Genomic DNA, 55,267 nt, shown 5'->3' on the forward strand with positions numbered 1-55,267 from the left:
CGTGCTGAAGCTGGAGGACCTGGACCGCCCACTCCACGTCGCTCAGCCCGCCGGGGCCGAGCTTGAGGTGGCGTCCGGGATCGGTGCCACGCGGCAGGCGCTCGGACTCCATGCGTGCCTTGAGCCGCCGGATCTCGCGGACGTCACCGCTGCTGAGTCCCTGCTCGGACCAGCGCAACGGGGCGATCAGGTCCTCGAAGGCCCGCCCTGTCTCCAGGTCCCCGGCGCAGGCCCGGGCGCGCAGCAGCGCCTGGCGCTCCCAGGCGCTGGCCCAGCGCTCGTAGTAGTCCCGGTAGGACTCCAGAGACCGGCTCATCGGTCCCTGCCGTCCCTCCGGCCGCAGGTCCGCGTCCACCACGAGCGGATGAGGAGCGGTCTGCGTGAGCAGGCGCAGGGTCTGTCGTGCCACCGCCTCAGCCTCGCGAGCAGCCTCCCGCTCCTCAACCCCCGGCCTGGGACGGTGGACGAACAGCACGTCCGCGTCAGAGGCGTAGGTCGTCTCGCAGCCACCCAGCCGCCCCATGGCGATGACGGCGCAGTCTGCCAGGGCACCGGGCCACCGCCCGTCCTCCCCCGGCAGCTCGACCTCCGCGCCCGGTTCACCGGCACCGGTGTCCTGGCGCTCGGCCAGCGTCAGCGCCGTCGCCACCACCAGCGCCCCCGAGAGCACCGCGTCGGTGGCGTCGGTGAGGATCCGGGCGCCGCGCTCGGGGTCCAGGCCGTCCAGGGAGTCAGCCAGCGCCGCCCGCAGCAGCTCACGTGAGCGCAGGGACAGCAGCGACCGGACCGCCTCCTCAGCCTGGAGCGTGCGGTGGGGTCCCACCAGACCTGGCAGACGTCGTCGTAGGAGGTGGGTGACCTCCTCAGCGAGCACGCCACCGGCACGTGGACGCAGCTCGGCGTCGTCGTCGAGCCAGGCGATGGCCTCCGGACGCTCCGCCAGCCGGTCCGTGGTCCAGCGGGCCCCGGACAGCACGTGGCACAGGCGACGCGCCGCCACCGGGGAGTCACGCAGCATCGCCAGGTACCAGTGGGAGCCACCGACGGCCTCGGACAGACGCCGGAAGGACAGCAGACCCGAGTCAGGGTCAGGACCGTCCCCCAGCCAGCCGATGATGACCGGCAGCAGCTGGCGCTGGATGGCCGCGCGCCGGCTGACTCCCTCAGTCAGTGCCTGGATGTGGTACAGGGCGCCGTCAGGGTCGAGGTAGCCTCCCGCTGCCAGCCGCTCGTGGGCGGCACGCGGAGACATCACCATCTCCTCACGGCTCAACGACGCCGCCGCCCCCAGCAGCGGACGGTAGTAGACCGACTCGTGGACCCGACGCACCCGACGGCGCACGGCGTGAAAGAGGTCGCGCAGCGCCTGAGGAGCGGCGAGGTGATCACGGTCGATGCCCCGGCCCACGCACCGCAGGTTCTCCTCCCGGCCAGGCAGCTCGTGGGTACGTCGCAGCCGTAGGAGCTGGCTGCGGTGCTCCAGCAGACGCAGGGTCCGGTACCCCTCGTCCAGCAGCGCGGCGTCCTCGCGAGAGACGTAGCCGCCGGCGCGCAGGGCCGCCAGGGCGCTCAGGGTCGGGCGCACACGCAGCGACTCGTCCGCGCGACCGTGCACGAGCTGAAGGAGCTGGACGGTGAACTCCACGTCACGCAGCCCCCCTGGGCCCAGCTTGATCCGGAGGTCCTCGTGCCCAGGACGCTCAGAGTCGTGCTCCACCCGCTGCCTCATGGCGCGGGCGTCATCGACGAAGTTCTCCCGTCGGCTCGCGTTCCACACGAACGGAGCCATCGCCTCCTCGTAGGCCTGTCCCAGGGCTGCGTCCCCCGCACAGGCTCGTGCCTTGAGCAGGGCCTGAAACTCCCAGGAGGAGGCCCAGCGCTCGTAGTAGGCCAGGTAGGAGGCCAGGGTCCGGACCAGGGCGCCGTCCTTGCCCTCGGGCCGCAGCCCCGTGTCCAGCGGCCACAACGGGGGCTCGGTCCCCGAGGCGGACACCGCGCGCGCCAGCTCGGTGGCCAGGGCCGTACCCGTGGCCAGGAGCCGTTCCTCCTCGCTGTCGTCGAGGGCGAGCGGAGAGCCAGAACGAGCCGGCGCGACGACGTAGACGACGTCGACGTCGGAGACGTAGTTGAGCTCGCAGGCCCCGGTCTTGCCCATCGCGATCACCGCGAGAGCCACCTCGTCACCAGCGGGGCCGACGGCGTGGCGCGCGATCAGCAACCCGGTCTCCAGGGCCGCGTCCGCCAGGTGCGCCATACGCCGACCCACGACCTCGCTGTACGCCACCGGGTCGTCAGCGCACAGGTCGTCAGCCACCACGGTCAGGAGCCGGTCCCGGTACGCCACCCGCAGGGCGGCGCTGGCACGGGTCGCAGCCTCACGCCGGTCCGCGCAGGAGGCCAGGGCGGCACGAGCCGCCCGCCCCATCAGCTCCACCGCCTCCCGCTCGCCAGCGGCCTGCCAGGCACGACCCGGGTGAAGCGCCTCCAACCGCTCAGGATGAGAGACCAGGAAGTCGCTCAGCGCGCTGGAGGCCCCCAGGACGGCCAGCAGCCGCTCCAGGTGACGTCGGTCGGGGTCGTCGAGCGTGTCGGCGTGCGGCTGCGTGGCCGGGTCGGCGACGTCGTCGGCGTGCGCCGCCAGGCAGGCCAGCATCCTCCGCAGCGCCCGGGCACCTGCCTGCTGCTGCGCTCCCGGACGACGCACCTCCTGAGCCAGACGCACCAGGCTCAGCAGCGCCAGGTCCGGGTCAGCCACCTCCGCCAGCATCGACACCAGACCTGCGGCCGACGGCGTCAGGCTGTCCCCCGCCGCTGGCGCCGGGGCCGGGTCCCCCGACGGCAGCAGGGCGGCGAGCGCCTCGTCGGCCAGGCAGGAGCGGGCCCGGTCGGAGTCGAGGAACCCGGCGGCCAGCAGCTGGGAGCGCACCGAGCGCTGGCGAGTGCCCCGGGCCACGGGGTCAGGCCTTGGGGAAGAACTGGGAGATCTCGAAGTCGGTGACCTGGGCGTCATAGGCCCGGTACTCATGACGCTTGTTGCGCATGAAGAACTCAAAGGCGTCCTCGCCCAGGGTGTCAGCCACGAGGTCGGACTCAGCCATGGCCCCGACGGCGCGCTTGAGCGAGGTGGGCAGGGCGGCGATGCCCAGGGCCTCGCGCTCGCGGTCGGACAGTGCCCACACGTCGTCCTCGGCCTCGGGGGGCAGCTCGTAGCCCTCCTCGATGCCTTTCAGCCCAGCGGCCAGGATGACCGCGAAGGCCAGGTACGGGTTGGCCGAGGAGTCGATCCCGCGGAACTCGATGCGGGTGGACTGGGCCTTACCCGGCTTGTGCATGGGCACACGCACCAGGGCCGAGCGGTTGGACCGTCCCCAGCAGATGTAGCTGGGGGCCTCGTCCCCGCCCCACAGGCGCTTGTAGGAGTTGACGTGCTGGTTGGTCACGGCCGAGATCTCGCTGGCGTGGTGCAGCAGGCCTGCCACGAAGGCCCGCCCGGTCGCGGAGAGCTGGTACTGGCCGGTCGGGTCGTAGAAGGCGTTGCGGTCCCCCTCGAACAGGGAGAAGTGGGTGTGCATGCCTGAGCCGGGCTGCCCGACGAAGGGCTTGGGCATGAAGGTCGCGATGCACCCCTCCTGGAGCGCGACCTCCTCGACCACGGCGCGGAAGGTCATGATGTTGTCCGCCATGGACAGGGCGTCGGAGAAGCGCAGGTCGATCTCGTTCTGTCCCGGTCCGCCCTCGTGGTGGGAGAACTCCACCGAGATCCCCATCTGCTCCAGCATGAGGATGGCTCGGCGCCGGAACTCGTGGGCCGTGCCACCGGCGACGTGGTCGAAGTAGCCGGCGTGGTCGGTGGGGCTGATCGTGCCGTCCTCGTGGCGGTTGACGAGGTAGAACTCGATCTCGGGGTGGATGTAGCAGGTGAACCCCGCCTCAGCCACCCGCGCGATCTGGCGCTCCAGCACGGCGCGCGGGTCGGTGCGCACAGCCTCGCCGTCAGGGGTCAGCACGTCGCAGAACATACGGGCCACTGAGCTCGCGCCCGTGCGCCACGGCAGCATCTGGAAGGTCGAGGGGTCGGGAGCCAGGAGCATGTCTGACTCGAAGACACGCGTGAGGCCCTCGATGGCCGAGCCGTCGAAGCCGATCCCCTCCTCGAAGGCGCTCTCGACCTCGGCCGGAGCGATGGCGACGGACTTGAGCTGGCCCAGGACGTCGGTGAACCACAGGCGGATGAAGCGGATGTCACGCTCCTCGATCGCGCGGAGGACGTACTCCTGCTGCTTGTCCATGCTCGGAACCTCTCTGTGGCAAGGGCCGCTGGCGGTCAGCCCTGGGGTGGTCGTTGGGGACCATCATGCCGTGCGCGCGTGTCGGGCGCGTTGCGCGGGATCGGGTGTCTGCGTGCGGGCCTAGGCTGTTGCGCATGACTGAGACACCTTCGTCCTCGCGGTCCCACAGCCCTCAGACCTCCCAGGGTGGGCAGACCTCCTCGCCCTACGGCTCCGTCGTCGCCGGCGCCCCTGGCTCGGGCTCCCCCAGCCCCCGGAAGGTGCGCGTCCACCACCTGGCGCAGATGCGCGAGCGCGGGGACAAGATCGTCATGCTCACGGCCTATGACGCCGTCACGGCGCGCCTCCTGGACGCGGCGGGAACTGACATGCTGCTCGTCGGCGACTCCATCGGCAACGTCAGCCTCGGCTACGACTCCACGCTGCCGGTGACGCTGGAGGAGATGGTGGTGGCCACGCGCTCGGTGGCGCGCGCCACCAGTCGCGCGCTCGTCGTCACCGACCTGCCCTTCGGGACCTATGAGGCCGGGCCGGCCCAGGCGCTGGACAGCGCGGTGCGGCTGGTCAAGGTCGGGGCCAACGCCGTCAAGCTTGAGGGCGGCCGTGCCCGCGCCCAGACCGTCCGGACCCTGACCGACGCCGGTATCCCGGTCGTGGCCCACGTGGGATTCACCCCCCAGTCGGTCAACGCCCTGGGCGGCTTCCGTGTCCAGGGACGTGGCGAGGAGGCTGCCGACCGCATGGTGGGTGACGTCCAGGCGCTGGCCGAGGCCGGCGCCGTCGCCGTCGTCCTGGAGATGGTGCCGGATCCGGTGGCTGCCCGCGTCACTGAGCTCTCACCGGTGCCGACCATCGGAATCGGCGCCGGAGGGCGCTGTGACGGACAGGTGCTGGTGTGGTCGGACATGGCGGGGATGACGGAGTGGACCCCGCGCTTCGCCGCCCAGTTCGGGCAGGTCGGTGCGGCGCTTCGCCAGGCTGCCGAGGACTTCGGGCAGGCCGTGCGCTCCGGGTCCTTCCCGGCCCCTGAGCACTGGTTCGACTCCTGAGCCAGCCGGTCCGCGCACCCCGGTCACCATCGGCACGCGCGGACCGTGCTCCTATGCTTGGCTCCATGACTGAGCACGACGCTGCCTCCTCCACCACCTCACTGGCCGACCGGGCTCCCCGCGGCACCCTGACCAAGGGCGTCGTCAGTCCTGAGCGCCACGTGCCGGGCTCGATCCCGCGCCCGGAGTACATGTTCCACGACGGCCCTGAACGGGTGACGGCCTCCGACGTCAAGGACGCCGAGACCGTGGAGCGTATCCGGCAGGCCGGCCGCCTGGCCGCCCGCGCCATGGCCGAGGCTGCCAAGGCCATCGCCCCGGGCGTGACCACCGACGAGCTGGACCGCATCGCCCACGAGTACCTGTGCGACCACGGCGCCTACCCCTCGTGCCTGGGCTACATGGGCTTCCCCAAGTCGATCTGCACCTCGGTCAACGAGGTCATCTGCCACGGGATCCCGGACTCCACCGTCCTGAAGGACGGTGACCTCATCAACCTCGACGTCACTGCCTACCTTGACGGGGTGCACGGGGACACCAACGCTACCTTCCCCGTTGGCGAGGTCGATGGTGAGACCGCCCTGCTCATTGAGCGCACCCGTACCGCGATGGAGCGCGGCATCAAGGCCGTGCGCCCGGGGCGCGAGGTCAACGTCATCGGCCGCGTCATCGAGAAGTACGCCAAGCGCTTTGACTACGGGGTCGTGCGAGACTACACCGGGCACGGCGTCGGCGAGGCCTTCCACTCCGGGCTCATCATCCCCCACTACGACGCGGCCCCTGCCCACGACGACGTCATGGAGGTGGGCATGGTCTTCACCATCGAGCCGATGCTCACGCTGGGGACCGAGGACTGGGAGCAGTGGGAGGACGGCTGGACGGTGCTGACCAGGGACCGCTCGCGCACGGCACAGTTCGAGCACACCCTGGTGGTCACCGAGGACGGGGCGGACATCCTCACCCTGCCGTGATCCTGTCCCAGCAGCGGGGTGCCTGTAGCATCCTGTGCTGTGCCAGGTGTATAACGCCATGCACGTTCCCGTGAACCCCTCCCAGGAGATACCGCCCATGTCGCCACGCTTCAACCCGCCACCGAACTGGCCTGCTCCCCCGGAGGGCTTTGTCCCACCGCCCGGGTGGCAGCCGGACCCCTCCTGGGGCCCGGTCCCGGAGGGTTGGCAGCTGTGGGTCGATGAGGAGGAGGGCCAGGCCTCCCTGGCCAGCCCGAGTGGCTCAGCCCCCTCAGCTCCCTCGGCCTCCTCCTACCCTGGTCAGACCGCGGTCCTCCCCATGGCCGGACCCGCTCCGGTCGGGCCCGCAGGCCCGACGGCGGGTGGCTGGCAGCCTGTTGACGTAGGCACCCCGGGCAGCGGCAAGACACCAGTGACACGCAGGTGGTGGTTCTGGCTCCTCATCGTCGTCATCATCGTGGTCATGGTGGGGACAGCCGCAGGAGCGCTCCTGGCCCTGACCAGGGGATCGCAGGCCAGCGGGAAGGACTCCTCCTCGCAGGTAGAGGTCTCCGGCCAGGACACCGAGGCCGGTTCTGCGCAGGACTCGGACCCGGGAGCTGAGGAAGAGGAGGCAACGGCCCCCACGGCTGCGAAGGGGCCGGGCTCGTCGATGAAGGACGCCCTTGACCCCGCCCAGCCGGTGACCTTCAAGGCCGGTATGTACGACGATGACCCACAGGCCTCGATCGACGTCGCATTCGGTGCGGTGGAGTGGGACGCCAATGACGCCATCAAGGCCGCCTTCGCGGACCGAGGTTTCGCCGACGGATACCAGGACCCTGGCGAGGGGAAGGTCTACATGCGTGTGCCGGTGACGGTGACCTACCACGGTGCTGGTCAGCTCAACCCCTTCGAGCTGGACATGGACTACGTCAAGGACGGTAACACCCACACCCCGCAGAGCATGTTCCTGGACGATGATTACTATCTCCGGGACATGCCGCGTGACGGCGGCTCAGTGACCGGGTACTTCACCTACGTCATCAACGCCTCGGACGCAGGAAGCGGTGTCTTTGCCGCCTCAGCCTTCTCTGCGATGTACGACGGCACCGGCGAGACCTACATCCAGGCCAAGTAGCTGCGCAGCCGGCGCGTGTCAGGGGCTGCCGCCTGGGGATGTCCAGGCGGCAGCCCCTGACACGCGTGCCCGCATGAGGCCGGTGTCGGCGTGCCGCCGTCGGCCCGTAGGTCTGGGGGGCGGACGAGCCGACCTGTACGCCGGGTTCTGTTGCCGCCTGCCGTTACCGGCGATGGCGGTGGCGACCATCCATCTTGGCCTGCTGTTGCCAGCAGGCTCACGCGACCTACCCGCAGGCTCGGGCGAGCAGCCCTCGTGCGCCTGCTGTGCGGTCTTGCTCCGGGCGGGGTTTACCAAGCCGCTGCAGTCACCTGCAGCGCTGGTGGGCTCTTACCCCACCGTTTCACCCTCACCGGCCGGTAGTCGCCTACCGGCCGGCAGTCTGTTCTCTGTGGCACTGTCCCGCGAGTCACCCCGGGTGGCCGTTAGCCACCGCCCTGCTCTGTGGAGCCCGGACGTTCCTCGATCCGAAGGTTGCCCCGCGGTACCGCGGCCGCCCGGTCGGCTCGTCCGCGCCGGACAGCCTACCCCTAAGATCGGTGCGTGCTCATCCTCCTACCTCCCTCTGAGGGCAAGACCGCACCCGACGCCGGCCCGGTCCTGGACCTGGGCAGCCTGTGGGAGCCTTCACGGCTGGAGGGGGCCCGCCGTACGGTCATGGCCGAGCTGGCCGCAGTCAGTGCCGGTCCCAAGGCCCCCAGCGTGCTCGGGCTCGGGCCACGCTCAGCAGATGACGTCATGCTCAACCTCGTCCTGGAGCAGGCCCCCTGCGCCCCTGCGTACGCGCTGTACACCGGTGTGCTCTTTGACGCCGCCCAGATGCCCCTGCTCGGGAGCACCCCTGCTGCACGTGAGGTCCTCAGCCGAGAGGTCATCGTCTTCTCCGGGTTGTGGGGCGCTGTGCGGGCCACGGACCGGCTGCCGGACCACCGGCTGTCGATGAGCGTGAGTCTGCCCGCCACAGGGCGCCTGGCCTCCTTCTGGAGGCCTCGGCTCGCCCAAGCGGTGAGTGAGGTGGCCGACGGCGTCGTCGTCGACTGCCGCTCAGGGGCCTACTCTCCCGCCTGGCAGCCGGAGAGGGGGACCGAGAGCCAGCTGCTGGGCGTACGGGTGGTCAGCCGCAGGCCGGACGGCGGCTACGCCGTCGTCTCCCACCGTGCCAAGCACGCACGCGGGCTGCTGGCCGGAGCGCTGGTTCGTGCCCGCGCACAGGGGCTGCTGCCCCAGGACGCCGGTGTCGACGACGTCGTCGCCCTGGCCGCCGAGATCCAGGGCGTACGCGGGACGAGGCTCAGCGAGGCGGACTCACGCGGACGCAGGGAGCTCACGCTCGTGACGTGAGAAGGACTGTGGCACGTACGCAGGCGGGGCCGCAGGAGCTCAGCGCTCCATACGCACGACGATGACGTCGCCGTCCTCGGCGTGGATGACCTCGTCCTCGTCGGCAGCGGCGATGCGTGCGTGCTCCTGCGGGCTGATCTCTACTGCCGCCCCCTCGACGCGCCGGCCGTACAGCGCCACGGCGCCCACCCCGCCGGTGGCGGCGCGCACGGCGTCATAGTCAGCCAGGAGGTCAGGGGCGATGGAGCCTGCGAGGAAGTCGCGCTTGCCCTGCTCCTCGGTGATGGCAGCGTCCAGCCGTGCGAACTCGGAGTCACGCTCAGCGGTCAGCTCACGCCCGGCCGCCCGGATCGTGCCCTCCTCCTCCGCCAGACGGTCCGCCTCACCCTGAGCCGCCTCCAGGGACTCCAGGGCGGCGAGCTGCGCCTCCTCCAGGACCGCCTGACGCCGGCCGAGCTGGTCGATCTCACCCTGGATCGCGGCCAGGTCCCGCGCCCCTGCGCCACCGGACGACAGACGCTCGCGCAGCACCTCGGCACGGCGCACCACCTGGCCGACCTCGTCCTCGCGGCGCGTGACCTCCTTCCTGGCGTCGGCCAGCGCAGCGTCAGCAATGACCGCTTCACGCTTGTTGGTCCTCAGGCGCTCCACCGTCGCCTCGATCCGTGCGAGCACGGGCAGGTACCGGCGCTCGTGCCTGAGCCGCGCCAGGGTGGAGTCCAGTGCCTGGAGCTCGATGAGCAGCCGCTGCTGGGCGAGTGGTGCGCGCGTCACGTCGGTGGTCCTTCCGCTGGTGGCGCCCTCAGGCGCCCGTGCTCAGTCTCAGGGTCCAGGCGTCGGTGACGACGCGCGAGACCTGTGCGGTGAGTCTACGTCCCTGCGCGGCGGCGTCCGTCTCCAGACGCTGGGCCAGCGGCGGCAGCCCCACCCACTCGGTCGCCCAGTGGGTTCCGCACAGCAGGTAGGGGCGCCCCTCGGCCAGGTGGTCGGTCGCCGGGTGGTGGCGCAGGTCCGCGGTCAGGAAGACGTCTGCGCCCGCTGCCCGGGCAGCGCCGAGCAAGGAGTCTCCAGAGCCACCAGACACGGCGATCCGGCTCACCTGGGCGTCCAGGTCCCCACCGACGAGCAGGCCGGGGACGGACTCGGGCAGGGCCTCGGCCACGGTCTGGGCGAAGGCGCGCAACGTCGTCGGTTCCTCCAGGTCCCCCACGCGTCCGATACCAAGCTCAGGGTCAGCCTCGCTCGGGCTGAGCACCACGGTCTGGGTCAGGCCCACGGCGGCAGCCAACGCGTCAGCCACGCCGCCGGCAGCCGAGTCCCACGAGGTGTGGGCGTTGGCCAGGGCGATGCCGGCGCGGATGAGGCGGTGGACGCTGCGGCCCTTGGAGGACGTGGCCGAGACGTGGTCGGTACCGCGCAGGAAGAGGGGGTGGTGGGTGATCACCATGTCAACGCCGGTCTCGATCGCCTCGTCGACGACGGCAGGCAGCGGGTCGACGGCGAGCAGCACGGTGCGCACGGGGTCCGCAGGGTCGCCGCAGATGAGCCGGTTGGAGTCCCAGGACTCAGCAAGCTCGTTCGGGGCGATGCGGCGCAGGAGGCTGACGACCTCGCCGACAGTCAGTGGGGTGGGATCACTCATGCGCCTAAGCCTACGGCTGCCGGTGCCGCGACCAGCCACGAGAACCTCGGCCGACCGTCTCATCCCAGACCGACCACGGAAGGAACGCGAATACGGTGGTCGGGAGCGGGTCTAGTGGTCGGTCAAGGAGGACGCGGGTAGGAGACGCATCGGCACAAGACAGCGCCGTGTGATTCCGACGAAAAGTCCAGTGCCCCCAACGGGACTCGAACCCGTACGCCCGAAGGCATCGGCTTTTAAGGCCGCTGTGTCTACCGATTCCACCATAGGAGCGTGGCTCACCGAGCCGGTACCCCCACTGGGACTCGAACCCAGGACCATGTGCTTATCAGGCACGGACGAGGTATAAGCTCGCTGCTCTAACCACTGAGCTATGGGGGCGTGTCCTCACGCCCTGAGGCGTTCCGACCAGGCGAGACTACCCCACCGTCGTCCGACAGACGGCAGGAGCCAGGTCCATGTCTCAGCAGACCACGAGCTCGATCTCAAGACCCTCGTTGTTCTCAATGAACAGCGCCGTGTGATCGGGTCCGCCAGCATGCGGGTAGTGCTCGCTGAACATCTCCCGCCAACCGTGCTGGTCAGCCTGCCCACGCAGGTCGTCGAGCCGTCCTCGATCGCTGACGAGCAGGGCGAGGTGGTTGAGACCGGCACGGGTCCGCTCATGGGCTCCGGACACGTCGGGTGACTGCTCCAGCACCAGGTAGACACCGCTCGGGTGACGCCAGATACGGCCGACCGCCCAGGCCGGGTCGCGCTCCGGGACCCAGCCGAGCTCAGTCAGGAGCCAGTCAAAGGACGGCGCCGTCTCCTCGAGACTCATTGTCCACAGCTCAATGTGGTGCACGACGCTGCTCATGCCGTCATCGTATGTCGAGATATCCCCGGACCTGTGTGGCTCAGCAATGACGAACGGCCCTGGTCGCAACCAGACGTCTGTGGTGGACCCGGCCGGACTCGAACCGACGACCGACGCGGTGTAAACGCGTTGCTCTACCAGCTGAGCTACAGGTCCTACGCGCCCGCGAGCGGGCACCCGCCGAAGCATACGGCACCTCTCGCCCAGGGGTGTCATCCCGCAGGCGAGCCGGCGTGGCGAGCGCCGGCGACAGGTACCGGGAGGTCAGTGCCTCCGGCTGGAGATACGGATACCGCTCCAGCGCGCGCCCATGGCGGCCACGGAGGTGGCGTGCATGCCGGCGGTGCGGGCCGCCTCCTCCACGTCCGAGGCCGGCACCGCGCCGGCGGTACGAGCCTTCGGGGTCAGGACCCAGATGACGCCGTCACCGTCGAGGTTGGCCTGTGCGTCCACCAGCAGGTCCGTCAGGTCGTCGACGTCGCCGTCGTCGTCACGCCACCACACGATGGCGGAGTCAGCAACGTCCTCGTAGTCCTCGTCGACCAGCTCGGTGCCGGTCAGCGCCTCCGCGGCCGCGCGGAGCTCGTCGTCGACGTCGTCGTCGTAGCCGAACTCCTGGATGATGAGGCCGGAGGTGAAGCCGAAGGCTCCACCTGCTGTGCTCGCCACTGTCGTCTCTCCGTCCCTCGGGCTCGCGGTGCGTCCCGTTCTCGTGCGCGTTGGCGCGGTTTCCAGTACCCCGTGGGGCGCTACGGAGTCTAGCCCACAGCATGTGACCCCTCAGACGCAAGCCCCCACGCGTACCACGATCTCGGTGTGTGACCTCACAGCGAAACTGGGACCTTCTTCCCGTCGCTCAGGCGACGCCGCGGCCGAAAGGTCGTAGATTTGTGGTGGACTACAGTCCATGCGACCCGGCCGGGCTCGCCGGCACGATGCCGACGTGAGTCTGAGCTGCCACCGCACCGAAGCGAGGAAAGAGGAACACGTGAGCCCGACCAGTGACTCCACGCCGCTCATCGACGGCCTCCTGACCAAGGTCACCGACAACGACCCCGAGGAGACCAAGGAGTGGCGCGATTCCCTTGACGCCCTCATCCAGGAGAAGGGTGGCCCCCGGGCACGCTTCATCCTGCTGTCGATGCTGGCAGAGGCAAGGCGCAAGAACGTCGCTGTCCCCTCACAGACGACGACCCCCTACGTCAACACTATCGACGTCGCCGACGAGCCCTACTTCCCTGGCGACGAGGACGCCGAGCGCACCTACCGCCGGTGGAACCGCTGGAACGCCGCGGTCATGGTGACCCGCGCCCAGCGCCCGGGCATCGGCGTGGGCGGCCACATCTCCTCCTACGCCTCGACCGCCACCCTCTACGAGGTCGGACTCAACCACTTCTTCCGCGGCAAGGACCACCCCGGCGGCGGCGACCACGTCTTCTTCCAGGGCCACGCCTCCCCCGGCAACTACGCCCGTGCCTTCCTCGAGGGACGTCTGACCGAGGAGGACCTCGACGGCTTCCGCCAGGAGTACTCCCACCCCGCCGCCACCGACGGACGCGGCCTGCCCTCCTACCCCCACCCACGGCGTATGGAGGACTTCTGGGAGTACCCCACCGTCTCCATGGGTCTGGGGCCCTCTGAGGCCATCTACCAGGCCTGGTTCGACAAGTACCTGCAGGGCGCAGGGATCAAGGACACCTCCCAGCAGCACACCTGGGCGTTCCTGGGCGACGGCGAGATGGACGAGCCGGAGTCACGCGGCATGCTCCAGCTCGCTGCCTCCCAGCAGCTGGACAACCTCACCTTCGTGGTCAACTGCAACCTGCAGCGCCTGGACGGCCCGGTGCGCGGCAACGGCAAGATCATCCAGGAGCTGGAGGCCTTCTTCAAGGGCGCCGGCTGGAACGTCATCAAGGTCATCTGGGGCCGCGGCTGGGACCAGCTGCTGGCTGCTGACAAGGACCACGCCCTTGAGCACCTCATGATGGAGACGCTCGACGGCGACTACCAGACCTTCAAGGCCAACGACGGCGCCTACGTGCGCGAGCACTTCTTCAACCGGGACCCGCGCACGGCCGAGCTGGTCAAGGACTGGACCGACGAGGAGATCTGGGCCCTGCAGCGCGGTGGTAACGACTACCGCAAGATGTACGCCGCCTACAAGGCCGCCATGGAGCACAAGGGCCAGCCCACGGTCGTCCTGGCCCACACGGTCAAGGGCTACCTGCTGGGCTCCCACTTCGCGGGCCGCAACGCGACCCACCAGATGAAGAAGCTCAAGCTTGACGACCTCAAGGGCCTGCGCGACCGGCTGCACATCCCGATCACGGACGAGCAGCTGGAGGCCGACCCCACCCGTCCTCCGTACTACAAGCCCGCACCGGACGACCCTGCTCTGCTCTACATGCTTGAGCGCCGTCGCCAGCTCGGGGGCTTCGTCCCCGAGCGCCGCGACGCCGGCACCGAGCTCGAGCTGCCCGGTGACAAGGTCTACGACATCCTCAAGTCCGGCTCGGGCAAGCAGGAGGTCGCCTCGACGATGGCCTTTGTCCGCCTGCTCAAGGAGCTCATCAAGGACAAGAGCATCGGCCGCCGCTTCGTGCCGATCGTGCCGGACGAGTCTCGTACCTTCGGCCTGGAGTCCCTGTTCCCGACGAAGAAGATCTTCAACACCCAGGGACAGAGCTACACGCCGGTGGACGCGGACATGATGCTGTCCTACCGCGAGTCCACCTCCGGCCAGCTCATGCACACCGGCATCAACGAGGCAGGGTCCGCCTCGCTGTTCCAGGTGGCGGGCACCAGCTACGCCACCCACGGCGAGCCGATGATCCCGGTCTACATCTTCTACTCGATGTTCGGCTTCCAGCGCACCGGCGACCAGTTCTGGGCCGCCGGCGACCAGCTGGCCCGTGGCTTCGTCATCGGCGCCACCGCCGGTCGCACGACGCTGACCGGTGAGGGCACCCAGCACATGGACGGCCACTCCCCGCTCATCGCCTGGACCAACGAGGCCTTCGTCTCCTACGACCCGGCCTACGCCTACGAGATCCGCCACATCGTGCGTGACGCCCTGGAGCGCTGGTACGGCCCCGACTCTGGCCGCAACCGCAACATCATGTACTACCTCACGGTGTACAACGAGCCGATCGTCCAGCCGGCCGAGCCTGAGGACGTCGACGTCGAGGGCATCATCAAGGGTCTGCACAAGATCGCGGACGCGCCGGCTGGTGACGGCCCCGAGGTCCAGCTGCTGGCCTCCGGCGTCGGGGTCCCGTGGATCGTCGAGGCGCAGCGGATCCTGGCAGAGGACTGGGGCGTGCGCGCCAGCGCGTGGTCGGTGACCTCCTGGGGCGAGCTGCGTCGTGAGGCCCTGGAGGCCGACAAGCACAACTTCCTCCACCCCACGGCTGACCAGCAGATGCCGTACGTGACGGACAGGCTCTCTGGGGCTACCGGGCCCTTCATCGCCACCAGCGACTTCGACCACGCGGTGCCGGACCTCATTCGCCCGTGGGTCCCCGGTGACTACCACGTACTGGGTGCTGACGGCTTCGGCTTCTCCGACACCCGCGCCGCTGCCCGCCGTCACTACCTCATCGACGCCGACTCCGTCGTCGTCAAGGCGCTGCAGGCTCTGGCGCAGCAGGGCAAGATCGACCGCGAGGTCGTGGCCCAGGCGATTAAGCGCTACAACCTTGAGGACGTCAACGCCGGTACCTCCGGCGGCCAGGGCGGCGAGGCCTGAGGGCTGCTGTTCTAGCGGAACGCGTGAGTGCGGCCGGGTGAAGGGGTTTCAGGCCCTTCACCCGGCCGCACTCACGCGTTCGCCTCTACGCGCCAGGCGCCGGTGTCAGTCCTGGTCAGTGTCCTCGGTGTCCTCGGCCGGGGTGCAAGGCACCGACGGGTCGGAGCCGGAGTAGTAACGCATGTCGCGGTAGCGCGGGCGCAGCAGGTTGTCCACGCTCAGCAGCTCGTCCAGCGTCTTCTCGTCCAGCAGCCCCATCTCCAGGACCACCTCGCGCACGTTGCGCCCTGAACGTGCGCACTCGCGTCCCACCAGGTCACCGTTGTGGTGGCCAATCACCTCGTTGAGGTAGGTGACGATCCCGATGGAGCTCAGGACGTTGTCGCGGCACACCTCCTCGTTGGCCTCGATACCGATGACGCACAGCTCGCGCAGGGTGCGCATGGCGTGGGTGAGCAGACGGATCGACTCAAAGCTCGTCTGGCCGATGACCGGCTCCATGACGTTGAGCTGGAGCTGGCCTGCCTCGGCCGCGAAGGTGAGCGCGACGTCGTTGCCGATGACCTTGAAGCAGACCTGGTTGACGACCTCAGGGATCACGGGGTTGACCTTGGCGGGCATGATGGAGGAGCCGGCAGCCCGCTCGGGCAGGCGGATCTCGCCGAGTCCTGCTCGCGGCCCAGAGGACAGGAGCCGCAGGTCGTTGCAGATCTTCGACAGCTTGACCGCCAGGCGCTTGATGGCCGCGTGCATCGACACGTAGGCGCCGGTGTCGCTGGTGGCCTCCATGAGGTTCTCAGCACCCTTGATCGGCAGGCCGGTAATCTCCTGGAGGAAGTGCACCACGCTGTCCTGGTAGCCCTCGGGTGTGTTGAGACCGGTACCGATCGCCGTGGCGCCGAGGTTGACCTCCAGCAGGAGCGAGGAGTTGGCCCGCAGACGCGGAATCTCCTCCCCCAGCAGCACGCTGAAGGCCTCGAGCTCCTGTCCCAGGCTCATCGGCACGGCGTCCTGGAGCTGGGTGCGCCCCATCTTGAGCACGTCCTTGAACTGCGCGCCCTTGGAGGCCAGGGCGTCAATGAGACGGTCCAGCTCAGCCAGCAGGCTCTCGACCTGGGCGTACAGGCCCAGGCGGAACCCAGAGGGGTAGGCGTCGTTGGTCGACTGGGACTTGTTGACGTGGTCGTTGGGGTTGACGACGTCGTAACGCCCCTTGGCATACCCCAGGTGCTCCAGCGCGAGGTTGGCGATCACCTCGTTGGTGTTCATGTTGACGCTCGTGCCGGCCCCGCCCTGGAAGACGTCGATGGGGAACTGGTCCAGGCAGCGCCCGTCATCGAGCACCTGGTCACAGGCCCACACGATCGCGTCGGCCACCTCGTCGGGGAGCGTCCCCAGCTGGTGGTTGGCCAGCGCCGAGGCCTTCTTGACCTGCACCATCCCACGGATGAACGCGGGCTCCTCCCCGATGGTGACGCCAGAGATCTGGTAGTTCTCCTGGGCACGCAGGGTGTGGATACCCCAGTAGGCCTCAAGAGGTACCTCGCGGGGACCGAGGAGGTCTTCCTCGGTACGGGTGGCCTGCGACATCGTGATTCCTCCAAGTGCGCGTCAGGCGCACGTCGACGTTGACGGTCTGCGCACGGCCCAGCGCCGTGTCGCACGTCTAAGCCTAACGACCCGGCCGAGGTCTTCAGGCACCATGAGGCTCATGTCCTCGACGGCATCCACGGACCTTGGCCCCAGATCGACGCAGGCCCGTACGAAATCCCTCGTTTCTGTGGGATTCCTATAAACGGAGCCGGTCCCTCCGGTTCTCACGTCGGCTCCGCAGGCTAGGCTCTCGTGCATGAAGGACCTCAGTGCACCCGCGGTCGCTGCCCTGCGCCAGGCCCAGGAGCCCATCATCGAGCACGCCCTGGACCGTATCAGTGCCGCGCACCCGTGGTACCGCACGCTGGCTGACTCCTCACGCAAGCAGATCGCAGCCGTCGCACGGCTGGGCGTGACCATGTTCGTCGACTCCATCGAGTTCCCGGACACCGCCGGCGCGCCGGGCAAGATCTTCTCCGTGGCGCCGGCGGCCCTGACAGGCGTCATCACCCTGGAGCAGACCCTCAGCCTCGTGCGCACGGCCCTCGACGTGGTGGTCGAGGAGGCCCCGCAGGCCGTTCCCGAGGAGGACCACGACGTCCTGACCGTCCTGGCCCTCACCTTCGGTCGCGACGTCGGCTTCGCAGCCGCGGAGGTCTACGCCCAGGCCGCAGAGGCTCGCGGCGCCTGGGACGCCCGCCTTGAGTCGGTCGCTGTGGACTCCATGCTCCACGACTCCCCCGAGGAGACCGTCTCCCGCGCTGGGTCGGCCGGATGGAGTGGAACGGGTCCGGTGGTCGCCATCGCGGCTCGTGCGAGCCTGGACGCGATCGCCGCCTCCCGGCTGCGCCACGAGGGACGCCAGCACGCCCACGACTGTCTGGTCTCCGTGCGCGGGGACTCGGTCATCGTCATCCTGGGCGGGTTGTCCGAAGGCGCTCAGCCCTCAGGCAGCCCTGAGCAGGCGGTCGACGCCGCGGCCACCACGATCGCCCGCCAGCTCGACGGCGTCGCGGTGCTCGGACCAGTGGTGGGCGGCGTGAGCCAGGCGGGCCGTTCGCTGCGCTCGGCCATGGCCGGCCTACGCGCCCTGCCGGGCTGGGCACAGGCCCCCAGCCCCGTCCGCGCCGACGACCTCCTGCCTGAGCGTCTGCTGCTGGGCGACGAGCTCGCCGCCGAGCGGGTCGAGACCTTGGTCCGCGAACCGCTACGCGCCATGGGAGAACCCTTTGAGGAGACGGTGGCGACCTACCTCGCTCTGGGCAGGAGCCTGGAGGCTACCGCACGCGAGCTGTTCGTCCACGCCAACACCGTGCGATACCGGCTGGGACGGGTCAGTGAGGTCACGGGGTGGGACGCCACCGATGCCCGCGACAGCCTGGTCCTGCACCTGGCGATCATCGCCGGCCGCCTGCGTGAGAGCGAGCAGCCGTGAAGACGACGCCACCGCCTGCGTACGCCCCTGCGCAGTGCGCCGCTCCCGCTGCCCACGACACGCTCCTGGCTCTCAGCCTTCCGGCTGGCGCCGCCGTCCTGTGCCCGGGACAGGGCTCTCAGCGCCCGGGCATGCTCACGCCCTGGCTCGGTGCTGCCGAGGACCGCTGCCCCGGCATGCTGGCCGCCATGAGCCAGGCCGCAGGAACCGACCTGGAGGTCCTGGGCAGCCAGGGACAGGCCGAGGAGCTGCGCCCCACGGAGATCGCCCAGCCGCTGACCGTGGCGACCTCCCTCGCCTGTGCTGTCGCGACAGGTCTGGCTCAACCGGTCCTCGTCCACCCTGGCCTCACTCAGGAGCCTGGCCGCTCAGTACCGCTGGTCGCCGGGCACTCCCTCGGATACCTCACCGCACTGGCCCTCGCCGGCGTGCTCTCCCCCGCGCAGGCCGTCGGGCTGGCTACGCTGCGCGGACGGGCGATGGCCCGGTGCGCGCGTGAGCACGACGGTGGCATGACCGCACTGGTCGGTGGCAGGAGGGAGGAGGTCCTGGAGGCCGTCGCCAGGGCGGGACTGGCTGCGGCCAACGTCAACGGGGCCTCGCAGGTCGTGGCCTCGGGAAGCCGTGAGGCGCTTGCGGCGCTCGCGCCTCCTGCGGGTGTACGCGCGCTGCCCCTGGCGGTAGCCGGGGCCTTCCACTCCCCTGCCATGGCGGGTGCCCGAGCCGAGGTGGCCGACGCCGTCGCCCGGCTTCCCCGACGCCACCCCACCGCTGTACTCATCGACGACTCCGACGGCGTCGCTCACCTTCCCCCGGAAGGATCAGACGGCCTGGTGGAGGTGGTGCCGGCCAAGATCACCGCCCCCGTGCGCTGGGATCTGGTTCAGGACACCCTGGCGGCGCAAGGTGCCACGTGGCTCATCGAGCTCGCACCGGCCGGAGCCCTGGCCGGCTTCGCACGCCGGGACCTGCCGGACGCGCACCTGACCCGTCTTCGTTCCCCCGAGGACGAGCTGACCCCACCCGCCCCGGCCTGACCACCAGCCAGAACCACCGCAGGTTCCCCCGGGCCCCGCTCTTAGGACACAATGACCGGTAGCGCTCGCACCAGCCGCACGGGGCAGCCCGTCGCCGGCACCGCAGTCACTGACCCATCAACCTCATCACTCTAGGAGACCCTGATGCCCGAGCAGACCGACGTCCTCGCCGCTGTCGCCGAGATCACCGCGGAGGAGGCCGGCGTCGAGCCCTCCACGATCACGCCGGGCTCCCGGTTCGCCGACGACCTCGACATCGACTCCCTGGGCCTGCTCACCATCGCCACCCAGGTCGAGGAGCGCTTCGGCGTCACGCTCGACGACTCCCTCATCCCCACCCTGCCGACCGTCGGCTCGCTCGTCGAGCTCGTGACCTCGCAGAAGCAGGGCTGAGCATGGCGGGCTCGGCTGCCTCCGGGCCGCGGGCTCAGGACCTGCCGCCGCGCACCGTCGTCGTGACAGGGCTGGGCACCACCAACCCGCTGGGCGGGGACGTGGCATCGACCTGGCAGGCGCTGCGCGAGGGGCGCTGCGCCGTGCAGCCGCTGGAGGAGGCCTGGGCGTGGGAGCACGACCTCCCTGTCCGTGTCGCGGCCCCTCTGGCTGTCGAGCCGCAGACGCTACTGACGCCCAAGGAGCATCGGCGCCTGGACCGGGCGAGCCAGTGCGCGCTGCTGGCGGCACGTCAGGCCTGGGAGCAGGCGTTCGGGGCAGCCGAGGACCTCAGGGCCGCAGTCGACGGCGAGCGGCTGGCGGTCTCGGTCTCACCAGGGATGGGACCGGTGCTCTCGGTCATGGAGGCGTGGGACACCCTGCGGGAGAAGGGCCCGCGCCGGGTGCTGCCGACGGCAGTGCCTGCGCTGATGCCCAACGCTCCGGCCGCGAGCGTCGGTATCGAGCTGGGTGCCAGAGCAGGCATCCACGCTCCGGTCTCGGCCTGCGCCTCAGGTGCCGAGGCGATCGCCTACGGCGCTGATCTCATTGAGCTCGGACGCGCCGACGTGGTCGTCGCTGGTGGCACGGACGCTGCCCTGCACCCCATGACCGTCGCTGCCTTCGCTGCGATGCGAGCGCTGTCCACCCGCAGTGAGGACGCGACGACGGCGTCGCGCCCCTTCGCTCCTGACCGTGACGGATTCGTGCTCGGCGAGGGCGCCGGCGTGCTCGTCCTGGAGTCCGCCGAGCACGCCGCCGCACGCGACGCGCAGGTACTGGCGGTTCTGGCCGGCGCGGCTGTGACGGCGGACGCCTACGACGTCGCACGGCCGGAGCCCGGCGGGGCCCAGCAGGAGCGGGCCCTGCGCGCCGCGCTCGCGCGTGCTGGTGTCGAGCCCAGCGCCCTTGGACACGTCAACGTCCACGCGACCTCGACGCCCGCTGGCGACGTGGTGGAGGCCCAGGTACTCGCGCGCACGGTGCCCGCAGCGGCCGTCTGCGCGACGAAGTCAGCCACCGGTCACCTGCTCGGCGGCGCTGGCGGCTTGGAGGCGGTGCTCACCGTCATGGCACTGGTGGAGGGATGGCTGCCACCGACCTTGCTCCCCGGCGGCATCGACCCGCAGATCGCCGCGCTCGGCCTCGACGTCGTCGGCCCGTCAGGCCGCCAGGTGCCGGGGCTCACCACCGCGGCGAGCACCTCCTTCGGCTTCGGCGGCCACGACGTCGCCCTCGTCCTCACACGCTAGAGAGGCCTACCCGACCCGGTGCAGCCAGCGCACCGGTGCGCCGGCACCTGCGTAGCGGAAGGGCTCCAGCTCGTCGTCCCAGGCCTGGCCGAGCGCCAGGTCCAGCTCGCGGCGCATCACCTCGGGCTGGGACGCGTGCGCAAGCGCCGCACGGATGCGGTCCTCCGGCACCACGACGTTGCCGTGCACATCCGTCTGGGCGTGGAAGATCCCCAGGTCAGGCGTGTGGGACCAGCGGCCGCCGTCAGAGCCGGGGGCCGCCTCCTCGGTGACCTCGTAGCGCAGGTTCGCCCAGCCTCGCAGAGCGCTGGTGAGCCTGGCACCGGTACCGACCGCCCCCACCCAGCTCGTCTCCGCACGCAGCATGCCAGGGGCGGCAGGCTGCTCGGTCCAGTCCAGGTGGACGCGAGAGCCCAGCACCTCAGCCGCCGCCCACTCGATGTGCGGGCACAGCGCGCGAGGCGCAGAGTGCACGAAAAGAACACCGCGGGTGTAGGCACCGTTCACGATGGATCGCCTCCTGGTTGGTTCGAGAGCCGTCTTCCCCTACGTTCTCGAGCCCGACCGGGCCTCCTCATGACGCACGCGGCGTGCCAGACCATCGTGCCACGGACAGCCCTCAAGAGCCAGCACCGCCGCACCTGCCGCCCGCACGTCCCGCGGGCGGCAGACCTGGGTCACAGGCCCTGGGAGCGCAGGTCCTTCATCGCCTTGGCCCGGTTCCTACGGTCCAGGCGGTCCAGATAGAGAAGGCCCTCCAGGTGGTCGCACTCGTGCTGGATGCAGCGGCCCATGAGCTCCTCGCCCTCGACCACGACCTCCTTGCCGTCCAGGTCGATGCCCGTCGCACGCGCGTACCAGGCACGCTTCGTGGGGTACCACAGGCCGGGAACGGACAAGCAGCCCTCGTCCCCGTCCTGGTACTCGTCAAGGCTCAGCTCATCGAGACGAGGGTTGAGGATGTAGCCGATCTCGCCGTCGATGTTCCAGGAGAAGGCACGCAGTCCCACGCCGATCTGGTTAGCGGCCAGGCCCGCACGGCCGTCCTCGTCCACGGTCTCCAGCAGGTCCTCAACGAGCTGCTTGACCGAGTCGTCGATGTCAGTGATCCACTCGCACTCGGTGCGCAGGACCGGGTCGCCGATGATACGGATGTCGCGGTATGCCATGCCCCCATCTTCGCACGCGGCACGCCTGGAGGCGGAACCCTTGACGCCGTGCCCGGCCGCCGGCGCTGTGCTAGCACAGCGCTAACGGACCGTCGCGGCGTCGAGCCAGGCCGTGGTCGAGGCCGGCACCTGCAGCAGACCGTCCTTCTGCTCCAGCTGCTGAGAGCTGAGCAGCACCGAGGCCTGCTCAGGCAGCGCCACCGCCTGGTCAGTGGTGTTGACCAGGACGACCACGTCACGCACCAGCATGGTGAGGGCCTGCGGAGGGCACCACTCCAGGCCGGTGACGAAGGCGAGGGTCGAGGTCGCCAGCCTGCGCTCCCGGCGCAGGCGCGTGGCATGACGCACCGTGGCCAGGGGCGAGCCGAACTGGCTGGCCTGGGTGTGGGCGTGAGCGCCCACCAGCGCCGCCAGCTCCATCGGGGACTCCGGCTTGTCCTGGTCCAGCAGGGCGATCTCATCACCCTGGCGCAGATAGAGCGCCCCCGGCAGGGCCAGCATGAGCGCCTGCATCGACAGCCCTCGACGACGGCGCTCCTGACCTGACACACCGAACCAGCGTCGGCCGTCACCGGGGTCGGTCGCCTCGCTCAGGCAGAAGCTGGGCAGGTAGCGCCACACCGGCGGAGCGCCGAAGCGGTCGTGCTCAGCGAGCGAGCTCGTGATGTGGCGCGTCAGAGAGTCCACGTCCCAGCGCGTGAGCGTCAGGGCGTCGTCGCGCAGGTGGTGCAGCCAGTCCTCCTGCAGGTGGTGGCGCATCGTGTCCGGGTAGTCGGCGGAGACGTCCGCCCCCAGGATCCCGTCCTCGACGTGCATGGCCACCAGGCCGTGGAGGAGGGTGAAGTACTCCGTCAGGCGTCGCAGGTCCGTGCGCTCATCGACCTCGGGCGGGATGATCGTGCCCAGGTCCACGCCGTCAGCACCCGCTGCCAGGAAGGCCTCGGCACGCCCGATGATCCCTTCGCCGCTGCGCTCGGCGCCCACGACGAAGCGGTCGTCGTCGTGCACGTGCGCGCCGGTGACCGGCCCCAGCGCGCCGGACACGCGTACCACCACGCGCAGGCCGCGCTCGTGCGCCTGGTCAGTCAGGCGGCGGAAGGAGTCGATCTCGGTGGCTGTGTCCAGCAGGCTCGGGCGCAGCAGCAGCGCGGTGAATCCGAGGGAGACGACGTGATCGAGCATGCGGTGGGCACCAGCCAGGTCAGCCGCACCGAGCTCAGGTGAGGCGATCTCATAGACCAGCCCGTCACGCCACCACTCGATCGGCCCTGAGGACGCACGGTGGACGAGCGTTGTCGTGGTCATCACGGCAGCTGGCTCCCTTCTGCCGGGCACGCCGCCCGGTCGCGAGGCCGGGGCGTCAACCAGTCCGCCCTCCCGTGACTCGCACAGGCCGGTGTCGAGCGTCCTCAACCTTTCAGCCATACTAGCGCGCCGCTGCGTAGGCTGAGGGCATGTCGTCACCCGAGCACGTCCTTGCCCACTCCCTAGCCGCTGCCGGAGAGGACCAGGGCGACCTCGTCGGCTACCACGCCCACGACGTCGAGCGCTTCGTGACCGAGGCCGCGAAAAACCCTCAGCGCACCCCCTTCGAGCGCGACCGCGCACGTGTGCTCCACTCCTCCGCACTGCGACGACTGGGTGCCAAGACGCAGGTACTGGGTCCTTCCGCTGACGACTTCGTGCGTACACGTCTCACCCACTCCCTGGAGGTGGCCCAGGTCGGACGCGCGATCGGACAGGCGCTGGGGTGCGACCCTGACGTCGTCGACGCTGCGTGCCTGGCCCACGACCTGGGCCACCCGCCCTACGGCCACAACGGCGAGAAGGCCCTGGACCAGGTAGCCGCCTCGATCGGGGGCTTCGAGGGCAACGCCCAGACTCTGCGCCTGCTCACACGCCTGGAGCCCAAGACCCTGGACGGCTCCGGGCACAGCGTGGGCCTCAACCTCACCCGGGCGAGCCTGGACGCCGTGGCCAAGTACCCCTGGGCCAAGGGCGAGGGACCAGGCGGGCCGGAGGGCAAGAGCTCACGCAAGTACTGCTGCTACGACGACGACCGTGAGGTCTTCGACTGGATGCGCACCGGTGCTCCGGCCGACCGGCGCTGCCTGGAGGCTCAGGTCATGGACTTCTCTGACGACGTGGGATACTCCGTCCACGACGTCGAGGACGCGATCGCGCTGGGGAAGATGGACCCGGCTGCCCTGCGCAGGGCGGCCGAGGGGCAGGCCGTGGTCGAGGCGACGCTCAGCTGGTACGGCAACGACCTCGACGGCGACGAGCTGGAGGACGCCTGGCGCAGGCTCACGTCCCTGGACAGCTGGATCGACGGCTACAGCGGTTCCGTGGCCGACGCGGCGGGGCTGAAGAACATGACGAGCCAGCTCATCGGGCGCTTCGTCTCCGACGTCGCCCGAGCCACCCGTGAGGTCTTCGGGGACGGCCCCCTGGCCCGCTACGACGCCGACCTCGTCCTCCCCGAGCGCACACGCGCCGAGATCCTCGTCCTCAAGGGCGCTGCCGTGCGCTACGTCATGGCTCCCCGCGAGCACGAGCCGGTCTACCTGCGCCAGCGCACTGAGCTGTTCGACCTCGCTGACGCGCTGAGCACGTCCGGAGACAGGCACCTGGAGCCAGTCTTCGCCGAGGCCTGGCGGCAGGCGGGTGACGACGCCGGGAGGCTGCGTGCCGTCGTCGACCAAGTGGCCTCTCTCACTGACACCTCAGCCCGTCAGTGGCACGCCCGTCTGTGCGGGATGTTCTCGGAGGTCTAGGCCTGTGGACGGCCGCGAGCGCAGGCCCCGGCCCCGGAGCGAGCGCGCTTAAGATGACCGCATGGCGGGACTGATCAAGCGCGAGGACATCGAGGCGGTGCGTGAGCGCGCCAGGATCGAGGACGTCGTCGGCGAGCACGTCACGCTCAAGAGCGGCGGTGTGGGCTCGATGAAGGGCCTGTGCCCCTTCCACGACGAGAAGACCCCCTCCTTCCACGTCCGGCCGCAGCTGGGCCTGTGGCACTGCTTCGGCTGCGGGGAGGGCGGGGACGTCATCTCCTTCGTGGAGAAGGTCAACCACCTGTCCTTCGCTGAGGCCGTGGAGTACCTGGCCGGGAGGGTCGGGGTCCAGCTGCGCTACGAGGACTCCTCCGGAGACGTGCGCCGCGGCGTCGAGCCCGGCACCCGCCATCGCCTGCTGGAGGCCAACCGCGTGGCGGAGGAGTGGTTCCGCGCCCAGCTCTCCCCTGCCAACCCTGCCGCCGCTGCCGCCGGACGCTTCCTGTACGGTCGGGGGTTCGACGACGCGGCCCTGGCCCGCTTCGGGGTCGGCTACGCCCCGGCGGGGTGGGACAACCTGGCGGGTCACCTGCGTTCGAAGGGCTTCACCGAGGCTGAGCTCGTCGCCTCCGGCCTGTGCGGGCAGGGGGGATCTGGAGGCGGCCGGGTCTACGACCGCTTTCGGGACCGGATCATGTGGCCCATCCGGGACGTGACCGGCGCGACCGTCGGCTTCGGAGGCCGCCGGCTGAGCGACGAGGACAAGACGGTCCCCAAGTACCTCAACACCCCGGAGACCGCGATCTACCACAAGAGCCAGGTCCTCTACGGGCTGGACCTGGCCAAGAAGGACATCGCCAGCCAGCACCGCGTGGTGGTGGTCGAGGGGTACACGGACGTCATGGCTGCCCACCTGTCCGGTGTGACGGTCGCGGTGGCGACCTGCGGGACGGCCTTCGGCGAGGACCACGTGCGGATCGTGCGACGCCTGCTGGGAGACAGCGCCGACCCCTCAGCCGGCGTCGTCATGGGCAACCGCGTGCGCGGAGGGGAGGTCATCTTCACCTTTGACGGGGACGCGGCCGGTCAGAAGGCAGCCCTGCGCGCCTACGGCGAGGACCAGCACTTCGCGGCCCAGACCTTCGTCGCCGTCGAGCCGCACGGGTTGGACCCGTGTGACCTGAGGCTGGAGGAGGGCAACCAGGGAATTCCCCGGCTGCTGGAGCGGCGCAAGCCCTTGTTCGAGTTCGTCATCCGTACCTGCCTGGCTGACCTGGACCTGGACACTGCCGAGGGGCGTGTGCATGGCCTGCGAACGGCGGCGCCGGTCGTGGCCGGGATCCGGGACCGGGCGCTGCGCCGCGAGTACGCCCGGCGCCTGGCCGGCTGGGTGGCCCTGCCTGAGGCTGACGTGCTGCGCGCCGTGCAGTCCGCTGAGCGCCGTGGAGGCGGGGCCTCTCAGGGCACGACCGGCGGCGGGGACGCGGTCCTGGGCACCGACGCACGACGTCCGGCCCTGGAGCCGGTGACGGACCAGGTCACGGCCCTGGAGCGTCAGGCCCTGGCGACGATGGTCCAGCAGCCTCTGGCGGCCGCGAGAGCGGGAGCGGACACGATCGAGGCCGCCGCCTTCTCCAACGCGGTTCACCGTGCCGCCTTCGAGGCCATCGAGGCCGCTGGAGGGGTGAGCCGGATGCAGGACGAGGTCGCAGCGCTCACGGCCGGCGGCATGGGCGTCAAGGAGGTCGAGCGCACCGCCTTCGCCCACTGGGTGGAGCAGGTGCGTCTGGGAGCCACCTCACAGATCGACGCTGCTCTCACGGCGCTGGCTGTCGTGACCCTCCCTGTCTCGACGCGCCGCGGCTCGCAGGAGATCGATGCCGACGCCCTGGAGCGCTACGCGCGCGACGTGGTGACATCCCTGGCCCGTATGGGGGTCAACCGGAGGCTCACCGAGCTACGTGGCCGGCAGAAGCGTATGTCCGCGGAGGACCCGGGGTACCGCGAGCTCTTCGAGGAGATCGTGGGCCTGGAGAACAAGCGCATGCAGCTGAGCCGGCAGGGCTGAGCGGGAACGCCGGAAGCCCCGGCCGGTGGGGCCGGGGCTTCCGAGAGGCTCCTGCGGCTGGACTCGAACCAGCAACCGTCCGGTAAGTGATCCGTTCTCCCCCCGCACCCCACAGCGGATCGCAGCCTGAGAGCAGGACGAGCCCCACCACCAAGCGGTAGTGACAGACCGCACAGGCGCAGCCTTACATACCGCACATGGAATACACCAACGACGACCCCCGGTCCAAGCCCGTCCCCCTCCCCTGGCGCGAGCCCCTCGGCGCATGGCGCGCCGCCATGGTCGCAGCAGGAGCATCCCACCAGACACTGCGAGTGCGCACCTACTGGATCACGGCCCTCGCCCGGCACACAGGAACCGGCCCATGGGACGTCACCGACGACGCCCTCATCGCATGGGCAGGACGAACCGCATGGTCCTCCGAGACCAGACGATCCGCCTACGCCTCAGTACGCAAGTTCTACGACTGGGCACTCAGAGCCGGACGCACCAGCCACGACCCCTCCACCGCGCTACCACGCGTCAGAGAGTCCCAGCCCTCACCACACCCCTGCCCCGACCTCGTACTCACCCAGGCGGCCGCCCACGCGCCCGACGACGTGGCACTCATGATCACCATCGCCTCCAGGCTCGGTCTACGACGCGGCGAGGTCGCCCGCATACACGCCCAGGACCTGAGCGAAGACCTCCTGGGACACAGCCTCCTCGTCCACGGCAAAGGAGGCCGCGAGCGCACTGTGCCCGTCACTGACGACCTGGCCCGGACGATCCGAGAGCGGGCTGGTGGAGGGTGGCTCTTCCCGGGGAGGGTCGGCGGGCACCTGTCACCTGACACCGTGGGGCGCAAGGTCGCCCGGGCCCTACCGCAGGGGTGGTCTATGCACTCCCTACGGCACCGGTTCGGGACGGTGGCCTATGAGCGCAGCCAGGACCTGATGGCGGTCCAGAGGCTGCTGGGTCACGCCTCTCCCAAGACGACCCAGCGGTACGTGGCCACAGACGCCCGGAGGCTGCGTGCCGTCGCCGCCGCGGCATAGGCGTACTCGTCGCAACGCGTCCGCCCGTAGGGCCCGTAGACAGCGCGTGTCCCCGCCACCCATAACCGGGCGGCGGGGACACATCACGCTGCTGTTAGGCGGGCTGACGCGCGCTCGAGGTACGGGCCATGATCGTCGAGTCCGCAGCCGAAGCCGCGTCGAACCGCAGGGACACAGCCAGGTTCGGCAGGAACGACGCCAAGAACGGCTCGTCCTTGGAGTGAATGTGCAGTGCCCGGGTCAGGTCATGGAGCGGGAACTTCGCGTTGAGGTTGAGGACCTCGATACCGACGGCGACCCCCATCTCGTTGAGGTCGACGAAGACGTCCTCGGAGTACTCAAACGTCTCAGCGATCGGGTCGTCAGACAGCGAGATGTAACAGGCGCGGACCTCAGGGTCGAGCGTGACGGTGCGGTGCGGTGCGCTCATAGGTGCTCTCCTCCTTACGGGCTAACCGTACCGGTCTTATCTGGGAGCATTGGGGCTTTTCGCGATGCATGTCACGATTGTCACCACCCCCATGTAGTTCGGTGGGTGCGAAGCAACCACAACGATCCTGTACCCGTCCTCCATAGGATGCGAGACGTACCTCATACGGTCCGGCGCGTTACCCGGCTCAGTGCGCTCAGGGTTGTTCAGGGCCTGGTCGATCTCCTCGTGCGTGATACTGCGCCCGCGAGCGCGCTGCCGTCCATGCTTGGAGTAGCGGTAGGTGAGCCTCATCGTTCACTGTCCTGAGCCTGCTCCAGGAACGCCACCTCGAACTTCAGTGTCCGATCCACTCCCTCAGTCTCATCAATGTCAATCTCAACCGTGTACGTGCCTGCTACGAGCAGTGGGATAGCGATCTGGACGGCGAAGACGATGCCCCGCCTGTGCCCCGAGTACGGCGGGTGGGCTTCCTCGGACGCGTCCAGGCGGTTGGTTGCCTCAATGACCAGCGGCTCATCACCTGGGGAGATCACTCTCACTGTCAACCCAATGTCCCTGCGGTCCGGCTCGTCGCACCGGATGCGTCCAGCCACCGCTAGGAATGCCTGCATCGGCACTTGCTCAACCAGTACCCGCGTGAATGATGCGCCCACCACAGTCAGCTTTGACTCCTGGATCGCGGCATAGTCCGCAAGCATCGCGTAGTCGAGATCAATCATGGGCTGATCCTACGAGGCCAGCCTGCGCCTATCGGCGTTTTTACACGACCTCGCATGACGGTGGGAACGAGACACTATTACTTCCCACCCTCGACCTTACCTGCTGCGTTAGCCGGACTTGGGACGGGGACACCGCCCCTTCCAGACAAAGGAGAAGCCCCCGGGGATCATCCGGGGGCCTTACGGAAGGAGGGAAACGATGATCTGGAACATCATCGGCATCCTGGTCGCCCTTCCAGCATCCATGGTAGCAGTCATAGAGCTCTGTCGGCTGCTCAGACCGGGACGCGGGAGGCACCGCAAGCGGTAAGGCGACCACCCCTCCCGGCAGCCGCCGGGAGGGGCCCTTCCCTCCTCATTATCACGATGCCTCGGATCAATCGCGACGACCCCACGCCCGCTCATTTTCGTGCCATGAGGGAGGCTCACGGTATCGCCCGCCCGGACCTCGTGCACCTCATGGGAGTCAGGCTCACCAGCGTGCGCGACTGGGACCTGCGCACGACAGCCCCGGACGAGGCGTGGCGGATTCTCGACGGCCAGGCGCGATCGCCGAGGAGCTGGGCGTGCCCGTGTGGGTCGCCCAGACCCTCCAGGCCACCCTCGACCCCTGGGACTAGCCGCGAGCGCTCAGTGAGCGCTGGGGGGCGAGTGTGTCGCCGTATGCGGGGAAGAGGTACTTGGCCATGATTGCGACGATGCCGACGACTTCGATAGTTAATCCGGTTATGAAGGCAACAGCGATTGTCTCCGTCATGCGGTTGGTGCAGGTGAGCCAGATGGAGATGATTATCGAGGTCGCGACGCATGCCCCGGCCAGGCTGATTCCCGCGATGAAGAACCACTCTCTGAGCTTGTTTGCTTGCTCGACTCGTACGGCCTCGGCGTCGCGCATCCGCTCGTCAGCCCTTTTGGCGACTCGCTCTGCAACCTTGCCTACTGGAAGGTCGCTCTGCGGCTCTTGATCCTGTGACGCACGGAAGAACTCGTCGAGTGAGGCGTCAGAGGGGCCTGGTTCTGTCACTGGTCATTCCTGGTTTGATCAGCGATGTCGATGCGCTTTAGACGGGTGTTCATGGCTGCCACTGATACGCCGAAGTGTGCCGCCATCTCGACAGCTGTCTTCCCAGCCTCTCGTAGACGCTGGATCTCTTCCTGCGGCATGAGCAGGGTTCCGGCGAACTCGTCTGCGTAGAACTCGTGTAGGTCGTACTGGCCGGAGCCTCGCCGGTCTACGAAGGAGTACTCACTGTCATCGGCGTTCATGCGCTCGAAGTAGTGCCCGATCTCGTGGGCGATCGTGAAGCGTTGACGCACCTCAAGCTCAGTCGAGTCGACGTAGATCTGAGGGTTTGAGTACTTATTGCGCTTGATGATGAGGCCAGAGGTGTCCTCAGTCAGCGGGGCGATGATGACCTCTAGGCCGATCATCTCTGCGATCGTCTTAACGTCGCGAGGGAAGACGCCATCACGGTCATAGCCACGTGCCACGGACTCTGCGTCCGCGCGCGCCTGCTGCCATACCAGCACACTCACCACCCCCTGTCATTTGCATGATACCGGCCCGTATGGTGCGGCACGCCGGATATATCCCACTCCCCAGCCGTGCGCGGCTGGTGGGGGCACTGTCAACCCACGCCTCACCGAGCGGCTCACCACACAGCACACCCCCAGCTGCCAGCGGATACGCATACAGCACCCCATGCATCGGCACCACCCCTTGGCGGAAGCCATTTTTGTGTTACACTATTCGCGTGCCGAGCAGCCTGCCCCTCGTCGTCCATCCTCGCATCAGTGAGCGGCACCCTGAGATCAGCGAGGACGACGTGCGAGCCGCCTGGGAGCACGCCTACCTCTCGGCCTGCAGACCTGGTGAGAGCGTGTGGGTCGTGCTCGGCCACGACATGCGCGGTCGCGAGGTGGAGATACTCATCGACGTGCGCCCCGCCTGCCTGGTGGCCTTTCACGCCATGACACCACCGACCAGGAAGATTCGCAGCGAGCTTGACCGGATCCTTAGGAGGACACGATGACCACCAGCAAGCCAACCAGCGAGATGACCGGTGCCGAGCTCGACGCCCACCTCGGGCTCGACACCGCGCGCTACGAGCGCCTGGCCCACGAGTACGAGAGCGACGCCTTCCCGGACGACTGCCACACGAGCGTGGTGCGTGGTCGCCCACGCATCCTGGGGGAGGAGACAGCCACGCTGACCCTGCGCGTACCACGAGGCCTGGCTGACGCCCTGACCGACAAGGCTCAACGCGAGGGCGTCTCACGCTCCGCCCTCATCCGCACCGCGCTCGCCCAGGCTGTCTGACCTACACGCGGATAGGCCCTCAGTGACGACAAGAAGCGCCCCCACCAGCCGTAACTGGCCGGTGGGGGCGCTTTGGGTCTAGGTGGGTGTGCCGGGTAGGGACAGTGGCCAGGTGCCTGCTGGCAGGGGCAGGCTCAGGTGGGCGCTGGCGGCGGTGGTCAGCATCCATGACGCGCCACCACCGGTGACGTAGGCGTGGAGGTTGGTCCCGCTGCTGGAGCCGACCGTGTAGTCCGTCCACGTGTGAGAGGCAGGGTGCTTGGCCATGATGAGCGGGGCGAGCTCGCCAGGTACTGGCAGACGGCCCTTGAATCCGCCCTCGCTCTCGGTGACCAGCGCCCAGTTGGCCTTCCTCCACCGCAGGTCGACGCGCCCACCGCACAGACGGACCTGGTAGCCGTCGAGCAGCAGGCCAGGATTGACGGTCCTGGCCCAGGCCGTGACATCTCGCCAGCCGGTGTCGCCGTCGACCACGACCCAGCCGGTGGGGCGCCTGCGCCACACCCAGGCCCCCACACCGGCGCCGTCAGTCGACACGTAGGTGGAGCCCACGGGTGCGGTGCGCACCTGCTCGGCCAGGTCAGGGGGCACGGCCCCCACGTCGGGGCGGCCCGGCCCCACGACCTGCATGTGCGAGGGTGACCCGGTAGGGCCGCGCTCACCCTGGGGGCCTGTCTCACCCCGGGGCCCAGGCACGCCCTGGGGTCCGGTGGGGCCCTGGGGGCCTGTCTCACCCCTAGGCCCAGGCACGCCCTGGGGGCCTGTCTCGCCCTGGGGGCCGGTGGGGCCTGCTGGTCCGGTCCCGCCCTGGGGGCCGGTGGGTCCCGCCTGGCCCCTGGGGCCTGTCTGGCCCTGGGGTCCGGTAGGGCCTTGGGGGCCGGTGGGTCCGGTCTCGCCCCTGGGGCCGGTCAGGCGTCCGGCCTCCACGGCCTCACGCACCGCCGACAGGTCCCCGGCGGCGGCCTGGGCGGCGGCCTGGGCGGCGCGTGCCGCGCCCTCAGCCACCGTCACCGCGTCACCCTCATACGCGGCCTGCGGTACCAGGTCGGCCAGGTCGTAGACCTGCCCGGCGCGCAGCACCACGTGGGAGCGCCAGTCCACCCCGGGGGCGACCAGGCGCAGCAGGTAGGTCCACTCACCGCCCGGCTCCACGCCGGGGGCCTGGCAGCCGACCACGTCCACCCAGGCCCGGCCCACCCCGCCCGTGCCGGTGCTGGTCAGGCGGCCGTGCTGGTCGAGGGTGGCGCGCGCCCGGTGGGCCACCAGCACCCGGCCACCCTCCAGCACGGCCCTGGGGGAGCAGGGGTCAGGGTCCAGGGACAGGGTGCCGCTGGCAGGGGCGGTACCGTCAGGCAGCACCACCCGCCCGCCAAGGCGCGCCCACGGCAGCGGAGGGGCAGCGATCTGCTCAGTGTCGGTCATGGTGCCTCCTTGGCTCGCGCCTGGCCTTGACGTCGTCGATCCGGGCGTGGATCACCTGGTGGGCGCGGTCGGAGGACGCGGTGTGCGCGCGCAGGTCGTCTCGCAGCCCGTCGATCTGCAGCTCGGCCCGGCGGTCGCGTGACTCCCTGGCCTCGGCCTCGGCGATACGGGCCATCTCCGAGGCGTCCATGCGCTGGAGCATCGTGGCCTGCCCTGCCGTCAGGTCAGCCACAGCCGTGATCAGCCCGTCGACGTCGTCACGCAGGTGCGTGCCGTGGCTGTTGGTCACCCCGTCCCTGGCGGCGGCCGCCTGCCCGGCGGCCTCGACCGACGCCTCCGCAGCCCTCCTGGCCTGGTCCGACACCCCGTCGAGCTGGGCGGTGATACGCCGCTGCAGCCAGCGTGCCAGCGCCGTCAGCACCCCGGCCAGGGCCACGACGACGGCGGACAGGGCTGCCAGCGCCTCAGGGGTGGTCATCGCCTGGGTGACCGGGGCCGGCAGCGACTGAGCCAGGGGCAGCAGCAGGCTCACCGGTCCTCCTCGCCGCAGGCCTCACCCGTGGTGGGGTGAGGCGTCCAGGTGGGAGCCATGACGCCACCGTCAGGGTCCGGCGGGTCCGGCACGGGCGGGACGGCCAGGTGGCGGGCACGGTAGTCGGCCCGCGTCTGGCCTCCAGGGGTACGGATACCGATCCAGTCGATCAGGCGGACGTCACCGACACGGACGGCGGCCAGGGCCTGGTAGACGGCCCACGCGACGCCCAGGATGCCGCTGGCCTGGGTGGCGACCAGCCGCCAGGAGAGCGGGTAGGAGGACACCAGCCAGATGACCACCGAGGCGACCAGCGCCACGACCACCAGGAGGGCGGCCCGGCGCTGGGGCGTCCACCAGGGGCGGTCGAGCGCGGCCTGGACCACCGGCCACACCAGCCCCGTCCACACGACAGCGGTCATGGGGTCGGCGCCGACACCCCGGACCGCCTCCCACAGACCCATAGCGTCTCCGAGCGTCACCATCACCACACCCGTCCGTTGTTGAGGGCGGTCTGGACCGCGCGGGCCGTGACCGCACCCAGGTAGCCGTCCACGGCCACGCCCAGGCGGGACTGCCACGCCCGGACCGTGTCCGGGCCCAGGACCCCGTCAGCGCTCACGCCCAGGGCGGACTGGAGAGCACGGACGACCGGGGACCCGGCGCCGGAGCGGTCCCAGACCCAGCCGCCGCCAGCAGCCGGCGCATACTTCCGGTTAGGTGCCCACTGGCCCCAGACCTCCCCGTCCACGGGCGTTCCCAGGACAGACTGGAGGGCACGGATGGTGGCCGGGCCGATCACACCGTCCACCGCCAGGCCACTGGCCTGGGCGGGCTGAGCGGGGGCTGCGGTGCCGGTGTAGTTGGGGCGGATGACCGCCGCGATGCCACGGCTGCGACGACGACGCCACACACCGTTGCCCGCCGACTGGGACCCTGCCGCCCCGGACGAGGTGTTGCCCTCGATGGTCTGCAGGACCCCGCCGCCCAGGTTCCGCTCGACCAGGCCCACGTGGTCGGTGGGGCCACCGTCCCAGTTGAAGATCACGACATCGCCGGGCTGGGCCTGGGCGACGGGCACGAGACGGCAGCCGGCTCGACGCGCCTGGGCGATCGTGGTGTCCGTGTGCGAGGAGTAGCCGCCGATCGCACCGACCTGGCCGCACTCGTCCAGGCACATGGCCACGAACAGCATGCACCACCAGATCCTGTTGGACGGTCCGAGGAGCCAGGCCCCCTTTCCACGGTGGTACCAGTACCGGGCGGCCTCGGAGCCGACCTGCGGGTCACGGGGAGCGTAGTAGCCGATACGTGAGGCGGCGCGGGCGAGGACCTGCTGCTGGACGCTCATGCCTGCTCCTCCTCACCGGTGTCGACCTGGGCGTCCTGGGGCACGTCCGCACCCTCGTCCTCGCGCGGGTCAGTGCCAGGGCGCGTCAGCTCCCCGTCAGGGACCTGGGACTCCTCCCAGGAGGCCGCGAGCGCGGTCAGGTCCGCGTCGCCCGTGTCTGTGGCCGTGGTTGTGGCTGTGGTGGTGTCTGTCATGGTTCCTCCCTTTGTGGGTATGAGGAGAGCCCCGCACCGGTGTGGTGACGGGGCTCGGGTGGGTCGTGTGTGTAGGTGTCAGGCGAGGGTCCACAGGGCGGGAGTATCGGGGGGCTCCCAGCCGGTCTGTGAGGTGTGGGGCTGGATGCACCGGTAGGTCTGGCCACTGTGGGTGACGAGTGCGTCTGCCTCGTACTTGGTACTGGGTGCCCAGGGGTCGGCCGTGGCCACGTCCTCTGGGGCGGCGTGACGCCATCCCGTCGGGTAGTCGGCTGGGCCTGCGGTGTGCGGCGACAGCCATGCACCGGACGCATTGACCCACTCGACTCCCCTGACGGTGAGGTGCTCGCCTGGGCCGATGACGGCGGTGGTGTCCATGTCGGACACGTCTGGGACGGTGTCCGGGACGATGACGGCGGCGGCGTAGTCGGCTGCTGCCTGCTCGGCGGTGGCACGGGCCGTGGCCATGGTGGTGCGTCGCATGGCCTCCGCTGACATCAGCGGCCACGCCTGGGCCCACTGCTCGTCGGTCATGGCGCGTAGCCGGTCCTCGGTGATCATCTCATCTCACTCTTCCTATCGTGGTTGACGGGCCTGTGTGCTGGGGTCAGGCGATCCAGGTGGCGGTGCCGTAGCACCAGCCGGTGCCCCAGGTGAAGGAGCTGGTGGGCTGGACGCTGATCGACCTGCCTGCGCTCCTGTACACCAGGGGCATGGCGTAGGCGCCGGCGTGGAGGGTGCCCAGGCTGGTCCAGTCGACTGCCGGGGCGGGCACACCCGCTGGTATGTGAGCGACCGGGAACCCCTCACCCACCTTGGTGTCGAATGAGCTCCGGGGCCAGCGGATGGTCAGGGGTGCCAGGTGGAGGGCACCGACGCTGTGCACGGACCCGGACGACGGGTCGAACACCCACCAGCTCTCCGCGGTCAGGGGAGCGGACGAGCGGACGTCCCCGGCCTGCACCGCCTCCCACCTGGTACCGTCCCACGCCCGGAGCACCCCGGCGATACGGACGTAGACCGGCTTGTCTGCCGAGGCGCGTACGCCTGCCGCAGCGAGTGAGGACACGAAGGCGCTTGCCTGGGACAGTGACGAGCAGGTCTTGATGTCCCCGATGGACAGGGACAGGTCGAGCAGGGCCTGGCGTGAGGCCAGGTCGGTGGCGGCCGGGACGGTGTGCCCGCGGGCGTCGGTCAGAGGCATGGGGGTCTCCTAGAGCTTGGATGTGTAGGTGATGGTCAGGCTCATGGACGACCCCTGCCCTGAGACGGCGCCGTAGCCGGTGCCGGTCAGTGCCAGGCCCTGGCCGCCCATCAGCGAGGAGGCCAGGGATGTCACGTCCACGTCGATGGGGCTGGTGCCACTGACCGTGGCGGTGACTGCGGTGCCTGAGGCCTGCGGCCCGGTCTCGGACCAGGTGGCCGCCTGGATGCTGGCGGTCCAGGTACGGTCCACGGCCGGGGTGAGCCGGAGGATGACGCGGTCGAGCCGGCCCGCGCCCAGGGCCTCGACGTGACGCCCGTAGGAGGCCAGCGACCGCAGGGTCGTGCTCCCGCTGGTGCCCTGGTAGAGGTCCGTGGTAGATCCGCCCGAGGTGGCCTCCCAGATCCCCCACCCCGAGTGGCCGATGGCAGAGGCCGTGTAGGTTCCGGTCCACTGCGCCGGGATCGTGACCGTGCGGGTCGTGGCCACGGGAGCCCGGGCGGGAGGCGGGGTCGGTAGCGTGCCGGCCGGCGTCGGTGCAGGGCCCAGGACGTGCACAGGACGCCCGGTGGCCGCGTCCAGCAGCACGTAGCAGGTCCGCACCGACGTCCAGGGGGTCACGGTCGAGGGCAGGGTGATCGGAGCCGACCCCAGCAGGCTGACCGTCACTGCCCTCCCACCGTCCGAGACAGACACGACCTGGGCCACCGCCGTCAGAGACCGATCCGAGCCTGTGCGGGGAGCGTCATCCAGGGCCATCGTGTCCAGCAGCGGCAGCAGGCGAGTCACTGGTCCACCTCCACATCCGTGCGAGCCGTCTCGCTCCACCCCAGCGGCACCTCCACCGACGCCACCGTGCCCGTGCGGCGGATCAGCTCCGTTCCCGCAGTCGCCTGGGTGACCAGCTCGACCGTCTCGTCCAGGCTGATCGTGGGGTCAGGCACGTGCGTGACCGGCACCGTCACCTGACGACGCACCGACGTCGCCAGCATGCTCGCAGCGGTCTTTTCTGCCACCGACTGCGACGTGATCAGAGGCGAGCTGAAGAACTTCGTGACGACGCCATAGGGGCCGCTCACGGACAGGGGGCCGGTGGTCTGGTCCGCGACCGCCTGGAACGCCGGCGCACCGGAGTCGGTGATGTCCTGTCCTCTAGCGACAACACGGTTGTACACTCCGTCGCGCCTGGCGGCGGACGGGGCTCCGATGACGGTGCCCTCGGCCCCGTCGCTCATGACCCGCGCCTGGCCGCCCGCGGCCGGTGGCAGGACGTAGAGGATGCCGTCCTGCCCCTCACGCAGGCGGGCCGGCCAGGCGTCCGCGATCTCGTAGACGGCGTCGTTCCTCGACTCGCCCCACGACATCGACGGGCACCGCCGGTCAGCCAGGGCAGGGTCGATGATCACCCCCATATGGGTGCCCACCAGGCGGCGCAGCTCGGTCGCCAGGGTGCCTCCCACGCGAGGGGCGGTGGGAGTGGTCAGGCGGTCCTCCTCCAGCCTGTGCAGTAGCGAGCGGCCCGACACCTTGACCGTCTGGTCGTCCGCCTCCCACTCGGTCACCAGGAAGCGGCCAAGCGGGACGGCCCACGACTGTCCGGTGACGAGGGAGCCGACCGTGACGGACACGTGCAGCACCTGCCCGGCACAGGCCAGCGGGCTGGTCAGGTCCACAGGCCGCCAGTCCCGCGCGTCCGCGTCCTCACCTGCCGACGCCACCCTGGGCACCGTCAACGACAGAGACCCCTGCACCTGCTGGGAGGCGCTCCACGACACCGAGCCGGACCCCACCGGCACCTGCCCCAGCCACGTCGTCCCCAGCCAGGAGTCCACACGAGGGGCCCACGAGTGCGCCCCCGCCAGCACACCAGCCGGCACCTGCACAGGCGTGAGAGTCACCTGCCCACCTCCTGCCACACAGTCCGGTCAAACACGTCCCAGGTCATACGGCGGGCCTGGAGCGTGCCCCAGGTGAACCGCACCCGGTCAAAGTCCGCCCACGTACTGGTGGCCAGAGTCGTCTCAGGCTCAGGCACCGCCACCAGCGCCCCCTTGAGCGACCACGACCGCTCAGCCACGTCCACCCGCGACGAGCGAGCGTGAGACACGTCCGTGAGCACCATGACCGTCACCGGCTCCACGTCACACGCCCCCACCCGGCACTGAAAGCAGTGCAGCGGGTTGTGGTACAGCGCCACCACCGCCGGACGAGCCGCGAGCGCGGTCAGGGCGTGGGTGTGGGTGCCGGTGGTGCGTGCGGTGAGGGTGGTGGTTCCTGCTCCCATGGTGGGGGCGAAGACGGGCACTGGTGTGGGGCGTCCTGGGATGTCGTGTGTGGTGACGCGCATGTCCAGGGTGTGTGGGTCGTTGCCCTGCCAGATGAGGTCGATGTGGGTGGTGGAGGTGATGTCGGTCAGGAGGGTGTGGCCGGCCCAGGGGCGGGTGACGGTGGTGGACTCGGTCACGAGGCCGGTGGGTGTGGTCAGGCGGTAGCGGATGGGCTGGTTGACGGGGGCGATGGGGTCTGCGAGGACGACCTGTGTGCCCTCGGAGACCCGGTGTCCGCCGCGTACGTCCCAGGTCCACCCGGTGGGGGTGGTGCCGGTGACGGTGTAGGTCATTCCCCTGGGGACGGTGCCGGTGGGGACGGTTACCTGGATGAGTGGTGCCTGGCCGGACAGGGCCGTGGCGGTCAGTGGCATCAGCGTCTCCTCCCGGTGACGGAGCGGCGTGTGGCCAGCAGCCTGGTGGTGGTGGCCTCCAGGTGGGCGGCCAGGGAGGTGCCGTCGTCGAGGACGAGCTGGAGGCTGACGCCGTCGAGGCTGGCCAGGGGGTTGTCTGTGCCTCGGGTGGCCAGGGTGGAGATGTCGTCCCACTGGCGTGCGGTGAGGACCGCCTCGCGCTGGCCGGTGTGGTTGACGGCTGTGGTCAGGCCTGGGTGGAGCCATCCTCCGGCGTCGTACTTTCGTGAGCCTCGGTAGCGTCCGACGGTGGGCGAGCCCCAGATGGCGGTCTCTCGGCCTGACAGGCCCTCACGTGGCTCTTCCACCATCCGTCCCGGGCCGGAGTAGATGGCCACGTGGTGGGCGGGGCTGCCCCAGAAGAGCAGGTCGCCGGGCACAGCCTGGGACATGGACACCGGGGTGGAGCCGGACTGGTAGCCGGCGGCTGTCAGGCGTGGCCACCCTAGGCCGAGCTGCTGGGCCGCCCAGTAGACCAGGCCTGAGCAGTCCAGGCCTGGTGGGATGGAGGAGCCTCCCCACACGTAGGGCACACCGATGGCCCGACGGGCCGCCCCCACCAGTCCTGCTCCCCCGCCGATCCCGGACTCATCCACCTTGGTCTTGAAGATCGACTTGATGCCCTCGAAGAGCATCGGTGGGATGCCGGCGGCGATCTGCCCCCAGGCGGTGGAGGTCAGGGACGACAGGAGGGTCCTGGCGGGGCTGATGACCAGGTCGGTGATCGCGCCGAGCGGGTCGGAGACGATGTCCGCCACGGCGGACGCGGTGTCCTTGACCCACGACCAGGCTGCGGAGGCCGAGCCCCTGACACGGTCCCAGATGCCTCCCTCGGCGAAGGCGACCTGGCCGCGGCGGGCTCCGCCGTCACCGACCGTGGACAGGCCGCGACCGCGGGAGGCGTTGACCGCGTCCAGCCAGGTGCGGCCTCCCAGGGCGCGTAGGGCGTCGGGGCGGATGATCCCCTCACCACCGGACAGGCGCAGCGCTCCCCCGCCGTCAGGCGAGTAGAAGGTGTAGACGTCCTTGCCGGGGGTGTATCCCGGTGTCATGGTCCGGAACTGGCCGCCGGTGGCGTAGCCAGGGATCTTGGAGACCGACGGCATGCGGATGGACAGGCCGACCTTCTCCGCGATCGTGTCGAAGGTCTTCTTGATCCCGTCGGTGTAGACGGTACCGATGACGAAGTTGATCGGCTTGGCCGCTGCGGCCTTGATGCCGTCCCAGGCGGTGGCCACAGCCGTCTTCATGTTCTCGAAGCCGGTCTTGACGTTGTCGATCACGCCGGAGATCGCCGGCCACAGTGTGCCGGTGAACCAGTTCTTGACCACCTCGACCGCGGTCCTGACGGCGTTCCAGGCCGTGGCCACGGAGTCCTTCATCGCGGTGAACCCGGCAGACACCCAGTCGATGACAGCTGAGATGGCCGGCCACACCCAGGCCTGGAACCAGGCCACCACGACTCGGACCCCCGCCATGATCCCGTTCCAGACCGCCAAGACAACCGTCTTGAGGAGGTTGAAGTAGGCGACGTACAGGTCGATCACGAAGGAAATGACGGGCAGGACCCAGGTCTGGAACCAGCCCACCACCACTCGGACCCCCGCCATGATCCCGTTCCAAGCGGCCTTGACGGCCACCATGAGGCCCAGGAACGGGGCGGTGAGCATCGCCCCGACCAGCTCGATGACGGGCAGGACCCAGGTCTGGAACCAGCCCACAACCGTCTGGACAGCCGCCATGATGGCGTCCCACACGGCCGTGACGGTGTCCTTGACGGCGGTGAACCCGGTCTTGACGCCCTCCCACACCGTGGACAGGACAGGCACGAGGGTGGTGCGGAACCAGTCCACCACCGCCGCGACAGCGTCCTTGATGGCCTGCCAGGCCGCGGCCACGACCGCGCGCCCGGTGTCGGTCTGGGTGGCGAACCACACCACCCCCGCCACCACCGCGGTGATCGCGGTGACGATCAGGCCCAGGGGGTTGAGGTTCATCACCACGTTGAAGGCTGCCTGCGCGGCCTTGGCGATGTTGGTGGCCTTGGTGAACAGGGACAGACCCTTGACCCACCTGAGCAGGCCACCTGCCGCCATGACGGCGTTGTGGGCCCTGTGAGCTGCCACCAGAGCCGTCAGCCCACCAGCGGCCACTCCTAGGGCCACACCCAGCGGCGCCAGCACGTCACGGTTGCGCGAGGCCCAGGAGAACAGGTCTTCCAGGCCCTGGACGACCTGCGCGACGATGCCGGGCACACGTGAGACCACGCCGCCAGCGACCGACGCCAGCTCAGAGACCATCGGTCCGACTGACTCCCACGCGCTCTGCAGCGCGGGGACAAGGGTGTCCTGGACCCAGGCGAATGCCGCCCCGGCGGCGTCGGACATCGCCGACAGGCCACTGGTCAGGGCCGGCTTGACGTCCTCGATGATGTCCTTGACCCCGGAGACCAGGGTCGCCTGGAAGTTTCCCCAGGCTCCCTCCATGGTCGACGTCGACGTCGCAGCCTCACGGGCCACGTCCGTCATGCCCAGGGCCAGGATCGCCTGGTTGAACTCCTCGGCGGTGATCTGCCCCTCGGCCATGGCGTCACGGAAGTTGCCCGTGTACGCCCCGGCCTCAGCCAGGGCCTGCTGGATCTTCCCGCTGGCACCCGGGATCGCGTCGGACAGCTGGTTGAAGTTCTCCGTGGTCAGCTTCCCCTGACCAGCGGTCTGGGTCAGCACCATCCCCACGGACTTGAAGGTGTCGGCGTTGCCACCCGCTACCGCGTTCAGGTTCCCGGCAGCCTCAGCCAGCCGGTCATAGCCGTCCACGCCGTTAGAGGCCAGCTGGGAGGTGATCGACTGGATGTCAGACAGCTCGTAGACGGTCTCGTCGGCGTACTTCTTCGTCGAGGCAGCAAGCGCCTCGATCGTGGAGGTGTCGACGTCCGCGAACCGCAGCGTCGACTTGAACTTGTCGGTCGCGTCCGAGGCGTCCATCGCCTCCGACGCCAGGCCGCCGATACCGATCGCCGCGCCCAGGGCCGCCAGAGGTCCCATCGCCTGACGCACCAGTCCCCGGAAGGAGCCCAGTGCCGTGCCAGAGCGACGCACCGCCCCGTCCGCCGAGTCAGCGGCACGGTCCATCTTCTCGATGCCCTCGGCCGCCTCACGGGCAGCACGCCCAGCCTGACGAGCCTCAGCCCCCTGCCTACCCTCTGAGGCCGCGAGCGCGTCGTTGGCGGCGTCGGCTGCGCGGGTCTTGAGCTCGACCTCTCCCAGGGCCTTGGAGTGGGCTGCGGCGGCGGTGTCGGCTGCCTTGAAGGCGGCCTGGGCGTCCTTGGTGGCGGAGGCCAGGGCCGTCTCGGCTCGGGCGACGTCGTCGGCGTTGCCCGAGGCGCGTGCGGTGGCCAGGGCCTTCTCGGCTGCCTGGACCTTGCTGGCTGCCTCGGCCTCCTTGGTGCGTGCGTCGGTGAGGGTCTGGGTGGACCTGGCGGCGGTCTCCTGGGCGGAGGCCAGTGCCTGGCCGGCTGTGGCGGCCTCGGTGCGCAGACGCTCGGTGGACTTGCCCAGGGGGTCGGTCAGGGCGTTGGCGACGTCCTTGCCGGCGGTGGTGGCGGACTTGGTGAAGGAGTCGGAGCAGGCCTTGCCGGCCTCTCCTCCTGCCCTGGTGGCGGCGGTGCGGGTCTCGTTGGAGACGGTCTTGTAGAAGCCTTTGAGGGAGGGGACGACGTCGACGAAGACGGTGCCGGCCTGGAACGCGCCTGCCACGGGGCACCACCAGCCTTTCGTGTGTGCGGGTGGTGCCCCGTAGCGGGGCGGGGTTATCGGTCCAGTGCCCAGGGTGTCATGACGGCGATGACGTCCCAGGCCTTTTCCATGGCCAGGTCCTCGCGTGCCTTGTCGACTGCTGTGACTGGCTCGGGCCAGGTCTGCCTGCCGCCCAGGGCGTGGACCAGGAGGTTGTAGATCGCGTGCAGGGCAATGGCCTCGGGGGTCTGGTCACGCAGGGTAGCGGGTGTGTCGTCCTGGTCGGTGCGGTCGACGGCCTGGGCGATGTCGCGGGCCCGCTCGGTGTCGTTGAGCATGGCTGAGACCATGCGGGAGGTGGGGCCGAGCCCGTCGACCAGGTCTGCCAGGAACCTCCACCGGCGCTGGACGAACAGGGCGGGCACGTCCCATCCCTGCTCGCCCAGGTCGGCGGTGATCTCGGACTGGTACCGGGTCAGTCGGTCGAGGAGGGCTCGCCTTTTCCCAGGCTCCCCATGCCTGCCTCGTAGTGCCGGTTGGCCTGCCGCAGCAGCAGCACCGCCTGGCGTCCGGTCAGGCGCTGGTCGACCAGGAGCTGGTAGTCCTCATCTGACAGCCAGCGCCTGAAGACCTCCATGGGCCACGACAGGGACTGCATGTCGGTCAGGAAGCGCTCGGTCTCCTCGGCGGGCAGGTCCATGGGGTCGGGGAAGGTGACGACCTTGGAGCCGATACCGAAGGTGAAGGGTCCGGGGGCCGCTGCGCCGTCCAGGTCGTTGAGAGCGGCGAGGGTCAGGTCGGGGGTGGTGGGGCTGGTGGTCATGGTGGTCTCCCTCAGCGTGGTCAGTTCTCGGTCTTGGCGGTCTTGGCCAGCTTGCGCTCAGGCTTAGCCGAAGCGGGGGCTGTCTCTGGAGCAGCCGCCTGGGTGTCCTGCGGCTCCTGAGTGGTCTCCTCCCAGCCGGTAGCCAGCAGGGTGCGTGCCTCACCGGGCTGGTCGGTGGTGCGCGTCAGGACGGTCTTGTGGCCGTCGGTGGTGGTGACGGTCTTGGTGAACTCACGCATCATGGGTCCCTCTCTGTGTGTGTCGTGGTGGAGCGGTCCCCCGGGGGTGTGGTGGGTGCCGCGTCCCCGGCCGGGAGACCGTGCAGCCGGGGACGCGACGTCAGGGCGGTCAGGCCGTCTTGGTGAAGCCGATCGCGTCCAGGTGGGTCAGTGCGCCGGTGCCGCCGATGTAGTGACGGCAGGGCGTGCCCAGGGCGGTGTCGGTGAAGACGTCGAGCTCCAGGTCGAACTTCACCGGGTCGGAGGAGGACCACACCTCCTCGGGCACGGAGGCGAGCTTGACGCGCGGGAAGCCGCGTCCCAGCAGCCACTCGTTGTCCGCCGGCCCGTCGGCCATGATGGCTATCAGCCGGAACTCGCTGAACTGGGGCATGGGAGCCTCGTCGAAGACGATCTCCCCGGAGGCAGCAGCCTTGGTCTTGGACAGGTCCACGCCGTAGACGAGCTCCTGGACGTTCTTGCGCAGGGGCTCCAGCACGCCGAACTTGATGGTCTTGGGGGCCTTGACCACGTCGGTGCGCACCGGCTCGACGTAGCCCAGTGCCTCGACCTCCTCCTTGGACACGTCCGCGGAGAAGGTCACCCCGTCGGTGGTCATCATGCCCACCGGCAGGTACTCGGGCGGTATCTCACTGAGCTGCCCGTTGGTGTCGGTGATCTTGTCCGGCAGCCCTGCGCTGGCGGGGGCCATGAAGATGATGACGTTCAGGCCCTTGCGGACGTTGGTCCCGTGGTTGTGCTTGGCCTTGAGCGCCTCGATCGTCGTTGCAGCCATGATGGGTTTTCCTCTCGGTCAGTAGATGGGTCGGTGTGTGACATCGAGGACCATGGAGGCCACCTCGATGAGGCCTGCGTAGGGGCGGGTGACCGGCTCGGCGGACACGGCCACCTCGTCGATCAGCCCCACAGGGGTGGGCAGGTTCGTGCCCACCAGGGCGTCACGGACGCGTGACGCCACGAGCAGGGCCGACGACGAGCCCGGCCCGGTGGCGGCGGTGTGGTAGACGTCCACCCCCACCTGGTCCAGGCGGTCGACCTCGTCAGCCGTCCCGGACAGGTGGTGGACGTGCACCACGGGCACCGGGCCGCTGGTGAACTCCACGTCCAGGACGCGGGTGGTCTCCATGCCCGTGGTGCCGGTGACCGCCGCCCGCACCAGGGAGACAGGGTCAGCGAACGTCATCGCCTCCTCCTTCTGCGCACCGTGCGGCCAGACGCCTTAGCGCGCTTGCTGCCAGCCAGACGCCCCAGCGTGTGAGCACCCGCCACCGGGGCACCGCCCGGGCCGGCGTGCCCGAACTCCACCGCGGCCGCGTGCGGGGAGTCGTTGAGCACCCGCCCAGCGGCTCTCTCACTGACCCCGCCACGACGCGTGCGCACACGGGCTGTCGCAGACTCCGTGCGGTAGGAGCCCGCCAGGGCCCCGGACCGGCTAGGGGCCGTCCGGGAGGCCTCCTGGGCGACCTCCTGAGCCGCAGCCAGCATCGCCGCCCTCATCCCGGAAGAGACCAGCAGGGCCTGGGCCCCACGCCTGTCGATCTCGAACCTCGCGGGCACGGCTCACCTCCTGGTCAGCGTGGCCACCACACCCATCGGCCACACCGCCGGCGTCGCCTCCACCTGCCAGACACCCGCGAGCGCGTGAGTGGGTGGGACGGTGACGGTGTCGAGGTGTCCGATGGGGGCGGTAGGTGGGGCGTAGAGGGTGGCGGTGTCGGACGGTGACTGGGAGGTAGCCGGGTCGGTCAGACGGGGCGTGGTGGCGGTGGCTGGTGCGACCAGGCAGCCGCTTACCTCCTTGGGCTCGTCCTCTGGGGTGAGGTAGCCGTCAGCGTCCCGGCGGACAGGACCGGTGACGGTGACGGTGGTCCTCCACTCCTCTGGCATGAGGCTGACAGGGCTGAGGGGGCTCACGGGTACCTCTCAGACGCCAGGGGGACGCTGACCGCGCCGGTGCGCCAGGGGCGCAGCATGATCTGGTCCTGGCGGGTGAGCCACACTCCCCCGCCCTGGGAGTCTGTGGAGTATCCCTGGGCGAGGGAGAAGGGGCCGGTGGTGGCTGTGAGGGTCGACATGCCGGCCGGGACGTCGCCAGCACGTGAGAGGGCGCGGGCGATCATCTGGGCGACGACGTAGCTGACGGCGTCAGACGCCTCGTCCGGCGGGTCCTGGCCCAGGTGCCCGCGTATGAGTGCGTGGGCACCTGCGGCCAGGTGGTCGGCCTGCTCGATCTCGTCGTCAGTCAGACGGCGTCGTAGCGCGGCCGCGACCGCGTCGTGCAGCGGGCTTTGGGCTGTCTGCCCCATCACCAGTCTCCTTCGTCTCCTCATGCTCCTCAGGGGTATCAGGAGCCGGCTCCTGCGGGACGTCCTGGGCCTGCCACTGGTCACAGCTGACCAAGGTGTCGTGGAGGGGGTGCGTCTGGGGGTAGGTCAGGGTCGCGCCGGTGATCTTGTGGGTGAAGGTTGTCACGGCTGTCTCCTCAGGCAGACGGGGTGACGGCGCCGACGGGGTACCTGGTGACGGCCTCGGCGTTCTTCTGGGCGACGATGTTCTTCAGGACGTAGGCGTAGCGGGCCTTGAAACGCAGGGCGACCATGTCCTTCTCGGCCAGGTTGACGCCGCCGACGGTGGCCTGGTCGAGGAACTTGACGGTGATGTCCTGGCGGACGCCGATGCGCACCGCGGTGGAGTCTGCGACCAGGGCGACGGCCTTGGAGGCGTCGAACACGGGCTTGTCGCCCTTGACGGTGCCTCGTGACCAGCGGGCGTTGAGGCCTGCGACCTGGTCCATGGCCCCGGGGGTGGCGGACAGGGAGGGCAGGTAGATCGGGGACCCGTCGGTGGCGCGCAGGTTGGCCAGCTGCATGCGCAGGGAGCGGCGGGCGATGAGCGTGTCCGGCTCGAACTCGCCGTCACCGATGACCATGCCGGCGTTCTGGAGGATGGCGCCCACCAGGTCGGACTTCAGGTCGGTGGTGGACACCTGGGTGAGGTTGCCGCCGGTGGTGGCGGCGGTGAACAGGTCGGGGTCGGTCCAGGTGGCCGGCTTGCCGACGCCGAAGAAGACAGCGGCGTCCAGGGCGTAGCCCATGGCCTGGCCTCCGAGCCTGGTGATCTCGCCCAGCACGTCCTCGGTGGCGTCGTCGATGACGTTCTCGTGGACCGGGATGATGACCGCGACCTCCTCGGCCACCAGGACCTTGTTCTGCCAGGTCGCCTTGGAGGTGGGCTTGGTGCCGGTGTCCTCCTGGGAGGACTCGGTGACCCAGTCAGCGTGCGGGATGGTCGCCAGGACAGGCAGACGCTCGGTCTTGGTGCCCATGGACACGGTCGGGAACGCCTGGAGAGCGACCGAGGAGTCCACGGCAGCGCCAAGGAAGTCGGTGGAGTAGGCGTCCTGGATGAGGCCTGCGACCTCGGAGCGGGTGATATCGGGGGTAGCCATGACAGGTTCCTTTCAGCGAGATTGGTCTTGGCACAGTGCGGATAGGTGGGTGGGGCTACTCGTGTCCGCGCATGGCGCGCAGGGCCGCAGCAGCGGCAGCCTTGGGAGACAGGGACTCCTTGGCTGAGGCGGCTCCCGACCTCAGCGAGGTGTCGTGAAGCGGAGGACGCTTGGGCCTGGGCGCGGTCTGGTCACGCCACTGCCGCAGCAGGCTCGCGGAGGCCTCCAGCTCCTCACGGGTCGTGCCCGTCAGCGCCTCGACAGGCACCCCCGTCTCAGCGGCCACCTGGGAGGCCGCGAGCGCACGCTGGGAGTCGGCCAGGTCCTTCTCCAGCTGTGCTGCCCGGTCGACGGCCTGCTGGTAGTCCTCGGGCAGGTGGGCGGCGACGTAGGCGTCGGCTGCCTCCTGGGTGGTGATGGGCTCGAACTCGGCGGGAGTGTCTGCGTCGGTGGGCATGTGGGCTCCTTCGGTCTAGGTGTTGCCTGGCCCTGGCGTGCCCGCAGGATCAGGCTGTATCATTGGGTTGACGGGGTTCCCCCCCGCGTTAGCCTTGAAATAACAGGCCGCGCCTCATAGTCACCGTGTGTGGCAAAGTGGACAGTAATGCGCGGGCATTGGGGCCCCGTCATTTCGTGCGTGACCGGAGGTTGATCTCCTCGAACCTCGCGCCGTCGTCGTGCATCGCATAGAGCGCAAGGATGTCGGCAAGTCTGAGGTCTCGCAGGGGGTGGGGCCTGGTGCTAGAATGGTCTGGAAGCGGGGGTTTCCCCCTGGGCCCGCCTTGAAATAACAGGCCGACGGCGTGTCTGCTGTCATGAACGCCCGGAAGTGGACCCCGCTTCCCCTCTGCTTCTAGCCGGCTAGGGCTATCTCGTCGAACTCTGTTCCGTCACGTGACATGACGATGAGCCGTCGAATCTGGTTCTTTTCTCTGGTGATGTTGTAGCGCGACAACTGGCGTGCCAAGGTTTCGTGCATCTTGTGCGGCCCTAGGTCGATCACGAACACGTCCTTGCTGACACCTTGAGCCGCTGCACTCTCGACCGCACTCTTGATTCGCCCGGAGATCGATGAGTATTTGGTTCCCGTGCTCTTCAGCTCGCAGACCTGTTCCCCTTGAGTGATCCAGACGTAGTCATTCCGGGGGCGTGCCTGACGACCGGGCTCTCCGCGATCGCGACGAATCCATCGGGCACGTTCTCCGCGCGCCTCAAAGCGTTCTAGGAAGTCAATCTCGTGAGACTCAAGCACTTCCAGCGGCAGACCGTCATGAGGTTCAAGGTCACGCAGGTCAGACCTCAATCGTTGCTGCCTGGCATAGCGTTCTTCAACAGACTCATTCGGGCCTCGCTGTCGACGCTCTTGCGCACGGAGGCGGCCTATTACGGCATCCTCCGGTGACGGTGATCCGGGTATCCTCGTCAGGAGAGTCCTGTCCGTACTGATCGGCTGACCGTCGTCGTCCAGGGTGTCCAGGTAGTCCTTGAGCTGCTGTCGCTCCTGCTCAGTGATCCTGGCCTTGGAGGCGATGTACTGGTGGACGTTGACCGGCTCGCCGCCCCATGCTGGCACCGCCTGGCACCGGCAGATGTCGTGAGCAGCGAAGCGCACGGACCTGGCGTCGTAGACCTCTCCTCTCCCGGCGAGCATCTTGCAGAACTTGCAGGCACCCGGGCTGGTGATGCGCTTCCATCCCTTGGCTGAGGGGTCCGCGGCCGCTGAGCGGATGACGGTCTGTCGGTCGGCGTCCAGCACCCGCTTCTCCATGGCCGCCTTGACGGCCCTGAGCGCCTGTGCCGACGCCGCCTCCGGTGAGACCCCCTTGGCGATACGGGCCTTGATGCCGGCTGGTCCGAGCGCGTCCAGCGCCTGCTCTGCGTCGCGGATGACCTTGGCGGCCTGCAGGCCGGGCTTGAGGACCTTCATGCCCTGGCCGGTGAAGACCTTCGCCCAGTCCTGGCAGAACTCGGCGGCGATGTCCGCTGCCTGCCCCTGGTGGCTGGTCAGGGTCTCGACGGCGTGCTGCAGCCAGGCCTTGCGGGTGGCGTCAAGATTGTCCAGGTCCAGCAGCTGCCAGTGGACGTCCATCTGACGGTTGAGCTCAGCCAGGAGCTCGTCCAGAGCATCCTTGTGCCCCTTGAGGACCAGGTCCTGCGTCAGCCGCCTGGGTCTGCGGTACATCAGCCCTCCGCATCGGAGTCATCCGCCCCTGCCAGCACGTCAGGAGCCGCGAGCGCGGTCAGGGCCTGTGGTAGTGGGTCGATGTCGAGGCGGTCGCGGACGGCCTTGACCTGCTGCTGGGTCATGGAGGGGACCATGGGCATGAGCAGGTCGATGGGGACGCCGGAGGCTGCGAGCTTGGTGACGCCGTCGACGACGGTGGCGAAGGACCTGGCCTCGGTGTCGCGCCAGATGACCTCGGCGCCGTGGGGGACGGCGTCGGTTCCTGCCTCGGTCTCGACGGCCAGGTGGAGGGCGAGTTCCCAGGACTCTCCGAAGGCGCGTCGTTTGGCCTCGATCTTGCGCTGCTGGGAGGCCTCGGCGGCCCACAGGGCCTCTGCGGAGAGGTTGGCCATCTCGCCGGCGATCTGGGTGGGTGAGATCTGGGCGATCTGGGCGATGTGCTGGACGATCTCGCGCAGGACGGTGTTGTAGGGCTCCAGGGAGGCCGCTGGGAGGGCGCTGGCCTTGACGTCGGTGTCGTCGAAGGCCCATACGCGTGCGGAGGAGGCCTTGAGGACCTCGGCGGCTCCTGCGCTCCAGCCGGAGATGACCTTCTGGGGGAAGGCACCGAAGCGGGAGACGATGTGGCGGTCGAAGTTGACCTCGTTGAGAGCCCGCTGGGAGGAGATGAGGGGCTCGACCTCTCCGAGGGGGCCGGAGTCGGTGTCTCCGCCGTTGACGAAGCGGACCACCGGGCACACCGGGGTGCCGTCGTAGACCGCGCGGTGCGCGAACGCTGCCTCGTAGTCGACGGTGGCGGCTGCGGCGACGCGGGACAGGGAGGCTGTCCGGGTGGTGGCGAGGTCGTGGGCGGGGCCGAGGTCGAGCGGGTAGACGTTCTCCTCGTCCATCAGTGCGCCGCGCAGGCGCTTGACGCGTCCGACGGTCTGGGTCCACACCTCCATGGCCACCACCGGGAAGGGGCTGACGTCGTCGTGCTCGTACAGGGCGACCAGCTGGCGCGGGGACCGGGGCATCCACTCGACAGGGCCGTCCTCCTCCAGGGGACGCTGTACGAGGTAGGAAAGGCCGTAGGTCAGGGCGGGGCGGTGGACCTCGTTCTGCCGGGCGTCCATGCGGGCCCTCTGCCACAGGTCCCAGCCGGTGGCGTCAGCAGCCTCGTCTGCGCTGCGGTAGCCCACCACCCCGAGGTTCTGGGCGAAGGTGTCGACCACCATGGAGATGACGTTGCGCTTGGAGACCTCCGCCAGGTGCTTGACGTCCTCCTCCGAGCCCTTGGGGACCTGGGGCGTGCCCGCCTGGCCGGTCAGCCAGCGGCGCAGGGCCTCGAACTGGTGCAGCTCCTCGCGGCGGACGGTCAGCATCTGGGTGATCTGCTCTCGGATCTGGGCGTCGTCCAGCACCTGCGCTCACCTGCCTCACACGAAGGTCGCGCCGCCTGAGCGGCGCTTGGAGATCCGGTCGGACATGGCCCCGTGCAGGGCCAGGGTGCACGCCACCAGGGGCGTGATGTCAGCGGCGGCGTTCTTGCGGTGCCAGGCCCACGCGTCCCCCAGGGACCGCTTGCGAGCGACCGCGAGCGCTGAGTTGAGCACCGGGGTGTCCAGGTGGCGCAGCCTGTCCTCCATGACGGCGTCGTAGAAGGCGCCGCACGAGGCTGCCATCTGGGCGGCGTCGGTGGTGGTGACCTTGACGCCCTTCTGCTGGAGCGGCTCGATGAGCGAGGCTGCTGGTCCGCGTCTGTCGATGACGACCGTGCGGATGCGTTGGCGGCCCCAGATTCCGGCGACGCGCTGGAGGATCCAGCCGACGTTGTTGCGGTTGTCGATGACCTCGACGTGCCAGCGCCCGTCCGCGCGCTGTCCTGCCACGGCCACGGACCCGGAGGTGCGGTCTGGCTGGACGTCGACCGCCAGGGCGAGGCGGTCACTGACCTGGGAGGCCATGTCGGCGCAGCGCAGCCAGGTGGCCTGGTCGATCACGGCGCTGGTGGACACCTCGTCCCACATGCCTAGCCGCTCACGGGCGAAGCCTTCCTCGCTGATGTCCTCTCGCTCGGCGGACACGGTCTTGGCTGACAGGCGGATCTGGTAGGCCGGGTTGGCCTGGGCGATCGTCGCCTCGTCGTCCAGGTCAGCGTCTGGGGCAGCGGACCACTCGTGCCAGCAGGTGCTCGCCGTCGTACCTGACAGGGCGCCTGAGCGGAAGCGGGTGAAGACCTCGCCGTCGTTCTTCGGGCTGGGCGGGGTGCCGGTGTAGATGATCTGCGGGTTGGCCTGAGGACCTGCGGCGTTGGTCGACCGCAGCGCCTCCAGCGCCTCGTCGGTCAGGTCCTGCGCCTCGTCCAGGACGATGACGTCGACGGTGAAGCCACGCGCCGAGTTCTTCGAGCGGGCCACGAACTCGATCTGCCCGCCGCCGGTCAGGACGATGGCCTCCTGCCCGTTGGTCCGCCGGATCTCCTTGACCATGGCAGCCAGGTCCGGGTACTTACGCGGGTTGTCGAAGTAGCCCAGGAGCCGCAGGAACGCCTTGCGGGCAGTCTTGACCTCGTGGGCGGTGTGCAGGAACGCCTCGTGCAGCATGACCATCCCGTAGACCTCACGAGCCTCCAGGATCGCGTTCTTGCCGTTCTGGCGGGGCACGGACAGGCCTGCGCGCGAGTGCGCCCACAGCCCGTCCGTCCCGGTCGCCAGCCAGTCGTCCAGGACCAGGGCCTGCCAGTCGTCCAGAACCAGCCCGTACGCCTGCAGGAGGTCGTCGGCGTCCGGCCCCTCGTCACGACTGGCGGAATCGTCTGCCACCCGTAGACGAGGCTCCTGGGCTCCGAGCGCGGTCACGACGGCGGGCTGCGAGCTCATCGACCTTACTCACCGCCCCACCTGGCTTGGACTGGCCCGAGGCCTCCAACGCCTCGATCTCACGGCACACCGCCGCCAGCTGGCGTGACAGCGTGGCCACGCCGGACGGGTTCGTGCCCGGCGGCAGCAGGTCAAGCTCCTCAGCCAGCCGACGACGCTGGGCCCTGAGCATCCTCAGGCGGCTGCCGGACCTCACCGCCGAGGCGAACGCCCTAGAACCGACCCCCATCACCTACCCCCGATCCAGGAGCACCACTGAGGGCCCACGAGCGCCACTGCGTCGAGCAAACGTTGATATACCGCCGAAAAACAGGGACGGCAGGAAATCGTCCGGGGGGATGAGAATTAGAAGGCCGGGGGGATACCGGAGGCATTGCCGGGCCTGCCCCCAGGGGCCTGGCAGGGGTCACCCCCCACCCCTCACAGTCACCAGACCCGCGAGGTCCGCTGCGTCACCAGGCGGTCACGGGCACCGATCCCACGGCGCGCGTTGCACGAGCGGTGAGCAGGGCGGAGGTTGTCCACCGCGTCACTACCACCCAGCGCGTGCGGCACCACGTGGTCGGCTGTGTCCGCACCCGGCCTGCCACAGATCCAGCACACGTCCGACACCGACAGGACAGCCTCCCGGTTGCGACGGTAACGGCGGCTCCCGGTACGAGACACGCTCACCACCACCCGCGTACGAGACAGCCCCGGAGCACTGTCCGGGGCCGGTTGGGTACAGGTGTACCGCTGGCACGAGTGTGACAATTCGCTCCAGCCACGTCAAGCACCCGCCCCACGACGCGCCCGCCTGCCCCGCCGCCAGCCCACCCCGTCCGCATCCCGTACCAGCGGGAGCACCTCCGTCAGACACACCATCGCCCCACGACGAGACGGGGCGAACGGGTAGTGAACACGCACCCTGCCTCGACTGACCCACTGACGCAGTGCCGCGCTGGTCAGCACCGGCACCTGCTCCAGCACCTCGGCGTAGGTGCACCACTCGTCCCCGTACTCGTCGACGACGATCACACGCCCTCCACAGCCTCAGCCTCGGCCTCGGCACGAGCGAGGACCAGCGCGCGCTGCCTCGTCACCGCCCACTCGGACTCCGACAGGACCAGGCCGCACACCCGGCACCTGGCCGTCTCGTCCGCCCCGGCCACAGGCGGCGGGGACACCAGCAGCGACACGCACCCGCACCCCGGGCACGCCACACAGGTGCGCCGCTCCACCTGCTCCATCGGAAACATCCGCAGCGCCCGGCCGGTGGCGGTAGCCAGGTCCTCCAGCATCGCGCCGGCCCACGGCTGGCTGGCGCACCACGGCAGGTGCCCATCCAGCCAGGCCACCAGCTCACGCGTGGCACCCGGACGGGCCGGGCCTATCGGCTCCCGGCTCCCGTCCCTGTCCGGCTCGGTCCACCTGGTCCCGCCCTCGGGCAGGCTCAGACCACGCTCAGCGGCAACCTCGACGCACCAGGAGGCCAGCAGGGCGTGCAGGTCGTCGAGCACCCCCACGGCCGCCGGGTAGAGGCTGGACTCCCCCGGTCTCCCGTGACCAGCACCCGCGTGGCCCATGGGCGAGGACAGGGACGGCTGCCCCATCGCGGCCAGGTGGTCAGCCAGGGAGGGCATGGTGCGCACCAGGGACTGGAGCCGTCCCCAGCAGCGTCCGCACAGGCACCCGTACTCCGCCGGCCTAGGCAGGCAGCCTGCGCACTCCACCGCCCGCCCGTGGCGGTCGGTCGTGGTGCCGTCACAGCCGGTCAGGTGCTCACCACGCAAGGCGCACCCGCATACGCACATGGTCATCAGCCCATCTCCTCCTCGTAGCCGCACATCCGGCAAGGCAGCCGGTCACCGTGCTCAGGACAGACCTGTCCTGGCCTGGGCTTCTTCCTGCCCCTGCGACGCCGACGGTGTCCCTTCCGGGGCCCTGCCGTGCCCTGCCCTGCCTCTTCCTGGCCCTGCCTTGCCTCTTCCTGGCCCTGCCCTGCCTTGCCCTGCCCTGCCGGGCGGGAGAGCGCGTCGGCCGCACGCGGGCCCGTACGCGCGCCCGCGCGTGGGCCCGTACGCGCGCGCGAGGCACCCTCCTCCGGCCAGGCAGTCGCCGAGGCGGTGCTGGGGGCATCATCGGACTCATGCTGGTCAGCAGCGGGAGCGATGCCAGTACGGCTCTCAGAACCGATCTGGGAGTCGTGTGCGGGCACACGGGTGCCGTCAGACGCCTGGGCCCCCGCGAACGCTCCACGGGCCTGCCAGGCCTGCTCCTGGGTGCCTGTGGGCACACTGCTCCCACCCCTCTCGGGCAGGGACGGCTCCCACCGCCCGGCGTCGTCCGGCTCAGCAGACCCCTCAGCGGGGTGCGATCCACGGTCGTCGCCGGGGACAGCCTGGCCAGGTGGGAGCGTGGACCACGCCTGCTCCAGGAGATCGGCTGGCCCCTGGTCGGGGCGCGATCGATCCTGGTCTCGGCGGGCCAGCGCTGCCGCGTGGGCCGGCGTCGGGTGAAAGCTCATCCCCGCCTGGGAGGCGGAGCGGTTGCCCTTGGAGCGGTTGCACTCGTGGCACGAGACGGCGACCCCGTCCAGGCCCATGGGCCTGGCGAAGACGTGGTCCATCTCCGGGCGCAGCGGACCCTGGCGCGTGTCTCTGCGCACCAGGCGCTGACAGTACGCGCACAAGGCGGTCTCGACGTCGCCGTCACGAGCCCGTGGGAGCCGATCACGCTCCCACACCGCGTCGTGCAGCGTGGAGTCCTTCCTCTCGGTCTGCAGCGCCCTACGCAGACGGTCCTGGGCGCCGGTGCGCTGGGACCATTCCCGCCACGAGTGGAACGACCACTGCCCAGGCCTGGGCCGTGGACAGCGCTCACCCTGGTCACAGTAGTGGTCGTGGTCGTGCCACAGCCCCACCTCCACCAGGGCCTGAGCGGCCTGCTCGACACTCGGGTCAGGCATCACCGAGTACAGGTCGACCCGGTCCAGGACACCGTCGGCGTAGGCCGCTCGCAGCCTGCTGCCCATCAGCACCCACAGGTAGCCGGCCATGAAGGCGACCGGGTCACCGGCGAGCCCTCGACGAATCAGCACCTGGTGCTTGGGGTGCACGTGCGCCTGGTCGTCGACATTGAAGAAGCTCAACTAACTCTCCTGGGCAGACGGGCAGACAAGGACGGAATCAAGTAGGCGGCGGAGGCCGGGCGGTGCCGAGTGGGGGTGTCACAGGACGGCTCTCCAGATCTCCACGAGCGCC

The 55,267-nt window shown here is 69.6% G+C and carries 60 protein-coding genes, 3 tRNA genes and 1 other RNA gene (2 of these 64 running past the window's edge); 14 read left to right on the forward strand and 50 right to left on the reverse strand.

Annotation, left to right across the window (positions count from 1 at the left end):
- Both HRL51_RS06565 and HRL51_RS06570 read right to left on the reverse strand, forming a co-directional pair.
- Positions 1–3,010, reverse strand: the 5' portion of a protein-coding gene (locus tag HRL51_RS06565) for a bifunctional [glutamine synthetase] adenylyltransferase/[glutamine synthetase]-adenylyl-L-tyrosine phosphorylase (protein ID WP_172193469.1). 554 nt of this gene lie to the left of the window's left edge; only the first 3,010 of its 3,564 coding nucleotides appear in the window; it begins with the start codon at positions 3,008–3,010; its stop codon lies beyond the left edge, outside the window.
- Entirely contained in the window at positions 2,958–4,289 is a 1,332-nt protein-coding gene (locus HRL51_RS06570) for a glutamine synthetase family protein (RefSeq protein ID WP_172193470.1), read from the reverse strand. Before HRL51_RS06570 ends, HRL51_RS06565 begins: the two co-directional genes overlap by 53 nt.
- 134 nt (positions 4,290–4,423) lie before the next feature.
- Between HRL51_RS06570 and panB the strand changes: the two genes are divergently transcribed.
- The 3 genes from panB (at position 4,424) to HRL51_RS06585 (ending at position 7,429) form a co-directional block, all read left to right on the forward strand.
- Positions 4,424–5,338: a 3-methyl-2-oxobutanoate hydroxymethyltransferase gene (gene panB, locus HRL51_RS06575; protein WP_172120156.1), complete on the forward strand. Its 915-nt coding sequence runs from the start codon at positions 4,424–4,426 to the stop codon at positions 5,336–5,338.
- 191 nt (positions 5,339–5,529) lie between these two features.
- A complete protein-coding gene (map, locus tag HRL51_RS06580) occupies positions 5,530–6,309 on the forward strand; it encodes a type I methionyl aminopeptidase (RefSeq protein WP_413228072.1) in 780 nt (259 codons plus the stop codon).
- A 97-nt stretch (positions 6,310–6,406) separates the two neighbouring features.
- Positions 6,407–7,429 (forward strand): hypothetical protein, encoded by a 1,023-nt coding sequence (locus HRL51_RS06585; protein ID WP_172119967.1) that lies wholly within the window; start codon positions 6,407–6,409, stop codon positions 7,427–7,429.
- A gap of 120 nt (positions 7,430–7,549) precedes the next feature.
- Here HRL51_RS06585 and rnpB read toward each other — a convergent pair.
- Positions 7,550–7,938, reverse strand: an RNA gene (gene rnpB / locus HRL51_RS06590) — RNase P RNA component class A.
- Positions 7,939–7,972: 34 nt separating this feature from the next.
- On the opposite strand from rnpB, the gene HRL51_RS06595 reads away from it, so the two are divergent.
- Positions 7,973–8,770 (forward strand): YaaA family protein, encoded by a 798-nt coding sequence (locus HRL51_RS06595; protein ID WP_172193473.1) that lies wholly within the window; start codon positions 7,973–7,975, stop codon positions 8,768–8,770.
- Positions 8,771–8,809: 39 nt separating this feature from the next.
- Here the strand turns inward: HRL51_RS06595 and HRL51_RS06600 are convergent, their stop codons facing one another.
- The 7 genes from HRL51_RS06600 to HRL51_RS06630 all read right to left on the reverse strand — a co-directional run bounded on the left by HRL51_RS06600 (position 8,810) and on the right by HRL51_RS06630 (position 11,940).
- Positions 8,810–9,544: a zinc ribbon domain-containing protein gene (locus HRL51_RS06600; RefSeq protein ID WP_172193475.1), complete on the reverse strand. Its 735-nt coding sequence runs from the start codon at positions 9,542–9,544 to the stop codon at positions 8,810–8,812.
- Positions 9,545–9,572: 28 nt separating this feature from the next.
- Positions 9,573–10,412 carry a Nif3-like dinuclear metal center hexameric protein gene (locus tag HRL51_RS06605; protein WP_172193482.1) on the reverse strand — a complete coding sequence of 280 codons (840 nt, stop codon included), beginning with the start codon at positions 10,410–10,412 and terminating at the stop codon, positions 9,573–9,575.
- A gap of 191 nt (positions 10,413–10,603) precedes the next feature.
- Positions 10,604–10,685: transfer RNA gene (locus tag HRL51_RS06610), tRNA-Leu, on the reverse strand.
- Between the two features lie 17 nt (positions 10,686–10,702).
- Positions 10,703–10,793 (reverse strand) — tRNA-Ile (locus HRL51_RS06615).
- Positions 10,794–10,875: 82 nt separating this feature from the next.
- On the reverse strand, positions 10,876–11,271 hold the full coding sequence (locus tag HRL51_RS06620; protein ID WP_172193484.1) for a VOC family protein: 396 nt from the start codon (positions 11,269–11,271) through the stop codon (positions 10,876–10,878).
- A gap of 80 nt (positions 11,272–11,351) precedes the next feature.
- Positions 11,352–11,427 (reverse strand) — tRNA-Val (locus tag HRL51_RS06625).
- Positions 11,428–11,535: 108 nt separating this feature from the next.
- Entirely contained in the window at positions 11,536–11,940 is a 405-nt protein-coding gene (locus HRL51_RS06630; protein ID WP_172193485.1) for a DUF3052 domain-containing protein, read from the reverse strand.
- Positions 11,941–12,259: 319 nt separating this feature from the next.
- Between HRL51_RS06630 and aceE the strand changes: the two genes are divergently transcribed.
- The gene (gene aceE, locus HRL51_RS06635; protein WP_172193487.1) at positions 12,260–15,019 is read left to right on the forward strand and encodes a pyruvate dehydrogenase (acetyl-transferring), homodimeric type; all 2,760 of its coding nucleotides are present in this window, start codon (positions 12,260–12,262) and stop codon (positions 15,017–15,019) included.
- Positions 15,020–15,124: 105 nt separating this feature from the next.
- Here aceE and aspA read toward each other — a convergent pair whose 3' ends face one another.
- A complete protein-coding gene (gene aspA, locus HRL51_RS06640; RefSeq protein ID WP_172193489.1) occupies positions 15,125–16,609 on the reverse strand; it encodes an aspartate ammonia-lyase in 1,485 nt (494 codons plus the stop codon).
- A 259-nt stretch (positions 16,610–16,868) separates the two neighbouring features.
- Here aspA and HRL51_RS06645 point away from each other — a divergent pair, with 259 nt between their 5' ends.
- The 4 genes from HRL51_RS06645 to HRL51_RS06660 all read left to right on the forward strand — a co-directional run bounded on the left by HRL51_RS06645 (position 16,869) and on the right by HRL51_RS06660 (position 20,769).
- Positions 16,869–18,047, forward strand: coding sequence for a PucR family transcriptional regulator (locus tag HRL51_RS06645; RefSeq protein ID WP_172120165.1), 1,179 nt, complete (start codon positions 16,869–16,871; stop codon positions 18,045–18,047).
- Entirely contained in the window at positions 18,044–19,084 is a 1,041-nt protein-coding gene (locus HRL51_RS06650) for an ACP S-malonyltransferase (protein ID WP_172120166.1), read from the forward strand. Before HRL51_RS06645 ends, HRL51_RS06650 begins: the two co-directional genes overlap by 4 nt.
- 144 nt (positions 19,085–19,228) lie before the next feature.
- Entirely contained in the window at positions 19,229–19,477 is a 249-nt protein-coding gene (locus tag HRL51_RS06655) for an acyl carrier protein (RefSeq protein WP_172120167.1), read from the forward strand.
- Between the two features lie 2 nt (positions 19,478–19,479).
- Positions 19,480–20,769: a beta-ketoacyl-[acyl-carrier-protein] synthase family protein gene (locus HRL51_RS06660; RefSeq protein WP_172120168.1), complete on the forward strand. Its 1,290-nt coding sequence runs from the start codon at positions 19,480–19,482 to the stop codon at positions 20,767–20,769.
- Between the two features lie 6 nt (positions 20,770–20,775).
- Here the strand turns inward: HRL51_RS06660 and HRL51_RS06665 are convergent, their stop codons facing one another.
- From HRL51_RS06665 to HRL51_RS06675, 3 genes are all read right to left on the reverse strand, one after another.
- Positions 20,776–21,276, reverse strand: a complete 501-nt coding sequence (locus HRL51_RS06665; protein WP_172120169.1) for a DUF3145 domain-containing protein — start codon at positions 21,274–21,276, stop codon at positions 20,776–20,778.
- 170 nt (positions 21,277–21,446) lie between these two features.
- Positions 21,447–21,938, reverse strand: a complete 492-nt coding sequence (gene def / locus HRL51_RS06670) for a peptide deformylase (RefSeq protein WP_172120170.1) — start codon at positions 21,936–21,938, stop codon at positions 21,447–21,449.
- An 81-nt stretch (positions 21,939–22,019) separates the two neighbouring features.
- Positions 22,020–23,246 carry a glycosidase gene (locus HRL51_RS06675; protein WP_172120171.1) on the reverse strand — a complete coding sequence of 409 codons (1,227 nt, stop codon included), beginning with the start codon at positions 23,244–23,246 and terminating at the stop codon, positions 22,020–22,022.
- A gap of 146 nt (positions 23,247–23,392) precedes the next feature.
- On the opposite strand from HRL51_RS06675, the gene HRL51_RS06680 reads away from it, so the two are divergent.
- The 3 genes from HRL51_RS06680 to HRL51_RS06690 all read left to right on the forward strand — a co-directional run bounded on the left by HRL51_RS06680 (position 23,393) and on the right by HRL51_RS06690 (position 27,820).
- Positions 23,393–24,715 carry a deoxyguanosinetriphosphate triphosphohydrolase gene (locus tag HRL51_RS06680; protein WP_172120172.1) on the forward strand — a complete coding sequence of 441 codons (1,323 nt, stop codon included), beginning with the start codon at positions 23,393–23,395 and terminating at the stop codon, positions 24,713–24,715.
- Positions 24,716–24,776: 61 nt separating this feature from the next.
- On the forward strand, positions 24,777–26,783 hold the full coding sequence (dnaG, locus tag HRL51_RS06685; protein WP_172193491.1) for a DNA primase: 2,007 nt from the start codon (positions 24,777–24,779) through the stop codon (positions 26,781–26,783).
- Positions 26,784–26,980: 197 nt separating this feature from the next.
- Positions 26,981–27,820: a tyrosine-type recombinase/integrase gene (locus tag HRL51_RS06690; protein WP_172193492.1), complete on the forward strand. Its 840-nt coding sequence runs from the start codon at positions 26,981–26,983 to the stop codon at positions 27,818–27,820.
- A gap of 94 nt (positions 27,821–27,914) precedes the next feature.
- Here the strand turns inward: HRL51_RS06690 and HRL51_RS06695 are convergent, their stop codons facing one another.
- The 5 genes from HRL51_RS06695 to HRL51_RS06715 form a co-directional block, all read right to left on the reverse strand.
- Positions 27,915–28,250, reverse strand: a complete 336-nt coding sequence (locus tag HRL51_RS06695; protein ID WP_172193494.1) for a DUF2283 domain-containing protein — start codon at positions 28,248–28,250, stop codon at positions 27,915–27,917.
- 36 nt (positions 28,251–28,286) lie between these two features.
- The gene (locus tag HRL51_RS12010) at positions 28,287–28,544 is read right to left on the reverse strand and encodes a DUF4258 domain-containing protein (protein WP_172120176.1); all 258 of its coding nucleotides are present in this window, start codon (positions 28,542–28,544) and stop codon (positions 28,287–28,289) included.
- Complete coding sequence (locus tag HRL51_RS06705; protein ID WP_172120177.1) at positions 28,541–28,972, reverse strand: DUF6941 family protein; 432 nt, start codon at positions 28,970–28,972, stop codon at positions 28,541–28,543. Before HRL51_RS06705 ends, HRL51_RS12010 begins: the two co-directional genes overlap by 4 nt.
- A gap of 616 nt (positions 28,973–29,588) precedes the next feature.
- Complete coding sequence (locus HRL51_RS06710) at positions 29,589–29,996, reverse strand: hypothetical protein (RefSeq protein WP_172120178.1); 408 nt, start codon at positions 29,994–29,996, stop codon at positions 29,589–29,591.
- Positions 29,993–30,502 (reverse strand): ImmA/IrrE family metallo-endopeptidase, encoded by a 510-nt coding sequence (locus tag HRL51_RS06715; protein ID WP_172193495.1) that lies wholly within the window; start codon positions 30,500–30,502, stop codon positions 29,993–29,995. The genes HRL51_RS06710 and HRL51_RS06715 overlap by 4 nt, the downstream gene beginning before the upstream one ends.
- Positions 30,503–30,726: 224 nt before the next feature.
- On the opposite strand from HRL51_RS06715, the gene HRL51_RS06720 reads away from it, so the two are divergent.
- Both HRL51_RS06720 and HRL51_RS06725 read left to right on the forward strand, forming a co-directional pair.
- Positions 30,727–31,005 carry a hypothetical protein gene (locus HRL51_RS06720; RefSeq protein ID WP_218957615.1) on the forward strand — a complete coding sequence of 93 codons (279 nt, stop codon included), beginning with the start codon at positions 30,727–30,729 and terminating at the stop codon, positions 31,003–31,005.
- A complete protein-coding gene (locus HRL51_RS06725; protein WP_172120181.1) occupies positions 31,002–31,292 on the forward strand; it encodes a ribbon-helix-helix domain-containing protein in 291 nt (96 codons plus the stop codon). Before HRL51_RS06720 ends, HRL51_RS06725 begins: the two co-directional genes overlap by 4 nt.
- Positions 31,293–31,370: 78 nt before the next feature.
- Here the strand turns inward: HRL51_RS06725 and HRL51_RS06730 are convergent, their stop codons facing one another.
- The 31 genes from HRL51_RS06730 to HRL51_RS06880 form a co-directional block, all read right to left on the reverse strand.
- Positions 31,371–32,714: a collagen-like protein gene (locus HRL51_RS06730; RefSeq protein ID WP_194256515.1), complete on the reverse strand. Its 1,344-nt coding sequence runs from the start codon at positions 32,712–32,714 to the stop codon at positions 31,371–31,373.
- Positions 32,701–33,246 (reverse strand): hypothetical protein, encoded by a 546-nt coding sequence (locus HRL51_RS06735; RefSeq protein WP_172121324.1) that lies wholly within the window; start codon positions 33,244–33,246, stop codon positions 32,701–32,703. The genes HRL51_RS06730 and HRL51_RS06735 overlap by 14 nt, the downstream gene beginning before the upstream one ends.
- Positions 33,243–33,731: a hypothetical protein gene (locus HRL51_RS06740; protein WP_235954492.1), complete on the reverse strand. Its 489-nt coding sequence runs from the start codon at positions 33,729–33,731 to the stop codon at positions 33,243–33,245. The genes HRL51_RS06735 and HRL51_RS06740 overlap by 4 nt, the downstream gene beginning before the upstream one ends.
- The gene (locus tag HRL51_RS06745; RefSeq protein ID WP_172121323.1) at positions 33,731–34,597 is read right to left on the reverse strand and encodes a C40 family peptidase; all 867 of its coding nucleotides are present in this window, start codon (positions 34,595–34,597) and stop codon (positions 33,731–33,733) included. Before HRL51_RS06745 ends, HRL51_RS06740 begins: the two co-directional genes overlap by 1 nt.
- Positions 34,594–34,791: a hypothetical protein gene (locus HRL51_RS06750; protein ID WP_172121322.1), complete on the reverse strand. Its 198-nt coding sequence runs from the start codon at positions 34,789–34,791 to the stop codon at positions 34,594–34,596. The genes HRL51_RS06745 and HRL51_RS06750 overlap by 4 nt, the downstream gene beginning before the upstream one ends.
- 78 nt (positions 34,792–34,869) lie before the next feature.
- Positions 34,870–35,352, reverse strand: a complete 483-nt coding sequence (locus tag HRL51_RS11605; RefSeq protein ID WP_218957616.1) for a carbohydrate-binding protein — start codon at positions 35,350–35,352, stop codon at positions 34,870–34,872.
- Between the two features lie 46 nt (positions 35,353–35,398).
- Positions 35,399–35,995, reverse strand: a complete 597-nt coding sequence (locus tag HRL51_RS06760; RefSeq protein ID WP_172193443.1) for a hypothetical protein — start codon at positions 35,993–35,995, stop codon at positions 35,399–35,401.
- Positions 35,996–36,004: 9 nt separating this feature from the next.
- Positions 36,005–36,784, reverse strand: coding sequence for a hypothetical protein (locus tag HRL51_RS06765; protein WP_172121320.1), 780 nt, complete (start codon positions 36,782–36,784; stop codon positions 36,005–36,007).
- Positions 36,781–37,893 carry a hypothetical protein gene (locus tag HRL51_RS06770; protein WP_172193442.1) on the reverse strand — a complete coding sequence of 371 codons (1,113 nt, stop codon included), beginning with the start codon at positions 37,891–37,893 and terminating at the stop codon, positions 36,781–36,783. Before HRL51_RS06770 ends, HRL51_RS06765 begins: the two co-directional genes overlap by 4 nt.
- Positions 37,890–38,696, reverse strand: coding sequence for a hypothetical protein (locus tag HRL51_RS06775; protein WP_172121318.1), 807 nt, complete (start codon positions 38,694–38,696; stop codon positions 37,890–37,892). The genes HRL51_RS06770 and HRL51_RS06775 overlap by 4 nt, the downstream gene beginning before the upstream one ends.
- On the reverse strand, positions 38,696–42,490 hold the full coding sequence (locus HRL51_RS06780; RefSeq protein WP_172121317.1) for a tape measure protein: 3,795 nt from the start codon (positions 42,488–42,490) through the stop codon (positions 38,696–38,698). Before HRL51_RS06780 ends, HRL51_RS06775 begins: the two co-directional genes overlap by 1 nt.
- Positions 42,491–42,543: 53 nt before the next feature.
- Positions 42,544–42,894: a hypothetical protein gene (locus tag HRL51_RS06785; RefSeq protein WP_172121316.1), complete on the reverse strand. Its 351-nt coding sequence runs from the start codon at positions 42,892–42,894 to the stop codon at positions 42,544–42,546.
- A 50-nt stretch (positions 42,895–42,944) separates the two neighbouring features.
- The gene (locus HRL51_RS06790) at positions 42,945–43,292 is read right to left on the reverse strand and encodes a hypothetical protein (protein ID WP_172121315.1); all 348 of its coding nucleotides are present in this window, start codon (positions 43,290–43,292) and stop codon (positions 42,945–42,947) included.
- A 20-nt stretch (positions 43,293–43,312) separates the two neighbouring features.
- Positions 43,313–43,534 carry a hypothetical protein gene (locus HRL51_RS06795; RefSeq protein WP_172121314.1) on the reverse strand — a complete coding sequence of 74 codons (222 nt, stop codon included), beginning with the start codon at positions 43,532–43,534 and terminating at the stop codon, positions 43,313–43,315.
- A 106-nt stretch (positions 43,535–43,640) separates the two neighbouring features.
- Positions 43,641–44,306, reverse strand: coding sequence for a hypothetical protein (locus tag HRL51_RS06800; RefSeq protein WP_172121313.1), 666 nt, complete (start codon positions 44,304–44,306; stop codon positions 43,641–43,643).
- Positions 44,307–44,324: 18 nt separating this feature from the next.
- Positions 44,325–44,714: a hypothetical protein gene (locus tag HRL51_RS06805; RefSeq protein ID WP_172121312.1), complete on the reverse strand. Its 390-nt coding sequence runs from the start codon at positions 44,712–44,714 to the stop codon at positions 44,325–44,327.
- The gene (locus tag HRL51_RS06810) at positions 44,711–45,088 is read right to left on the reverse strand and encodes an HK97 gp10 family phage protein (protein ID WP_172121311.1); all 378 of its coding nucleotides are present in this window, start codon (positions 45,086–45,088) and stop codon (positions 44,711–44,713) included. The genes HRL51_RS06805 and HRL51_RS06810 overlap by 4 nt, the downstream gene beginning before the upstream one ends.
- 3 nt (positions 45,089–45,091) lie before the next feature.
- Positions 45,092–45,445, reverse strand: a complete 354-nt coding sequence (locus tag HRL51_RS06815) for a hypothetical protein (protein ID WP_172121310.1) — start codon at positions 45,443–45,445, stop codon at positions 45,092–45,094.
- The gene (locus HRL51_RS06820) at positions 45,442–45,837 is read right to left on the reverse strand and encodes a hypothetical protein (RefSeq protein WP_172121309.1); all 396 of its coding nucleotides are present in this window, start codon (positions 45,835–45,837) and stop codon (positions 45,442–45,444) included. The genes HRL51_RS06815 and HRL51_RS06820 overlap by 4 nt, the downstream gene beginning before the upstream one ends.
- Positions 45,770–46,003: a hypothetical protein gene (locus HRL51_RS06825; RefSeq protein ID WP_172121308.1), complete on the reverse strand. Its 234-nt coding sequence runs from the start codon at positions 46,001–46,003 to the stop codon at positions 45,770–45,772. Before HRL51_RS06825 ends, HRL51_RS06820 begins: the two co-directional genes overlap by 68 nt.
- Before the next feature lie 10 nt (positions 46,004–46,013).
- Positions 46,014–46,979 (reverse strand): phage major capsid protein, encoded by a 966-nt coding sequence (locus HRL51_RS06830; protein ID WP_172121307.1) that lies wholly within the window; start codon positions 46,977–46,979, stop codon positions 46,014–46,016.
- Positions 46,980–47,034: 55 nt separating this feature from the next.
- On the reverse strand, positions 47,035–47,436 hold the full coding sequence (locus HRL51_RS06835; protein WP_172121306.1) for a hypothetical protein: 402 nt from the start codon (positions 47,434–47,436) through the stop codon (positions 47,035–47,037).
- 396 nt (positions 47,437–47,832) lie between these two features.
- On the reverse strand, positions 47,833–49,161 hold the full coding sequence (locus tag HRL51_RS06840) for a VG15 protein (protein WP_172121305.1): 1,329 nt from the start codon (positions 49,159–49,161) through the stop codon (positions 47,833–47,835).
- Positions 49,161–50,567, reverse strand: a complete 1,407-nt coding sequence (locus tag HRL51_RS06845) for a phage portal protein (protein WP_172121304.1) — start codon at positions 50,565–50,567, stop codon at positions 49,161–49,163. The genes HRL51_RS06840 and HRL51_RS06845 overlap by 1 nt, the downstream gene beginning before the upstream one ends.
- Positions 50,568–50,582: 15 nt before the next feature.
- On the reverse strand, positions 50,583–51,968 hold the full coding sequence (locus tag HRL51_RS06850; protein WP_172121303.1) for an ATP-binding protein: 1,386 nt from the start codon (positions 51,966–51,968) through the stop codon (positions 50,583–50,585).
- The gene (locus tag HRL51_RS06855; protein ID WP_172121302.1) at positions 51,943–52,197 is read right to left on the reverse strand and encodes a hypothetical protein; all 255 of its coding nucleotides are present in this window, start codon (positions 52,195–52,197) and stop codon (positions 51,943–51,945) included. The genes HRL51_RS06850 and HRL51_RS06855 overlap by 26 nt, the downstream gene beginning before the upstream one ends.
- Before the next feature lie 254 nt (positions 52,198–52,451).
- Positions 52,452–52,697 carry an HNH endonuclease gene (locus HRL51_RS06860; RefSeq protein ID WP_244960122.1) on the reverse strand — a complete coding sequence of 82 codons (246 nt, stop codon included), beginning with the start codon at positions 52,695–52,697 and terminating at the stop codon, positions 52,452–52,454.
- A gap of 96 nt (positions 52,698–52,793) precedes the next feature.
- Positions 52,794–53,042 carry a hypothetical protein gene (locus HRL51_RS06865; RefSeq protein WP_172121300.1) on the reverse strand — a complete coding sequence of 83 codons (249 nt, stop codon included), beginning with the start codon at positions 53,040–53,042 and terminating at the stop codon, positions 52,794–52,796.
- Positions 53,039–53,824, reverse strand: a complete 786-nt coding sequence (locus HRL51_RS06870; protein WP_172121299.1) for a hypothetical protein — start codon at positions 53,822–53,824, stop codon at positions 53,039–53,041. Before HRL51_RS06870 ends, HRL51_RS06865 begins: the two co-directional genes overlap by 4 nt.
- Positions 53,824–55,155, reverse strand: coding sequence for a hypothetical protein (locus HRL51_RS06875; protein WP_172121298.1), 1,332 nt, complete (start codon positions 55,153–55,155; stop codon positions 53,824–53,826). The genes HRL51_RS06870 and HRL51_RS06875 overlap by 1 nt, the downstream gene beginning before the upstream one ends.
- A gap of 78 nt (positions 55,156–55,233) precedes the next feature.
- On the reverse strand, positions 55,234–55,267 hold the 3' end of the coding sequence (locus HRL51_RS06880; protein ID WP_172121297.1) for a hypothetical protein. It continues 176 nt past the right edge of the window; only the last 34 of its 210 coding nucleotides appear in the window; its start codon lies beyond the right edge, outside the window; its stop codon occupies positions 55,234–55,236.

It is taken from the genome of Actinomyces faecalis, from assembly GCF_013184985.2.
Lineage (GTDB): Bacteria > Actinomycetota > Actinomycetes > Actinomycetales > Actinomycetaceae > Actinomyces > Actinomyces faecalis.

What these genes read in the sequence shown, in the direction of transcription:
- HRL51_RS06730 (WP_194256515.1), bottom strand. Translation starts at nt 32,714, where the DNA reads ATGACCGACACTGAGCAGATCGCTGCCCCTCCGCTGCCGTGGGCGCGC.
- HRL51_RS06695 (WP_172193494.1), bottom strand. Translation starts at nt 28,250, where the DNA reads ATGAGCGCACCGCACCGCACCGTCACGCTCGACCCTGAGGTCCGCGCC.
- aspA (WP_172193489.1), bottom strand. Translation starts at nt 16,609, where the DNA reads ATGTCGCAGGCCACCCGTACCGAGGAAGACCTCCTCGGTCCCCGCGAG.
- HRL51_RS06760 (WP_172193443.1), bottom strand. Translation starts at nt 35,995, where the DNA reads ATGCCTCTGACCGACGCCCGCGGGCACACCGTCCCGGCCGCCACCGAC.
- HRL51_RS06795 (WP_172121314.1), bottom strand. Translation starts at nt 43,534, where the DNA reads ATGATGCGTGAGTTCACCAAGACCGTCACCACCACCGACGGCCACAAG.
- HRL51_RS06800 (WP_172121313.1), bottom strand. Translation starts at nt 44,306, where the DNA reads ATGGCTGCAACGACGATCGAGGCGCTCAAGGCCAAGCACAACCACGGG.
- HRL51_RS06645 (WP_172120165.1), top strand. Translation starts at nt 16,869, where the DNA reads ATGAAGGACCTCAGTGCACCCGCGGTCGCTGCCCTGCGCCAGGCCCAG.
- HRL51_RS06655 (WP_172120167.1), top strand. Translation starts at nt 19,229, where the DNA reads ATGCCCGAGCAGACCGACGTCCTCGCCGCTGTCGCCGAGATCACCGCG.
- HRL51_RS06855 (WP_172121302.1), bottom strand. Translation starts at nt 52,197, where the DNA reads ATGCTCAGGGCCCAGCGTCGTCGGCTGGCTGAGGAGCTTGACCTGCTG.
- HRL51_RS06790 (WP_172121315.1), bottom strand. Translation starts at nt 43,292, where the DNA reads ATGACCACCAGCCCCACCACCCCCGACCTGACCCTCGCCGCTCTCAAC.
- HRL51_RS06830 (WP_172121307.1), bottom strand. Translation starts at nt 46,979, where the DNA reads ATGGCTACCCCCGATATCACCCGCTCCGAGGTCGCAGGCCTCATCCAG.
- HRL51_RS06740 (WP_235954492.1), bottom strand. Translation starts at nt 33,731, where the DNA reads ATGGTGACGCTCGGAGACGCTATGGGTCTGTGGGAGGCGGTCCGGGGT.
- HRL51_RS06725 (WP_172120181.1), top strand. Translation starts at nt 31,002, where the DNA reads ATGACCACCAGCAAGCCAACCAGCGAGATGACCGGTGCCGAGCTCGAC.
- HRL51_RS06840 (WP_172121305.1), bottom strand. Translation starts at nt 49,161, where the DNA reads ATGTACCGCAGACCCAGGCGGCTGACGCAGGACCTGGTCCTCAAGGGG.
- HRL51_RS06820 (WP_172121309.1), bottom strand. Translation starts at nt 45,837, where the DNA reads ATGGGGCAGACAGCCCAAAGCCCGCTGCACGACGCGGTCGCGGCCGCG.
- HRL51_RS12010 (WP_172120176.1), bottom strand. Translation starts at nt 28,544, where the DNA reads ATGAGGCTCACCTACCGCTACTCCAAGCATGGACGGCAGCGCGCTCGC.
- def (WP_172120170.1), bottom strand. Translation starts at nt 21,938, where the DNA reads ATGGCATACCGCGACATCCGTATCATCGGCGACCCGGTCCTGCGCACC.
- dnaG (WP_172193491.1), top strand. Translation starts at nt 24,777, where the DNA reads ATGGCGGGACTGATCAAGCGCGAGGACATCGAGGCGGTGCGTGAGCGC.
- HRL51_RS06870 (WP_172121299.1), bottom strand. Translation starts at nt 53,824, where the DNA reads ATGACCATGTGCGTATGCGGGTGCGCCTTGCGTGGTGAGCACCTGACC.
- HRL51_RS06620 (WP_172193484.1), bottom strand. Translation starts at nt 11,271, where the DNA reads ATGAGCAGCGTCGTGCACCACATTGAGCTGTGGACAATGAGTCTCGAG.
- map (WP_413228072.1), top strand. Translation starts at nt 5,530, where the DNA reads ATGTTCCACGACGGCCCTGAACGGGTGACGGCCTCCGACGTCAAGGAC.
- HRL51_RS06705 (WP_172120177.1), bottom strand. Translation starts at nt 28,972, where the DNA reads ATGATTGATCTCGACTACGCGATGCTTGCGGACTATGCCGCGATCCAG.
- HRL51_RS06835 (WP_172121306.1), bottom strand. Translation starts at nt 47,436, where the DNA reads ATGCCCACCGACGCAGACACTCCCGCCGAGTTCGAGCCCATCACCACC.
- HRL51_RS06805 (WP_172121312.1), bottom strand. Translation starts at nt 44,714, where the DNA reads ATGACGTTCGCTGACCCTGTCTCCCTGGTGCGGGCGGCGGTCACCGGC.
- HRL51_RS06585 (WP_172119967.1), top strand. Translation starts at nt 6,407, where the DNA reads ATGTCGCCACGCTTCAACCCGCCACCGAACTGGCCTGCTCCCCCGGAG.
- HRL51_RS06660 (WP_172120168.1), top strand. Translation starts at nt 19,480, where the DNA reads ATGGCGGGCTCGGCTGCCTCCGGGCCGCGGGCTCAGGACCTGCCGCCG.
- HRL51_RS11605 (WP_218957616.1), bottom strand. Translation starts at nt 35,352, where the DNA reads ATGATCACCGAGGACCGGCTACGCGCCATGACCGACGAGCAGTGGGCC.
- HRL51_RS06745 (WP_172121323.1), bottom strand. Translation starts at nt 34,597, where the DNA reads ATGAGCGTCCAGCAGCAGGTCCTCGCCCGCGCCGCCTCACGTATCGGC.
- HRL51_RS06605 (WP_172193482.1), bottom strand. Translation starts at nt 10,412, where the DNA reads ATGAGTGATCCCACCCCACTGACTGTCGGCGAGGTCGTCAGCCTCCTG.
- HRL51_RS06775 (WP_172121318.1), bottom strand. Translation starts at nt 38,696, where the DNA reads ATGCCACTGACCGCCACGGCCCTGTCCGGCCAGGCACCACTCATCCAG.
- panB (WP_172120156.1), top strand. Translation starts at nt 4,424, where the DNA reads ATGACTGAGACACCTTCGTCCTCGCGGTCCCACAGCCCTCAGACCTCC.
- HRL51_RS06750 (WP_172121322.1), bottom strand. Translation starts at nt 34,791, where the DNA reads ATGACAGACACCACCACAGCCACAACCACGGCCACAGACACGGGCGAC.
- HRL51_RS06570 (WP_172193470.1), bottom strand. Translation starts at nt 4,289, where the DNA reads ATGGACAAGCAGCAGGAGTACGTCCTCCGCGCGATCGAGGAGCGTGAC.
- HRL51_RS06680 (WP_172120172.1), top strand. Translation starts at nt 23,393, where the DNA reads ATGTCGTCACCCGAGCACGTCCTTGCCCACTCCCTAGCCGCTGCCGGA.
- HRL51_RS06690 (WP_172193492.1), top strand. Translation starts at nt 26,981, where the DNA reads ATGGAATACACCAACGACGACCCCCGGTCCAAGCCCGTCCCCCTCCCC.